The sequence below is a fragment of the Streptomyces sp. NPDC043427 genome (genome assembly GCF_056436655.1).
In genome coordinates this window covers 179,605-223,677 of sequence record NZ_JBWKCC010000012.1, presented here as the reverse complement: position 1 = coordinate 223,677, position 44,073 = coordinate 179,605, and the positions used below count along the sequence as shown (strand labels likewise).

Genomic DNA, 44,073 nt, shown 5'->3' with positions numbered 1-44,073 from the left:
CCCCCCCCCCCCCCCCCCCCCCCCCCCCCCCCCCCCCCCCCCCCCCCCCCCCCCCCCCCCCCCCCCCCCCCCCCCCCCCCCCCCCCCCCCGCCCCTGTTCACGTGCTGCCGAAGGCGGCGGGCCTACGGGAAGGTGAGCTTCCAGCTGTTGATGTAGCCGGTGTCCTGGGCCGCGTTGTCCTGGACCCTCAACTTCCAGACACCGTTGGCTACCTCGGAGGAGGCGTTCACCGTGTACGTGGTGTCGAGGTTGTCCGAGCTCCCGCCGGTGCCGTACGCCTTCAGCGTGTACGCCGTGCCGTCGGGCGCGACGAGCTGCACCTGGAGGTCACCGATGTAGGTGTGCACGATGTCGACGCCGACCTGAAGGTTCGAGGGGGCGTTGCCCGTCTGTCCGGAGACGGTGACCGACGAGGTGACCGCCGCGCCGTTGTCCGGAATCGATACGTCGGCGGCGTTCTCGAAGGACGTGCCGCCGCCGCCACCGCCGTCGGAGCGCGAGCCGACCGCGACGCCCGCCCAAGCGTCCTGCACCGCCTTGTACTCGGCGGAGGTGGTGCCGTACAGCTCGCCCGCCACCGCGAGGGTGCCGGTGCGGGCGCCCGCGTAGTTGGTGGTGGAGGTGAACTTCGTGGTGAGCGCCTTGAACCAGATCTGCTCCGCCTTGGCGCGGCCGATGCCGGTCACCGGCAGGCCGTCCGAGGTGGACGAGTTGTAGGTGACACCGTTGATGGTCTTGGTGCCGCTGCCCTCGCTGAGCAGGTAGAAGAAGTGGTTGGCGGGGCCCGACGAGTAGTGCACGTCGAGGCCGCCCAGGCCGGAGTACCAGCTGTCCTTGGACGAGCCGTCCTTGCTGGGCTTGTCCATGTAGCGCAACGGGGTGCCGTCGCCGTTGATGTTGATCTCCTCGCCGATGAGGTAGTCACCGACGTCGGAGGGGTTGCCCGCGTAGAACTCGACCGCCGTGCCGAGGATGTCGGAGGTGGCCTCGTTCAGACCGCCCGACTCATTGGTGTAGTTCAGCTTGGCGGTGACCGAGGTCAGGCCGTGGGTCATCTCGTGACCGGCCACGTCGATCGACGTGAGCGGGTTGGCATTGCCCGAGCCGTCGCCGTACGTCATGCAGAAGCAGGCGTCGGACCAGAACGCGTTGACGTAGTTGCTGCCGTAGTGGACCCGGGAGTAGGCGCCCACGCCGTCGCCGCGGATACCGCTGCGGCCGTGCACGTTCTTGTAGTAGTCCCACGTCAGCGCGGCACCGTAGTGCGCGTCGGCGCCGGCCGACTCCAGGTTGGACGCCAGGCCGTTGCCCCAGACGTCGTCGGAGCCGGAGAAGAGCGTGCCGGTGCCGGAGGAGCCCCGGTTGAGGTTGTACGTCTTGTGGCCGCCGCGCGCGCCGTCGGTCAGGTTGTACGTCGACCCGGACTGCGTGGTGGTGAGGTCGACCGTGCCGGAGTACACCGTGTTGCCGGTGCCGGTCTCGATCGCCTCCCACTCGTAGAGCTTCTGGCCGGTGGTGGCATCGGTGATGACGTGCAGTTCCTGCGGGGTGCCGTCGTGCTGGAAGCCGCCGACGACCGTCTCGTACGCCAGGGTCGGCGTGCCGTTCGCAGCCCAGATCACCTTGCGGGGCGCGTTGTTGACGTCGGGGTTCTTGGCCTTCTCCGCCTTCGCGGCGCCCAGCGCCTGCTGCTCGGCCTTCGACGGGGCGACGGCCGGCTTCAGCGAGGCCACCTTGATCTGGGCGCGGGTGGCCTTGACGACGCCCTCGGTCTGTCCGGCCGGGGACGTCTCGACGACCAGGTCGCCGCCGAGCACCGGGAGGCCGTCGTAGGTGCGCTCGTACCGCGTGTGGACGGTGCCGTCGCGGTCCTTCAGCACGTCACGGACGACCAGCTTCTCCTTGGCGCCGAGGCCCAGCTGCTGCGCGGCCTTCGCCTTGCCGGCGTCCGCCTGGCGGAGCAGCTCGGCGCGCTGGGCCGGGGTGAGCTTCGCGGGCAGCGCGCCCGGGTCGGCCTTGCCCGCGGCCGACGGTGCCTTCGCCGGGGCTGCGGTGGCGGCGCCGCTCTGGACGGCGGCGGCCAGGAACGCGGCGACGCCGACGAGGGCGACGGCCGTGGCCTTGCGGGTGTGGGAGGTGCGTCTGTGGGAGGAACTGCTTGTCAACACTGACTCCTTCTGCGTGGCCGCGGGTCGCACGGCCAGGGGAGACCGAACGGCGGGTGGGCCGTCCGGGCAGAACAGGGCGTTACGCGGAACCAGGTGCGGGTGACCGTGTGGCGACACAGCGATGGACATGTGGGGTTGCTGTGAAGCGGCCGTGGGAAGCCTGGCACCGGATGGCGCTTGCTGTCAGGAGCGCGTCAAGAAGTTGGCCGGAAAGCCTCCGTTGACCGGATAGTCATGTTCGATATACGGGCCATTGGTTGCAAGAGGGGCGGGTTGCCGGGGAGTCGGGGTCGAGGTGGCCGGACTCAGCCCCCCGCCGACCGTTCTCCGTGCCAGGTGCGCCACAGCGCCGCGTACGCCCCGTCGGACGCCACCAGCTCGTCGTGCGTGGCGAGTTCGGTGAGGCGGCCCTCCTCCATCACGGCGACCCGGTCCGCGTCATGGGCGGTGTACAGCCGCTGGGCGATGGCGATGACGGTCCGGCCCTCCAGGACGGCGAGCAGCGCGCGCTCGGTGTGACGGGCGGTCGCCGGGTCGAGCAGGGCCGTTGCCTCGTCGAGGATCAGCGTGTGCGGGTCGGCCGGCGCCGCCCGCGCCAGGGCGAGTTGCTGCGCCTGCGAGCCGTCCGTGGCGCAGCCGTGCGGCCCCAGCTCGCTGTCCAGGCCGTCCGGCAGCTCGCGCCCCCAGTCGTCCGCGCCCCAGCCGTCCGCGCCCACGGCCGCGAGCGCGGCCCACGCACCTGCTCGTCGGTCGCGTCGGGCTACCGCGTCACCAGCCACCACAGATACCGGACCCCGCTCCGGGATCCGGGCGTGCCGGGATCCTCGTACGCGTCGATCAACGGTCCCTCCGCAGATTCACGCGAGACTGTCCCGCCAAGCCCGGTGCAGATCGGCGAACCGGCCGGTGCCCGCGATCAGTTCGGCCGGAGTGCCGTCCTCGACGATCCGGCCGTGCTCCATGACGAGCACCCGGTCGGCGATCTCCACGGTGGACAGCCGGTGCGCGATCACGACCGCCGTACGGCCGTTCAGCACGGTCGCCATCGCGCGCTGCACGGCCCGCTCCCCGGGGACGTCCAGCGAACTGGTCGCCTCGTCGAGGATCAGCACCGCCGGGTCGGCGAGCAACGCCCGGGCGAACGAGACGAGTTGACGCTGGCCCGCGGAAATACGGCCGCCCCGCTTGCGGACGTCCGTGTCGTAGCCGTCGGGCAGCGCGCTGATGAACTCGTGCGCGCCGATCGCCTTCGCCGCCCGCTCGATCTCCTCACGGCTCGCGTCCGGTCGCCCGATCGCGATGTTCTCGGCGACCGTGCCGGAGAACAGGAACGCCTCCTGCGTCACCATCACCACCCCGCGCCGCAGCTCCGGCACGGACAGCTCGCGCAGGTCGACCCCGTCGAGCAGCACCCGGCCCTCGGTGGGGTCGTAGAAGCGCGCGAGCAGCTTGGCCAGCGTGGACTTGCCCGCGCCCGTCGAACCGACGACTGCGACGGTCTGCCCGGCCGACAGGGTCAGCTCGAAGCGGGGGAGCACCTCGCCGCCCGTGCGGTACGCGAACCGGACGCCGTCGAAGACGACCTCACGGCCGGGCTGCTCGCCCGGCAGCGGCGGCAGCTCCTTCGGCGCCGACGGCTCCGGCACGGACGGCGTCTGCGCCAGCAGCCCCGCGATCTTCTCCAGCGAGGCCGCCGCCGACTGGTACGAGTTCAGGAACATGCCGAGCCGGTCAATCGGGTCGTACAACCGCCGCAGATACAGCACCGCCGCCGCCAGCACGCCCAGCTGCAGCGAGCCGTCCGCCACCCGGTACGCGCCCCACAGCACGATCGCCGCGACGGCCGTGTTGGCGACCAGCCGCGAGCAGACGACATAGCGCGCCATCTCCAGCAGGGCATCGCCGTTGGTCCGCTCATGATGCCGGTTCAGCACCCGGAACGCCTCGTCGTTGGCGTCCTCCCGGCGGAACGCCCGCACCGGCCGGATCCCGTTCATCGTCTCGACGAACTTGACGATCACCGCGGCGATCGCCGTCGACCGCTTCGTGTAGACCCGGCCGGCCCGCCGCCGGTACATCCGCACGAGCAGGTAGAGCGGCCCGAACGAGGCCACCGCCACCGCGCCCAGCCCCAGGTCCAGCCAGAGCAGCATGGCCGAGATGTAGACGAACGACAGGACGACGGTCACCAGCTCCTGGAGGCCCTCGTTGAGCAGCTCGCGCAGCGACTCCACATCCGTCGTGGAGCGGGAGATGAGCCGGCCCGAGGTGTAGCGCTCGTGGAAGTCGACGCTCAGCGCCTGGGCATGGCGGAAGATCCGGCCGCGCAGGTCGAGCAGCACGTCCTGGTTGACGCGCGCGGAGGCGACGATGAACGCGTACTGGAGCCCGCCGGACGCCACCGCGCACAGCAGATAGCCCACCGCCACCGCGATCAGCGGACCGTTGTCGTGGGCCCGGAACGCCGGTACGGCCCGGTCGATGGCGTACGCCACCAGCAGCGGGCCCGCCTGGACGGCCGCCTGCTGGAGCAGCAGCAGGAGCGTGGTGACGGTGACGCGCGCCTTCATCGGGGCGAGCAGGGAGCGCAGGAGGGCGGAGGTGGCGCCGGGCGGGGTGGGCAGAACGTCGCGGTCGAAGGGGTCGCCGGCGGCGGAGCCCTGCTGAGGGTGGGGGAGTTCCTGGCCGTCGTCGGTGGAGGCAGGGGTGGTGGACGTGGTGGACGTGGTCATCGCTCGTCCTCCTGCTGACCGGCTTGCTCGCCGGACATGAGATGGGCGTACTCGGCGTTCGTGCGCAGCAGTTCCTGGTGGGTGCCGACGGCGACGATCCGGCCGCCCGACAGCAGGGCGACGCGGTCGGCGAGCAGCACGGTGGACGGACGGTGCGCCACGATCAGTGCCGTGGTGTCGGCGAGCACCCGGCGCAGGGCGGCCTCCACGGCGGCCTCCGTGTGGACGTCGAGCGCGGAGAGCGGGTCGTCCAGGACGAGGAAATCCGGCTTGCCCACGACGGCTCGGGCCAGCGCGAGGCGCTGCCGCTGACCGCCCGACAGGCTGAGGCCCTGCTCGCCGACCTGCGTCTCGGTCCCCTGCGGCAACGCGTACACGAAGTCCGCCTGCGCGACGCCGAGCGCCCGCTCCAACTCCTCTGTGCCGGCCGCGTCCCCGGCCCCCATCAGCACGTTCTCCCCGACACTCGCGGAGAAGAGGGTGGGCTCCTCGAACGCCACGGCGACACGGGCGCGCAGCGCCTGTCTCGGCATCGCGGTGATGTCCTCGCCGTTGAGGGTGATCCGCCCGGAGGTCACCTCGTGCAGGCGGGGCACGAGTGCGGTGAGCGTGGTCTTGCCGCTTCCGGTCGCACCGACGAGTGCCATGGACTCGCCGGGGCGGATGTGGAGGTCGACCCGGTCGAGGACGGGCGGGGAGCCGGAGGGGGCGTCGGGGTAGCGGAAGGTGACGTCGTCGAAGCACAAGCCCGTCACCCCGCGGGCAGTCGTGCCGCTGGGGCGATGGGGGTCCCCCCGCTCGAGCGAAGCCGGGAGCAGGGGAGGGTGGGCGCGGACGGCACCTCGCGGCGCCGAGTCGCGCGACCCACCCCCTGGCACCGCCCCCGGCCCACCAGAACCCGACGGCTCCTCCACCTCGACGTCCATCACCTCGAAGTACCGCTCCGTCGCCGTCGCCGCCTCCTGGCTCATCGCCAGCAGGAACCCGATCGAGTCCACCGGCCACCGCAGGGCCAGCGCCGTCGACAGGAACGCCACCAACGTGCCCGCCGACAACTGCCCGTCCGCGACCTGCACGGTCCCCAGCACCAGCGCCGCCCCGATGGCGACCTCGGGCAGCGTCACGATGACGCCCCAGATCGCCGCCAGCAGCCGCGCCTTGCGCAGCTCCGTGCCGCGCAACGTCCGCGACAGCTCACGGAACGCCCGTGCCTGGCTCCGGTGCCGGCCGAACCCCTTGATGATGCGGATGCCGAGCACGCTCTCCTCGACGACCGTCGTCAGATCGCCGACCTGGTCCTGTGCGCGCCGAGCCACCTGCGCGTACCGCTTCTCGAAGACCACGCAGGTCACCATCACCGGCACGGCGGGCCCCAGGATCACCAGCCCCAGCGTCCAGTCCTGCGCCAGCATGATCAGCACGCCGACGAGGATCGTCACCCCGTTGACCAGCAGGAACGTCAGCGGGAAGGCGAGGAACATGCGCAGCAGCATCAGATCCGTGGTGCCCCGGGACAACAGCTGCCCCGAGGCCCACCGGTCGTGGAAGGCCACCGGCAGCCGTTGCAGACGCCGGTAGAGGTCCGCCCGCATCTCCGCCTCGACGTGCGACAACGGCCGCGCCACCAGCCACCGCCGCGCCCCGAACAGCAGTGCCTCCGCGAACCCGAGCAGCAGCAGGTACAGCGCGCCGAGCCAGACGCCCGCCGGGTCCCTGCCTGCGACCGGGCCGTCGACCATCCACTTCAGGACGAGCGGGATCACCAGCCCCACACAGGATGCGACGACCGCCACGAACGCGGCGCTGAACAGCCGCACCCGCACGGGCCGTACGTACGGCCACAGGCGCAGCAACGTCCGTACGGCGGACCGGTCCTTGGTGGGTGCAGGTTTCGTCGGCATCACGGCGAGCCTACGGATCGGCACTGACGACGCCCACCGAGTTTCGGCCGGACCCCCCTCCTCCGTCGGTCCTACGACCTGCGCGTTCGGGGACCCGACCCGCTCGTCAAGTCGTACGCCCCCATCAACCGATCGGCGGATGCCGGAGCGAGCGCGTCGGCCGATGCGCGCCCCCCGCGCGTCTCGCGACCCTGGTGCCATGTCCGTCATCGAAGTCAGCGAACTGCGCAAGTCCTACGGCGGCCGCCCGGTCGTCGACGGCGTGTCCTTCACCGTCGAGGAGGGCGAGATCTTCGGTGTCCTCGGCCCCAACGGCGCCGGCAAGACCACCACCGTCGAGTGCGTCGAGGGCCTGCGCGTCGCCGACACGGGCCGCGTCCGTGTCACCGGCCTCGACCCCGTGGCCGACCACGCGCGGGTGGCCCGTGTCCTCGGCGCGCAGCTCCAGCAGAGCGAGCTCCAGCCCAAGCTCACCGTCCGCGAGGCGCTGGAGCTGTACGCCTCCTTCTACCCGAGCCCGCTCGACTGGGCGCCCCTCGCCGAACGCCTCGGCCTGACCGCCAGGCTGACCACCCGTTTCGCCCAGCTCTCCGGCGGCCAGAAGCAGCGCCTGTTCATCGCGCTCGCCCTGATCGGCAACCCGCGGATCGTCGTCCTGGACGAGCTGACGACCGGCCTGGACCCACGGGCCCGCCGGGACACCTGGGAGCTCATCGAGGACGTGCGGGCGGGCGGTGTCACGGTCCTCTTGGTCACCCACTTCATGGAGGAGGCCCAGCGCCTGTGCGACCGGATCGCGGTGATCGACAAGGGCCGGGTGGCCGCCCTGGACACCCCGGCCGGTCTCATCCGGCGCTCGGCGGGTGCCACCGTCATCAGCTTCACCCCGTCCGCCCCGCTGGACGACCGTGACCTGAACGCGCTCCCCGCGCTCGCGGCCATCGAGCACAAGGACGGCCGTATCACGCTCTCCGGCACGGACGAGACGGTCAACGCCGTCATCACCCTGCTCGCCCGCCACCACATCACCGCCCATCAGCTCCGCGTCCTGGACGCCACGCTCGACGACGCGTTCCTCGACCTGACGAAGGAGGCCGCGGTATGAGTACCGCCGTCCTGAAGACCGAGGTCCGCCTCTTCCGCCGTGAACCGGGCGCCCTCTTCTGGATCCTGCTGTTCCCGACCCTGCTGCTGGTGATCCTCGGGTCCATCCCGTCCTTCCGGGAGCACCAGGCCGATCTCGGCGGCCTGCGCACCGTCGACGTCTACGTCCCGGTGACGGTGCTGCTCGGCCTGATCGTCGGCGGTCTGCAGTCGATGCCGCAGACCCTCACCGGCTACCGCGAGCGCGGCATCCTGCGCCGGATGGCCGCCACACCGGTGCGTCCGTCCACCCTGCTCTTCGCGCACATCCTCGTGTACGGCGCCGCCTCCCTGGCGTCGGCGCTGCTCGCCCTCGCGGTGGGGCGGCTCCTCTTCGACGTACGGCTTCCCGAGCAGCCCTTCGGATACGTCCTCGCCCTGCTGTCGGCCGTCCTGGTCGCCCTCGCTCTCGGATCGGTGGTGTCGGCGCTGTCCCGTACGACGAAGATCGCGGGGGCGATCGGGTCCGTGGTGTTCTTCCCGTCGATGTTCTGCGCGGGTGTGTGGCTGCCGGTGCAGGAAATGCCGGACACCCTGGCCCGGATCGTGGGCTACACCCCCTTCGGGGCGGCCGCGCAGGCGCTGGACCGGGCGGCGGCGGGGCACTGGCCGGGGTGGAGCCACCTGGGAGTGCTGGTGGTGTGGATCCTGCTGCTGACGGGCGCGGCGAGCCGATGGTTCCGCTGGGAGTGAGCGGGCCGTGCCGGATACTGGTGCCGTGACGAGCACTGTGCCCCAGGCGCACCGGGCCTCCTTCGACAGTTGGGGGCCCTACGCGTTGCTGATGGCCGGTGTCGTCGCCGCGGCCCTCTCCGCTCGCGCGGTCGGCATGGGCCGGTCCGCGATGGCCGTCTCGGCGGCACTCGTGGCCGTGGCCGCCGTGCTGCAGGTGTGCTGGGGAAGGCTGAAGCGGAGGCGGCAGGGCCCGAGCCGGACCGGTGTCTGCCTCTACTTCCTGCGCTGGGCCCTCGGGTTCGTGCTGACCTGGCTCAACCCGTTCTTCGCCTTCTACGCCGTGGTCGGCTACTACACCGCCGCCCGGGAGCTGCCCCGCCGACTGGTGACGCCCGGTCTGCTCCTGACCGCCATCACCATGGCCGGCAGCGAGGTGGGCGGCATGCCGCCGCACGGGCTGCTCCTGTGGACCGGCTTCCTCCTCGTCCTGGTCGTCAACATGGGCCTGGTCAGCGTGTTCACCCGGTTCGCCGAGCAGGAACAGGAGCACGTCCGCGTCCAGGCAGAGACCATCGCCGAACTGGGCCGCACCAACACGGCGTTGCAACAGGCCCTCGACGAGAACGCCGCCCTGCACGCCCAACTCCTCGTACAGGCGCGGGAAGCCGGAGTCGCCGACGAACGCCGGCGGCTGGCCGCCGAGATCCACGACACCATCGCTCAGGGCCTGACCGGCATCATCGCCCAGCTCCAGGTCGTCGCGAACACACCGGACGAGGAGATGGCGCGGGAGCACGCGAGCCGTGCCATGGACCTGGCCCGCCACAGTCTCGGCGAGGCCCGCCGCTCCGTGCACAACCTCGCCCCCGTGGCGCTGGAGGACGACGGACTGCCCGAAGCCCTGAAGAAGACGGTCGCCGAATGGGGCGAACGGGTTGGCGTGCGCGCCGAGTTCACGGTCACCGGCACCGCGGAACAGCTGCACGGGGAACTCGCGGCCACCCTCCTGCGCATCGTCCAGGAGGCGCTGTCGAACGCCGCTCGCCACGCACGGGCGACCCGGGTCGGCGTCACCCTCTCCTTCATGGGCGACGAGGTCACCCTCGACATCCGCGACGACGGCACCGGCTTCGACCCCCTCGCCCTCCCACCCCGCACCCGCGCCGGCGGCTTCGGCCTCGACGGCATGCGCGCCCGCGCCGAACGCATCGCGGGCGCCCTCACCGTCGAGTCCGAGCCGGGCCACGGCACGGCCCTGTCGGCTCGCGTACCGTTGGTCCGCCATGACAGATGACGTGACCGAAGACGCGCGGATCTCCCTGCTGATCGTCGACGACCATCCCGTCGTACGCGACGGTCTGCGCGGCATGTTCGCGTCCGCGGCCGGGTTCACGGTCCTCGGCGAGGCGTCCGACGGCGTCGAGGCGGTCGAACGGGCCACCGCCCTCGACCCGGACGTGATCCTCATGGACCTGCGCATGCCGGGCGGCGGCGGAGTCGCGGCGATCGCCGAACTGACGCGCCGCCGCGCCCGCGCGAAGGTCCTCGTCCTCACCACGTACGACACCGACTCCGACACCCTGCCCGCGATCGAGGCGGGCGCCACCGGCTACCTGCTGAAGGACGCCCCGCGCGACGACCTCTTCACCGCCGTCCGCGCGGCCGCGCAGGGCCGCACGGTCCTCTCCCCGGCGATCGCCTCCCGTCTGGTCTCCGCGGTCCGTACGCCCAGGGCCCCCGGCAACGAGCCCCTCTCCGCGCGCGAGCGGGAGGTCCTGGGGCTCGTCGCCAAGGGCACGCCCAACCGGGAGATCGCCCGCGAGCTGTTCATCAGCGAGGCGACCGTGAAGACCCACCTCACCCACCTGTACGGCAAGTTGGGCGTCAAGGACCGGGCGGCGGCGGTGGCGGTTGCGTACGAGCGGGGGATCCTGGGCTGACCGGGTCAGCCGGCCACCCGCAACAGCAGCACCGCCCGGGCCGGCACCGTGATCGCCGCCCCCGCCCGGTGCTCCACGCCCGGCGCCTCGGCCTGCTCCTCCTGTGACGTGTCGACGATCACCTCGTACCGGTCCGCCCACGGCGGCCCCGGCAGCACGAAGCTCACCGGACGGTCCCCGGCGTGCAGCACCGCGAGGAAGCTGTCGTCGAGGATCGCCTGACCGCGCTCGTCCCGGCCGGGGATGTCCCGCCCGGACAGGTACATCCCGAGCGTCGCCGCCGGCGCGTACCAGTCCCGTTCCGTCATCTCTGAGCCCCGCGAGGTGAACCACGCGAGGTCCCGCAGCCCGTCCGCCGAGTGCGCCCGCCCGGAGAAGAACGCCCGGCGGCGCAGCACGGGGTGGCGGTGGCGCAGCGCGATCAGCCGGGAGGTGAGATCGAACAGCGCCTTCCAGCCCGGCTCCTCAAGGAGCCCCCAGTCCAGCCAGCTGATCTCGTTGTCCTGGCAGTACGCGTTGTTGTTGCCCCCCTGGGTGCGCCCCAGTTCGTCGCCCGCGACCAGCATCGGCACACCGGTCGACAGGAGCAGCGTGGTCAGGAGATTCCTGAGCTGCCGCCGCCGCAGCGCCCGTATGCGCTCGTCGTCCGTCTCCCCCTCGGCGCCGCTGTTCCACGACCGGTTGTCGTCCGTGCCGTCCCGGTTGCCCTCGCCGTTGGCCTCGTTGTGCTTGTGCTCGTAGGACACCAGGTCGCGCAGGGTGAAACCGTCGTGCGCGGTGACGAAGTTGACCGAGGCGTACGGACGCCGGCCGCCCCAGGCGTACAGGTCACTGGAGCCGGACAGCCGGTAGCCCATCTCCCGCACGTCGGGCAGGGCGTGCCGCCAGAAGTCGCGCACGGCGTTGCGGTAGCGGTCGTTCCACTCCGTCCACAGGGGCGGGAAGGCGCCCACCTGGTAGCCGCCGGAGCCCACGTCCCACGGCTCGGCGATCAGCTTCACCCGCCGCAGTACCGGATCCTGGGCGATGACGGCGAGGAACGGCGAGAGCATGTCGACGTCGTGCATGGAGCGGGCCAGCGCGGCCGCCAGGTCGAAGCGGAAGCCGTCCACGCCCATCTCCGTCACCCAGTAGCGCAGCGAGTCGGTGATCAGACGCAGCACGTGCGGCTGGACCACGTGCAAAGTGTTCCCGCAGCCCGTGTAGTCGGCGTAGCGGCGGGAGTCCGACTGGAGGCGGTAGTAACCGCGGTTGTCGATGCCCTTCAGCGACAGCGTGGGGCCCAGCTCGCCCGCCTCCGCGGTGTGGTTGTAGACCACGTCGAGGACGACCTCGATTCCGGCGTCGTGCAGGGCCCGCACCATCCGCTTGAACTCGCCGACCTGCTGCCCCGTCGTCCCGGAGGCGGCGTACGCGGCGTGCGGGGCGAAGTAGCCGATGGAGTTGTAGCCCCAGTAGTTGCGCAGGCCCCGGCGCAGCAGGTGGTCCTCGTGCGCGAACTGGTGCACCGGCAGCAGCTCGACGGCCGTCACGCCCAGCTTCACCAGGTGCTCGATCGCCGCCGGGTGCGCCAGACCGGCGTACGTGCCGCGCAGCTCCTCGGGTATGCCGGGATGCCGCTGGGTGAAGCCCCGCACATGCAGCTCGTAGATGACCGAGTCCGCCCAGGGCGTCTTGGGCCGACGGTCGTCCCGCCACTCGTCGTCGGGCGCGTCGTCGTGGACGACGACACCCTTCGGGACGTACGGCGCCGAGTCACGGTCGTCGCGCACGGTGTCGGCCACCTGCTGCTCGGGCCAGTCCCGCACGTGCCCGTACACCTCCGGCGGCAGCCGGCAGTAATCATTTCCCTCGGCGCCGTCCACCGCGCGCGCGTACGGGTCGAGGAGCAGCTTCGCCGGGTTCCAGCGGGCGCCGGTCCACGGGTCCCAGCGGCCGTGGACCCGGTAGCCGTAGCGCTGGCCCGGCATCACGCCGGGCACGAAGCCGTGCCAGATCTCGTGCGTCAGTTCGGAAAGGCGCGCCCGGGTCTCCCGCCCCTGCTCGTCGAACAGGCACAGCTCGACCGCCTCGGCCCCGCCCGCCCACAGCGCGAAGTTGGTGCCCGCGACCCCGTCCGGGCCGACCCGGAAGCGGGCGCCCAGCGGCATCGACGTACCCGGCCACACCGGCACGGCGGGCGGCGGGGCGGCGCGGCGCGCGCCGTTCACCACGACGGCGGGGCGCCCGCCCTCGGCCACCGCCTCCTGCTCGGCTGCGCTCGACACTGGTCGGCCTCCCGCGGCTCATGCGGCACGGGATGGGAAGGAGCGCACCACGTCGCCCTTTTCGCCGACTCGTTCGCACGGGCGCGGCTCCCCATCACGTCGTCCTTCCCACTGTTCTGCCCAGCACATGGGTCGCACTCACGTTTCCCTGGGGCAGGCCCGCTCGTTGGGGATCCCGTGAGGCGAGTTCAAGGGCGCGCACGGCGCGCGAGGGCCGTGCTGGCCGCCGTAATGACATGGGCAGGACTGCTGGCCGGGGCCGTCGGCTGCACCTCGGATCCCGGTGGGGGCGAGGCGGGCGGGGTGTTCGGCAAGGGTCCGGAGCCCGACGACGTCATCCAGGTCTCCCCGGACGACGGCAGGAAGGACGTGCGGCCCGACCGGGCGCTGCGCATCCGGGTGCCGGGCGGGAGCCTGGAGTCGGTGAAGGTCGTCAAGTCGCGTGACGCGCAGGACACCCCGGTGCCCGGGCGGATCTCCGCCGACGGCACCAGCTGGGAGCCGAACGAGAAACGGCTGGCGCTCGCCGCCCGGTACACGGTCGACGTGGTGGCCCTGGACGACGAGGGGCGCCGCTCGGCCCGGCACACCACTTTCACCACCCACGTCCCCGCCGAGCGCTTCATCGGGTACGTCAGCCCCGAGAACCGCTCCACCGTCGGCACCGGGATGATCGTCTCCCTGGAGTTCAACCGGGAGATCGCCGACCGCGCCGCCGTCGAACGCGCGGTGCGGGTCACCGCGAGGCCGGCCGTCGAGATCCGGCCGCACTGGTTCGGCACCTCCCGCCTGGACTTCCGCCCCGAGCGCTACTGGCAGCCCGGCACCCGCGTCACTGTCGCCCTGAACCTCCGGGACGTCGAAGGGGCGAAGGGCGTCTACGGCCTGCAGGAGAAGACGTTCTCCTTCACCGTCGGCCGCCACCAGGCCTCGCTCGTCGACGCGGCGAAGCACACCATGGAGGTGCGGCGGGACGGCGAGGTGCTCGCCACCGTGCCGATCACGGCCGGCGCCCCCAAGACGACGACGTACAACGGCAAGATGGTCGTCACCGAGATGCTCGAGCTGACCCGGATGAACGGCGCCACGGTCGGCTTCAAGAAGAAGAACGGCAAGGGCGAGTACGACATCCCGGACGTCCCGCACGCCATGCGGCTCACCGACTCCGGCACCTTCCTGCACGGCAACTACTGGGCGCCGGACGTCTTCGGCCGGGTCAACGTCAGCCACGGCTGCGTCGGCCTGCGGGACGTCAAGGGCGGCAGCGCGGACACGCCCGCGGGCTGGTTCTTCGACCGCAGCCTCATCGGGGACGTCATCGAGGTCGTCAACAGCAAGGACAAACAGGTCGCTCCCGACAACGGGCTCGGAGGCTGGAATATGGGCTGGAACGAGTGGAAGGCGGGCAGTGCGCTGAAGTGATCCGACAGGGGGGTGGGTTACACGAACTTTCTGATCAAGTTGGGACTGAACAGTGACAATCATGAGCCGCCGGGGCCCCTGACCTTGTGGTTAATATGCGCCAGGGCCGTCGCGGTGGTGGCGGCCAGGCGCGCGGGGGCGCGCCGGCGTGTGGGCCTGAGGGCCCGGGGGAGGGGAGAACGGACTTGAACGTGCGACCGATATCGGGGGCGTCGGTTGACGCACGCGTACCTGGCCGCAGCAGGAGGGTGTCGGCGCTGATACTCGGCGCCCTGCTGCTCGGGGTCACCGCGTGCGGCGGGGGGGACTCGGACTCGGGATCCGGCGGGGCGAAGGGCAAGGACAAGGACGCGGCCGCCGCGCAGAGCAAGCAGTCGGAGGCGGTCGTCACGATCGCCCCGAAGGACGGCACCAAGGCCGTCGACACCAGCGGTGCCCTGAAGATCAGCGCCGCGAAGGGGAAGCTGACCGAGGTCGAGGTCAAGGACGACAAGGGCGAGAAGGTCGACGGGAAGATATCCGCCGACGGCGCGGGCTGGACGCCGGCCACGCACCTGGCCGCCGCCACCACGTACAAGGTGCACGCGGTCGCCAAGGACTCCGAGGGCCGCACGGCCGCCGAGGACACCTCCTTCACGACCCTCACCCCGGAGAACACCTTCCTCGGCACCTTCACCCCGGAGGACGGCTCCACCGTCGGCGTCGGAATGCCGTTCTCCCTGCGCTTCACCCGGGGCATCACACACCCCGAGGACGTGGAGAAGGCCGTCAGGATCAAGACCGAGCCGGCCGTCGACGTCGAGGGCCACTGGTTCGGCAACGACCGCCTCGACTTCCGGCCCGAGAAGTACTGGAAGTCCGGCACCAAGGTCACCGTCGACCTCAACCTCGACGGCGTCGAGGGCCGTCCCGGCGTCTACGGCAAGCAGCACAAGACGGTCACCTTCACCATCGGCCGCGCGCAGGTCTCCGTCGTCGACGTCGACAAGCTCACGATGAAGGTCCAGCGGGACGGCAAGGTCATCAAGACCATCCCCGTCACCACCGGCAAGCCCGGCATGGAGACCTGGAACGGCCAGATGGTCATCAGCGAGAAGCTCAAGGTGACCCGCATGAACGGCGAGACGGTCGGCTACGGCGGCGAGTACGACATCAAGGACGTCCCGAACGCCATGCGCCTGACCACGTCCGGCACCTTCCTGCACGGCAACTACTGGGGTGGCGGCGCCTTCGGCAACTACAACGCCAGCCACGGCTGCATCGGCCTGCGCGACGTGCGCGGCGGCTACGACGGCGGCACCCCGGCGGCCTGGTTCTTCAACCACTCCATGGTCGGCGACGTGGTCGTCGTCAAGCACTCCAACGACCGGACGGTCGACCCGGACAACGGGCTGAACGGCTGGAACATGTCGTGGGAGAAGTGGAAGGCGTAACCCTTCCACGACTGCGGGCCCGGTGTGACCGACTCCACCGGGCCCGCAGTCGTTAGTGCCCGTTAACCTGCCCCCATGACCGTGAATCTCGAAGTCGCCGAAGGCGTCGGCACGCTGCGTCTCGACCGTCCGCCCATGAACGCGCTGGACATCGCCACCCAGGACCGCCTCAAGGAACTCGCCGAGGAGGCCACACGCCGCGACGACGTGCGCGCCGTGGTGGTCTACGGCGGTGAGAAGGTGTTCGCGGCGGGCGCGGACATCAAGGAGATGCAGGCCATGGATCACGCGGCGATGATCGCGCGCGCCCGGGCCCTGCAGGATTCGTTCACGGCCGTGGCCCGCATTCCCAAGCCGGTGGTCGCCGCCATCACGGGCTACGCGCTCGGCGGCGGCTGCGAACTCGCCCTCTGCGCCGACTACCGCATCGCCGCGGAAAACGCCAAGCTCGGCCAGCCGGAGATCCTGCTCGGCCTGATCCCCGGCGCCGGCGGCACCCAGCGCCTGTCCCGCCTGGTCGGCCCGTCCCGGGCGAAGGACCTGATCTTCACCGGGCGGATGGTCAAGGCCGACGAGGCGCTGACGCTGGGCCTGGTGGACCGGGTGGTCCCGGCCGGCGAGGTCTACGAGCAGGCGCACGCGTGGGCGGCGAAGCTGGCGCAGGGCCCCGCGATCGCGCTGCGCGCGGCGAAGGAGGCCATCGACACGGGCCTGGAGACGGACATCGAGACGGGCCTCGCGGTGGAACGGAACTGGTTCGCGGGCCTGTTCGCCACGGAGGACCGTGAGCGCGGGATGCGCAGTTTCGTCGAGGAGGGCCCGGGCAAGGCCAGGTTCCTCTGACTTCCTCTGACTTCCTCTGAGATCCTTCGGGTTTGTGAAAATCCGCCGGTTCACTTGCAATTGACGGCGTGTCTGATCCGGGTCCCTCGATGGGGCGGTTTATGGGAACCTTAAGGCGGCCTTAAGCCTGCCTTGTCGAGGGAGTTCGTCGATTGCCCCCAGTGGAGTCGTCGTCGCAGGTCAGCGGGGATTTACCCGGTTCCGAAATGCCGTTGGCGCATGTCGGCCGCATCGCCCGGAGCGGCGGTTTCCAGGGGGCGCATTCCCCCGGAACGGCCCCGGAGGGTACGCGCGACGGCCATGATGGGGGCATGGCGGGGCTGGAGGGTATCGAACAGCCGCGGGGGCACGGGCGTGTGGCCGCGGCGCGCTGGTCGCCGACGGTGGAGGACGAACGGGCGCTCAAGGCGATCGAGTTGTTCGGCAACCCCACGGAGGGTGAGGTCCCGCTGCCGTCCCGACCCGAGTCGGCGGCCACGGCTCGCCGACTGACCCAGGTGGTCGTCCTGCGCCAGTGGGGCCTGACCCCGAAGATGACGGAGGACGCGGTCTTACTCGTCTCCGAGCTCGTCGGCAACGCCGTACGCCACACCGGCGCCCGGGTCTTCGGCCTCCGTATGCGCCGCCGCCGCGGCTGGATCCGCGTCGAGGTCCGCGATCCCTCGCGAGGGCTGCCGTGTCTGATGCCGGTTCAGGAGCTCGACATCAGCGGGCGGGGGCTCTTCCTCGTTGACAAGCTGTCCGACCGGTGGGGCGTCGACCTGTTGCCGCGGGGCAAGACGACGTGGTTCGAGATGCGGGTGGCGGACCGCTGACGGGCGGTCGCCCCCGCGCGACGCACCCCGGACGACGGGCCGCCAATCGGACCAATCGCCCATTTCATGGCAATACCCCCCTTAAATGGTGCGGGTGACCACGACCGACCGCCGTACGGCGCTTCGCGCCGGAGCCGGCCTCGCCGCCGCGGGCGCGCTCGCCACGGGGTGTGCCCTGCACGGCGCCGTCGCCCGCCCGTCCCCCGCCGAGTCGGCCTCCTCGCCCTCCGGTGACCGCGCCAAGACAGCCGCCGCACCTCCCGGCGACCGCGCCCCAGCCCCCACGCCCCGCCTGTTTCCCCAGGCAGCCGCTCAGATCACGCACGGCCCCCGCGACCGCCCCCGCGTAGCCCTCACCTGCCATGGCCAGGGCGATCCCGACCTCGCCCGAGCCCTCCTCACCGCCGCCGAGACGCACGGTGCGCGGCTGACCGTCCTGGCCGTCGGCAGCTGGCTGGACGAACACCCCGAGCTCGCCCGCCGCGTCCTCGACGGCGGCCACGACCTCGGCAACCACACCCAGCGTCACCTCGACGTCAACGCCATGTCCGAGGCGGAGGCCGAGCGGGAGATCGCCGACTGCGCACACCGGCTGCGGCGGCTCACCGGCTCCATCGGCACCTGGTTCCGCCCCTCCCGCGCCGCCCGCGCCTCCCCGCTGGTGGAACGGCTGGCCCGCGCCGCCGGCTATCCGCACGTCCTGTCGTACGACGTCGATTCCCTCGACTTCACCGCCCCCGGCGGCCCCGCCGTCGCCCGCAAGGTCCTCGGCGAGATCCGCAACGGGTCCGTGGTGAGCCTGCACCTCGGGTACGCGGACACGGTCGCCGCACTTCCCGCCGTACTGCAAGAACTCGACCGCCGCGGACTGCGCGCGGTGACCACCACGGAGCTGCTGAGCTGATGCACCGCCACCTCGTGAACCGCGCCCTCCTCGCCGGTGCCCTCCTCGTCGCCCTCGCCGCCTGCGGCACCGAGTCCAAGGACCGGGCGAGCGAGGCCCCCACCACCAAGGCGGCCGTACCGGCACCGCCCAAGAAGAAGCAGATCGAGGGTCTGCCCGGTATGCCGCCCGTCCTCGACCCCGAGGACGTCTACGCGGCCGACCGTCCCCACCAGCTCTCCCCGGTGGTCAAGGACTTCCCGTCCCGGGTCTACGTCCCCAACACCGAGTCCGACACGGTGACCGTCATCGACCCGAAGACGTACCAGATCATCGACACCCTCCATGTCGGCCGCCAGCCCCAGCACGTGGTGCCGTCCTGGGACCTGAAGACCCTGTGGGTGAACAACAACCGCGGCCACACGCTCACCCCCGTCGACCCGAAGACGGGGAAGGCGGGCAAGGCGGTCGAGGTGCACGACCCGTACAACCTCTACTTCACGCCCGACGGCAAGTACGCCGTCGTCATGGCCTCCCTCGACCGCGAGCTGGTCTTCCGCGACCCGCACACCATGGAGCGCAAGAAGACCGTCCCGGTCTCCTGCTACGGCGTCAACCACGCCGACTTCTCCCTGGACGGCCGCTACTTCATCGTCTCCTGCGAGTTCAGCGGCGAGCTGCTCAAGGTCGACACCGCGAAGATGGAGGTCGTCGGCCAGCAGAAGCTTCCCTTCGACGGCGCCATGCCGCAGGACGTGAAGGTCTCGCCCGACGGGAAGCGGTTCTACGTCGCCGACATGATGGCCCACGGCATGTGGGTGCTCGACGGCGACACCTTCGACAAGCCGAGCTTCCTGCCCACCGGGAAGGGCTGCCACGGGCTGTACGTCAGCCGCGACTCCCGCGAGATGTACGTCTCCAACCGCGGCGAGGGCACCGTCTCCGTCTTCGACTTCACCCAGAACAAGCTGACCAAGAAGTGGCACCTGCCCGACGGCGGCAGCCCCGACATGGGCGGCGTCTCGGCCGACGGCAAGGTCCTGTGGCTGTCGGGCCGTTACAACGCCGAGGTGTACGCCATCGACACCCGCACCGGCACCCAGCTCGCCCGCATCCCCGTGGGCAGCGGCCCCCACGGCCTCGCCGTGTACCCCCAGCCGGGCCGCTACTCACTCGGCCACACCGGCATCTTCCGCTGAGCGCCGCTCACAGGACCTGCGGCACGCCGAGCAGTGCCTCAGAGCCCACCGGACGGTAGCCGGCCGCCTGGAACGCCCGCATGCTGCGGGCGTTCCCCGGGGTGATCTGAGCCCACAGCGGCTCGGCGGCGAGGTGGCGGGCGGCGGTCACGAGGAGCCGCCCCAGGCCCCGGTGCCGTACGTCCTCGTCGACCTCCACCGAGACCTCGAGGCGTCCGCCGATCCCGCGCCCCGTCACCAGCACACCGCCGTCGGTCGTCCACGCGCGCACGTCGTCGCGCCGCCCGCGGGCGTAGCGGACGCGTGAATGGCCGGCGTCCTCGATCTCCTTCAGCGCGAGCGGCGGCTCACCGGGCAGCGGTGAGCCGACCAGCATCGCGTCGATGGTTTCGGCCGTACGTCCCGTCCGCTCCATGAGCGCCGTCAGGAACCGCGGGTTCATGGGCGCCGCCAGCGCGTCGCAGTCCACCGCGCGCAGCGTCTCGTACACCCATGCCGGGTCCTCGTCCGTGAACACGACGGCGTGCGCGGTGAAGGCGAGGACCCCCGCGTCCCGGTGGCAGGCCTGCGGTACGACGGTGACGGCGCCGTCCGCGGGCGGGAGGACCCCGCGAGCGGCCGCGTCGAGAATGTCCCGCAAGGTCTCCATCGCAGCGCTCCCCGAGTCTCCGCTTGAGTCTCCACCCACTGGAAGGCTCAGACTCACACACATGATCGACGACGGCACCGGACTTCTCACCATCGGCGAACTGGCGCGGGCCACCGGACTGACCGTGCGCACCATCCGCTACTGGTCCGACGAGGACGTCCTGGCCCCCGTGGCCCGTACGACGGGCGGCTACCGCCTGTACGACGCCGGGTCCGTCGCCCGCCTGGAGCTGATCCGCACCCTGCGCGAGCTGGGCCTCGGCCTGGACGACGTGCGCGAGGTGCTGGCGGGGGAGCGGACGGTCGCGGAGGTGGCGGCGGCGCACGTGGCGGCCCTCGACGCGCAGATCCGTTCGCTGAAGGTGACCCGTGCCGTGCTGTCGTCGGTGGCGCGACGCGGCTCGACCGCAGAGGAGACGACGTTGATGTACAAGCTGGTACGGCTTTCGGCAGCCGAGCGGAGCCGGATCGTCGAGGACTTCATGGCGGAGGTCTTCGAGGGGCTCGACACGGCGGACCCCGACATCCGCCGCCGTCTGCGGTTCGCTCCGGCGGACCTGCCCGACGACCCCACGCCCGAGCAGGTGGACGCCTGGGTGGAGCTCGCCGAGCTGATCCAGGACCCGGAGTTCCGGGCGACCATGCGGCGGGCGGTCGAGTTCAACGCGGCCGAACGGGGGCCGGACGTGCCGCCGGGCACCTCCCTGTGGTTCATGAGCCGTCTGGTGCAACTGGCCGGCGAGGCGCTGCGCGACGGTATCGCCCCCGAGGCGCCGGAGGCGGACGACATCCTGCGGGGGCTGCTCGGCGACGCCGACCTGGACGCCGTACGGGAACAACTGGCGGCCGCCACGACCGTGCAGCTCGCCCGGTACCGGGAGCTGTCGGCCGTCGTACGGGGTCTCGAACCCCAGGCGTCGTACGAGCAGGAGTTCTCCTGGGTGGTCGCTGCGCTGCGGGCTCGCACGGGCGGTTAATCTGACCTGCGTCAGTACGACGGCACGTAACGGAAACACGAGCAAAAAGGGGCGGATCGGTGGCGGACATCGACGAGGCACGCAAGCAGTTCGAGCGGATCGATACGGACGGTGACGGCTTCATCACCGCTGCCGAGTTCAAGACCGCCCTGGCCCAGGCAGGTGACTGGAACGTCACCGAGACGGTCGCCGAGGCGATCATCAAGAGCCGCGACCTCAACGGCGACAAGCTGCTGTCGTTCGACGAGTTCTGGGCGTACCTGAACAAGTGACACACGTGGAAGGGGGGCGCCCGCCGGGGCGCCCCCCTTCGTCATGCCCGGAGCTCCTCCGCCCGGTGCTCGATCCGCACGCTCCGGTCACCGGTGAGGTCAGAGAGGTCGCCGACGGCGACGCGGAGGCCGCGGCGGAGGTGCTGCGCGGGGAGCTGGAGGACCCGTTCGCAAGACGAGGCGGCACTCGATCTCATCCGAGTTCCGGGGACGCGGAATAGTTCCCCCGGGATGGCGGTTACTCGGCCCCGACAGCCGTACGCGATACCACCGACCCCCGGAAGGGCGAGGCAGGACATGAAGATCGGCATCATCGGAGCGGGAAACATAGGCGGCAACCTCACCCGGAGGCTCACCACCCTCGGGCACGACGTCTCCGTGGCCAACTCCCGCGGTCCGCACACGCTCACGGAACTGGCCGAGGAGACGGGCGCGACCCCCGTACGGATCGAGGAGGCGGCGCGCGGCGCGGAGGTCGTCGTGATCGCCATCCCCGAGAAGGCGCTGGCGGACCTGCCGACCGGGGTGCTGGACGGGGCGGCCGACGGCGTCGCCGTCATCGACACCGGCAACTACTACCCGAAGCAGCGGGACGGGAAGATCCTCGCGATCGAGGTCGAGGGCCTCACCGAGAGCCGCTGGACGGAACGCGCCATCGGTCACCCGGTGATCAAGGCGTTCAACGGCACCTACGCCCAGGACATCCTGGAGCGCCCGCGCCCGGCCGGCGCCCCCGACCGCATCGCCCTGCCGGTGGCCGGCGACGACGAGGCGGCGAAGACGGTCGTACGCGCGCTGATCGACGAGCTGGGCTTCGACACGGTCGACGCCGGCGGCCTCGACGACTCCTGGCGCCAGCAGCCCGACACCCCGGTCTACGGCCTGCGCGGCGGTGTGGCAGAGGTGACGAAGGCACTGGCGGAGGCGTCACCGGAGCGCAAGCCGGAGTGGCGCGCGTAGGGACGCCGTAGGGGCTTCGGGCTCGGCGGACTCAGACGATTTCCAGGGGCCGGTGCGGCCCTTCCGGGAGCTTGACCTTCACCCGGTCCCCGGGCCGCACCACGCCCCCGTGGACGACGACGCTCATGATCCCGGACTTGAACCGGACCGTGCCGTCCTCGTCCCGGCCGACGACCTGCTTCATGAGGCCCTGCTGGAAGTGGTCGATCTGGGCGCAGGGATTGCGCAGGCCGGTCACCTCGACGACCGCCTCGTCCCCGAGGTGCAGCAGGGTTCCCGTGGGCAGGCCGAGCAGGTCGATCCCGCGCGTGGTGACGTTCTCGCCGAGCTGCCCGGCCGCCACCTCGAACCCGGCCGCGCCGACCTCGGCGAACAGTTCCTCGTGGATGAGGTGCACCTGCCGCAGGTTCGGCTGCGAGGGGTCCTTCCGCATCCGGAACCGGTGCTTCACGGTCACCCCCGCGTGCACGTCCCCCTCCACCCCGAGCCCCGCGATCAACGTGATGCTGTCGCGGTTGGGCTTGGTGAAGGAGTACGTACTGTTGCTGCTGACTGCGCTGATGATCCCACCCATGCCGCGAGCGTACCCGTCGGCGTTGTCCTGACAGGCGCGCGGCCCCGCCACTACGCTGGCCGGGACGACGGGGGTGGCGTGGTGGCGGGGATCTGGCAGAGCGCCGACGGCGCCTTCACCCGGGCCACCGCCGACGAGGTCAGATGCGTGCTGTGCCCGTTCCGCTGCCGGCTGCGGGACGGGGAGACCGGAGCCTGCAAGGTACGGCGACGGCAGGGCGGATCCGTCCAGACCCTCACCCTCGCCACGACGGTGAAGCACCGGGACGCCGTCGAACGCAAGCCCTTCTACCACTTCAGGCCAGGCAGCACCGTCCTGACGCTGGCGCCGCCCGGCTGCTCCTTCCGCTGCGACTACTGCGTCAACCACCGGCTCTCCCAGTACGGCCGTGAGCCCGACGTCGGCCGCGGGCTGCCGTGGGAGACGGTGGACGTGCCGGCGGTGGTGCGGGAGGCGGCCGAGGCGTCCGCGTCCCTGGGACTGTCGTACTCGGAGCCCTCCCTCGCCCCGGAACTCACCCTGGCGCTCGCCGCCGTGGCCCGGCCGGCGGGCGTGCCCCTGCTCTGGAAGAGCAACGGCTTCCTCACCCCGGAGGCCACCGACCGGCTGGCGCCCGCGCTGTCCGCCGTCAACATCGACATCAAGGCCGCCGAGGAGGAGCCCCACCGCAGGCTCACCGGGGCTCCGCTGCGCCCCGTACTGGAGACGCTGCGGCGGATGCACGCCCGGGGCGTCTGGGTGGAGGCGACCACTCCGCTCATCCCGGGGACCAGTGCCGAGGACGCCCAACTGGAGGGCATCGCGGGCTTCCTGGCCTCCGTCGACCGGGACATTCCCTGGCACCTGATGCGGTTCACCCCGACGCACCGCATGGACACCCACGCCCCGACCGGCCCGGGCCGTCTCGACCGGGCGCGCGCCATCGGCAGGGCGGCGGGACTGCGGCACGTGTACGTGGAGCGGGCCCTGGGGGCCGAGGGACGTACCACCTACTGCCCGGGCTGCGGCGCGGTCGCGGTCGACCGGGACATCTGGGCACTGTCCGCCCTGCGGCTGGACGGGACGGGGCGGTGCGGGGAGTGCGGGACACGGATCAAGGGGGTCTGGCGATGACGGCTGTGGAACCGGGTGCGGAGCACGGCGAGGAGCAGGCGGGGGGCGTGGAGGGGGCCGGGCCGGGGGCGACTTATCGGTTGGTGGACTCGTTGCCCGATCTGATCGACGCGGACGAGTACGCCCGGCACCCCGAAGGACGGCTGGTGCGGCTGCGGCTGACCTGGTCGGCGGAGGGGGTGGAGATCCTCGGGGACGCCTTCCGGCCGGACATGCTGGAACGGCTGATGGAGGGGCTCGGCCCGGACGAGATCGAGCAGATGATGTGCGGCTGACTGACTGACTGACTGGCTGGCTGGTTGAGTGGCTGACTGCTGGTTCCTGGCCGGCCGTCACAACTCCGCCAGCACGGACGCGAGTACGGCTCTCAGCTGTTCCGGTGCCGGGTCGGGAGCCAGGGTCCAGGAGTCCCGTTCGTCGGTCGTCGTGGGCGCTCCCGGGTAGTGGACCCGGATCGTGAGCAGCCCGGGCAGGCCGAGTCGACGCTGGTGGGGGTGGGTGAGCAGCACCGCGCGCGGTGTGCCGAGCGTGCCGCCCTCCAGTCGGCGCAGCGCGGCGGCCGCGCGTTCCGCGGCCCGTACCGGATCCGGGGGCGCGGGCGGGGAGAGCTGCCACAGCGCGCGCAGATCGGCGGTGTGGGCCAGTGGCAGCGGCCCGCCCAGGCCGTTCAGCTGGAGCAGTTCCACCTGGCGCCCCGCCCGCAGCAGCGCCTGGGCCAGGGCGTGGGCGCACACCCGCAGACAGGTGCCGACCTGCCCGTGGGCCGCGGGGCCCGTGTCCAGGACGAGGACGGCGTTGCGCGTCGCGGGTGGTGCCGCGCCGCTGCGGGTGCGGTAGAGCAGGGCGTCCTGTGCGTAGAGGGTCCCCAACACGTCGTCGGGGAGGGCGAGTTGGCTGGGCACCACGCGGTCCGGCGGGCCGTGCCGCACCAGACCGGCCGGGGACCCGGCGGCGGTGGGCCCGGTGATCTCGTCGCCGACGGGGGACGACGGCAGCCGCAGCCCCGGAACGGGATGGCGTCCGTCCGGCTGCGGGCCCTGCGTTGCCAGGCCTCGTGCCACCCGCTGCACCAGGCCCGGGTCCTGGCGTACCGCGTCCGGGCCGAGCAGGCGCAGGGCGGGCAGCAGGCGGGTGCGGGTCCGCTCCAGCGCGGCGGCCAGGGCACCGGCCCCGTACCCGTGCCCCGGCGCGTCCTGGGCCGCGCCGCCGAGGCCGCGTTCCAGTGCGGAGCGCAGATCGGCCGCGGGAACGGCCGACGGTGCCGCGTACCGGGAGTCGGGAGGCAACTGGGAGGCGGTGACGGCGGCCAGCGCCGGGTGCGCGGCCGGTGGCCAGTCCAGCGCGCGCAGCGCCCGCGCCGCCCGTGCGCCGTACAGCAACTCGGCGTGACCCGCGGTCGGGCCGCCCGTCGGCGTGGTCGTGAGCAGGGTCAGCACGTCGGCCAGGGTGGACAGCGGGACCGCGGCGTCCGCGGCGACGGCCGCGCCGCCCAGCTCGGCGAGCCGTGGCGCGGGAAGGGGGAGCGGCGCGGAGGGCGCGGAGCCGGTGGTGCGCAGCTCCCACCCGAGCGTGGTGCCACCGCCGTACGTCGTGGCGATCCGGCGGCCGTCCGGGGACCAGCGCACCGCCCACAACGGGCCCGGCACGCGGGGCGGTTCGAGGGTGAGCACCACCGCCGCCTCGGCCACGTCCCAGATCTGCACGGTCGACGTCGACGTGCCCGGCCCCGGCGCCGCCAGCAGTGAACCGTCCGGCGACCAGGCGAGCGCGGGCGCCCAGCCGACGCCGCCCGGCGCCCCGAGCTCGCGATGGATCTGCCAGTCGGCGGTGTCCCAGACGACGATCGGCCCCCGGCCCGCCTCACAGGTGGCCGCGAGCCTGCTGCCGTCGGGGGACCAGGCGACCCTGGTGCCGAAGGCCCCGGACGGCAGCCGCAGCCGGGGGCTGGTCAGGGCGAACTCCGGCATCCGCCACAGCAGCACCTCGCCCGCCGTGCCCGCCGCCAGCAGCCGCCCGTCGGGCGACCAGGCGGGCCGGCCCACCCGGCCGCGCACGAACCGGCTCACCGCGGTGGCCTCGGCGGGCGGTTCCCCCAGCTCGTACAGGTACAGGTGGGCGGGTTGCGGTCCCGGCTCGGGTACGACCAGTCGGCCGCCGCCGGTGGGACACCACACCGGCGCCCGGCCCCCGGGCAGCCGCGCCCGTACGGCACCCGTGACCGCGTCCACCACGGTGAGCGGCGCTGATCCCCCGCGCGTCGCGAGGGCGAGGGCCGCGCCCGGGGAGTCGCACCGCGCCGGATCCAGAGCCTCTGCGGACGCTTCGATGTCCACGGCCCCGCTCCAACCGGCAGTGGCCAACTCGACTGTCCACACGGGTTCCGTGGCCGGGCCGGGCAGGTCCGTCACCTGTCCTGGTTCCGCCGTCGTCCGGCCCGGCGCCCCCGGTTCGGGTCGGCGCCGGGCCGGCCGTCCCGGCCGTAGCTCGCCGACCGAACCGCCGTCGCCGAGCCAGGCGAATCCCGGTGCCGGCACCCCCTCGGCCCTGCCGAGTGGGCGTGGTGGTTCGGCACGTAGGGCCGGCGCCTCTCCCGGCTCGGGGACGCGCCGCCCGACCGAGCCGCACATGGCGGCCACCCAGCGCCGTAGCGCCGCGTCGGTGCGTCGCCCGGTCACCGGCTCGACGGCGTCGGGGAGTTCCCACAGCGCGTAGCCCGCCGTACCGTCCTGCTCGGTGCGCACCAGTAGCCGTCCCGCGGCGCAGGCGCTGAAGTCGGCCGGGAGGCGTGGGGCCGCGGGGATCTCGGCGACGGGGGAGAGCGCGAGGTCGAGGACGAGCACACCGCCCGAGCCGGCGACCGCGAGATGCCGGCCGGTGCGGCTGAACCCGAGTCCGTACACGCGTGGGACGGGGGCCGAGACCGGGGTGGTGGTGCCGTGGGCGTCCACCAGGTGCACGCCCAGGGCGTCGGCGAAGGCCAAAGTCCTGCGGTCGGGGGACCAGGCGACCGCGTGCAGTGCGGTGCGCCCGGAGCAGGGGGTGGCGTACGGATCACGGGTGGTCGGGTTCCACAGCTGCAACGCGGTCGGAGTGGCCACGCACAACAGTCGGCCGCCCGGGTCCCACACCACATCGGTGACCTCGTCCCCGGCGGACAGGTGGACGGTCGCCTCCGTGCGCCGGTGACGGACCGTCACGATTCGCGGGTCGGAGAGCAGGGCCGTGCGCAGGCCGTCCGGCGAGACGGCGACCGCCGGCCCCGCCGTCCCCCGCACCGCCCGGAACCGGGAGCGCTCGGCGCCGGTGTGGGGATCCAGAACCTGCACCCGGTCGCCGGCGAACACCAGCACCTCACTCGCGTCGGCCGCCCACACGGCGGCCACCGCCCCGGCAGCCCCCTCCCCGGACCCCTCCAGCGCGGCCGACCACAGTCCGCGGCCGCTGTCGTCGACGGCCTCGACGGTCGTGCCCTCGGTGCGCAGGAAGAGGGTGCCGTCGGGGGAGAGGCCGAGGTATCGGGCCCCGTCCGCACGGAACCAGCGGCGTCGCGGCACCCGGTCCTCGTTCGGGGCGGGCGAGGTCACTGAGTCTCTCCGAGCCGCATGGCCGCCTGTTCGAAGAGCCGGCCCGCCTGCAGGGGGTCGCCGGCCGTGCGGAACGCCTCGGCGGCCTCCGTCAGATGGCCCCCGGCCCGTAGCCGGGCGGCCCGGGCGAGGGCCGTCGTGGGGTCCTCCTCGGCCACCTCGGGCGGCACCGTGCCGCCCGCCGGACCGGCCGCCTCCGTCTGGCCGTCCAGCAGCGACTCGAAGAGCGTCAGGAGTTCTCGAGCCGTGCGGGAGAGACCGGGAGGCGCGGCCGGTGGCTCGGCAGGAGCCCACAGCGTCCACACCGGCACCAGCGGATCGAGCCGGAACTCGGACCGGCCCGCATACCAGCACACCACGGCGACCCCGGCCCGCAGCCCCAGCGACCGGACTCGGGCACCCGGCGGCAACGGCGGCGTGAGCACATGCCCGGACTGCACGTAGCAGGCCCCGGGGCCCACCCGGCGCAGGGGCACTCCGAAGGGCACGGACGCCACCAACCCCGATGCGTCCAAAAGGAGTTGTATGCCGTCCCCCATCGCGAGGAAGGCTTGATCCGCCATCGGACGGCCCATCAGGTAGCGGCGCAGCAGCGGGAGTTCTGCGTCCGTGAGCAGCACCGCGTCCACCTCCATGCCCGCCTCCGTGTCCCGCACCACCCCCAACCGCGTCTCGGGCAGCTCGGGCGCGGGGCCCACCTCCCGCCGTACGGCCGCCGTGGGTGCGTCCAGCGGAGCCTCGACACCCAGCGGTGCCGGAGCGGCCAACAGGCGCAGCGCCACGGGCGGCTGCTCACCCGAGTCGCCGAGCAGCCACAACTCCCCTTCTGGGATGGCGGGTTGAAGCAGCTCCTCATCCAGTGGCGGATCGTGGCGTACGTCGAGGAGCAGCCGTACGCAGTGGGCGGCCGGGCGGCACACGGAGGTCCGGGGCAGCGACACCAGGGAGTGCACGAGGCCGTCGGGAACCGTGTGGTCCGGGGTGTCGGAGGCCGGATCCGCCGGGGCGCTCAGCAGGACCAGCAGCCGCTCCTCCGTCACGGCGGGCCGCACCCCCGGGAACAGGGGGCGTGCCGTGGCCCGGACGAGGGAGAGGTCGACCCGTGCGGACCGCGCGTGGCGCACCACGGTCGGCAGCAGGGCGGGCGCGGTGAGCACGTACAGCAGCGGGTGGCCCGCGGTCGGCGGGCCGTGGGTGGGGAAGGCGGTCAGGAGCTCAACCGCCGTCACCTCGGGCCAGGACAGCACCTCGCGCAGGTCGCGCGCCCGCGGGCTGTCCACCGGAACCGGCTCGCCGCCGTGCAGCGCGATCACATCGGCGGCCACCGGCCCGTGCACCGTCGTGAGCAGCCAGTACGCCGACGCCTCACCCGGTGCCCCGCCGGGCTGCCGGTGGCAGGCCCAGTCCGCCGCGCCCGCACCGTACAGCGAGCCCAGGGCGGCCAGGGTCTGCCGGGCGGTGCCGAAGCGGCCCGCGCCGCGCCAGCGCACCGCGCCACCCGTCGGAGGGGACGGGGCGGGGCGGGCGTTCTCGCCCGTTTGGCGCCGGGCACGGCCCAGGAAATCGGTCACGGTTCACCCCGCCACAGGGGTGGCGCCCGGGCCGGGCAGCCAGGCCGTGCCGCCCAACCGCCGGGCCGCCCAGTCCTGCCACTGCGTCAGCACCTCGGTGCGGGCGGCCGACTGGTCCTGGCGCGGCCGGTGCGCGGCGCCGAACAGCGCGGCGGACAGGTCGAAGCGGTCGATCCGGTCGGCCGCCTCCACCCCCCACTCCAGCAGCCGCAGCCGCTCGGTGCGCGACGACACGGTGAGGATGCCCTGCTCCACCTCCGCGAGCAGGGCCAGCAGCGGTTCGGGGCCCACGGGCCGGCCCGGCCCGCCACGGTCGGCGATCCAGCGGTACAGCGCCCCCGCGAGCCGCAGCCGCAGCAGCGGTGCCGGCGCGGTGGGCGGGGTGCGGGCCGCGGCGGCCAGCAGCGGGGCGGCCTCCTCGGTCCGTTCGGCCACCAGCAGCTCCCAGCCCGCCTCCAGCGGACTGCCGACCTCCTGCCAGCACCGGGCGGCCCGGTCGGGCAGGCCGAGCAGCCGGAAGCAGCGGGCCGCCCGGTCCGGATGGCCGGCCCTGCGGTAGGTCTCGGCGGCGTGCTCCAGATCGCCCGCGCGGTGGTACGCGTCCGCGGCCGTCCAGCGCCAGCCCAACGCGTCGTAACAGCGGGCCGCTTCGGCGTGCGCGCCCGCCTCGCAGTAGGCGCGGGCCGCTCGCAGCAGCAGATGGACCCTCTTGCTCACTGTGTGCCCAACTCTCCCGTCTCGACGTCGGGTTCGGACTCCTCCTGGCTGGACCTGACCGGACGTACCTGCGACCACTGCGAGGGATCGAACGGGATGCCGGTGACCAGCGGCCGCACCTCCTCGACGCCGGGCCGGCGGGCGGCGACCGCGCCGATCTCGGCGCTGATCCGGTCGTGTTCCGCGTCGTGCGCCGGCCCGCGCGAACGGGCGGCCCCCTCCGTGCCGTCCGCCTCTTCCGCGCTGATGTCGTCGATCTGGAACAGCTCCACCTCGCCCGAGACCGTGTTGAAGCGGAAACGCACTCTGACCCGCATGGCTCAACTCCCCATCTCGAACTCGACGGCGATCGAGTCCTCCGACTCGTCGACCCGTACGTCGCGGGCCCCCTGCTCACGGGCGAAGGCGACCAGCGCCTCCCGGTACGCCAGCGCCAGTACCGCGTTCACCGCCCGCAGCGCCTCCTGCCCGAGCCGTTCCACCCGGACCCGGTTGCGGGCGTCGAGCTCGTCCCGCACCCGGGCCCGCTCGGTCTCGAGGTGGGCGGCGGCGTTCGCGGTCGCCGCCTGCCGTACACGGTCGTCGGCGGCCCGCTCCGCGCTCGCGGAGGCCTCCTGGGCGCGGCGGCGCACACTGTCCAGGAGGGCCCGCGCGTTGCGCTCCGCCGCGGACTCGGCGATCCTGCGGGCCTCCGCGTCGGCGGCCCGACGGGTCCGGCCGCGGTAGTTGTCGTCGTAGTAGCTGCCCCGGCCCTCGCCGTGCGCGACGTCCGTGACCGTGCCGCGCAGCGTCTCGGCCGCCACGCCCTCGGCGCGCGCGGTGTCCGTCAGCCGGGCCCGCACCACGAGCGTCCCGTCCACCGGACGGTAGATCACCATCCCGTCCGGCAGCGGCAGTTCGTGGGCCCCGTCGCTGGTCTCCCGCCAGTGCGGGTCCCGGGCGAGGGCGCCCTCGAAGACCGCGCGGGTACGGTCACCCAGGGTGCCCCCGAAGGGGAACGAGATCTCCAGTTCGCTGACGACGGTGTCGCTCAGGGCGACCCGACGCTCCAGCTCGACCTGCCAGGCCTCGGCGACCTCCCGCGTCGCGGTGACTCTGACTCGGCGTGGATTGCACATGTCCTGTCGGCTCCCCCCGTACAGGGCCCGGCGGCCTCCCCGCTCAACGCGGAAGGAACTCGAGCGTGTCGGTGATGATGGTGCTCAGTTCGTGGTACGCGGCCTCGTCCCGCGGATGCTGCCCCTCCAGTTGAAGTCGCAGGGTGTTGAGACCGCGCAGTGTCGCCTCCGTGGCGGAGGCCGAGGGGGACGAGCCCAGCTGGCGGAACAACACCCGGGCGTCCGTGATCAGTTGGCGTGGAGGGCGCTCCGGCGGGCGTCTGGGGCCTTCGGTCCCGGCGAACCGGCTCACGGCCTCCGCGACCACCGGCTCGTGCACCGGATCCGACCAGAAGTGGCGCAGCGGCCACAGGTCGCCGGGCACGGCCCGTACCCGCTCGTCGAGCATCGCCGCGGCCGCCACCAGCCGGGTGCCGCGGATGATCCGGCGGTCCGACAGGGTGACCCCCTGCCCGAGCAGCTCGCGGATCAGCGCCTGGTAGGCGGTGCTCGCCCCGCTCAGGTCGACCCGGGACACCTGACGGCCGAGCCGGTCCAGGGATTCCTTGTCGACATAGGTCTGGCCGTCGGCCCGCTGCGCCGCATCGGGTGGCGGTGGTGCGAAGTGAGCCGCGAGCAGCTCCTCGAGGCGGCTCTCCGCCACGGGCGCCACATGCAGCCGCAGCAGGAACCGGTCCGCGAAGGCCAGCAGGGACGGGTCGCGGGGCAGCGCGTTGGAGGCTCCGATGAGACTGATCAGCGGCACCGGGACGGTGCCCCCGCCGTGCCGGAACAGCCGCTCGTTCATCACCGTCAGCAGGGTGTTGAGGATCGGGCTGCCGCACTGGAACACCTCGTCCAGGAACACGATCGACGCCTCGGGGAGCATGTTCTCGGTGCGCACCTCGTGGCGGCCGTCGCGGAAGGCGGCCACGTCCATCGGGCCGAACAGCTCGGCGGGCTCGGTGAAACGGGTGAGCAGCCGGATGAAGGGGTGCGTGCCGAGACCGGCCGCGAACCGGGACACCAGATCGGTCTTGCCGGTGCCGGGCGGGCCCAGCAGCAGCACGTGCTCCTGGGCGACGACCGCGACCTCCAGCAGCTCCAGCGCCTGCCGACGGCCCGTGAAGTGCCGCTGCACACTGCGGCCGAGGGCGCGCAGCGTACGGATGGCCCGCAGGTCGTACGTGTCCCAGCCGGACTGCGCCGGACCGGCTCCGCCGTCGGCGGGGGGCGCCGTCACTGCTGCGCCTTCTGCTGACGGCGCTCGTGCTGGATGCGGCCGACCAGCTTGCCCATCTGCAGCGCGGTCGGCGGGTTGCCGTGCAGCTTCTCCTCGACGGAGGCGTCCCGCATCAGGGAGCGCAGTTCGTCGCCGTTCCAGAGGTCGGTCGCGCCGCTGATCAGTTCCACCAGTTCGTCCTCGAGTTCCACGTGGTAGCGGTGGGCGTGATGGCGCAGGATCTGACGCCGGGCGGCCAGGCCGGGCAGCTCGATGTGGATGCTGCGGAACCGGCTGGGCCGCTGGAGGGCCTTGTCGATCACGTCGATGCGGTTGGTGGTGCCGATGACCAGCATCTGCACCTCGGGACGGAAGCCGTCCATCTCGGTGAGGATCTGCGCCACCACGCTGTTGCCGACCCGGGAGCCGCCGTCCTGACGGGCACTGCGCTCCATGGCGATCGCGTCGAACTCGTCGAAGACGATGACCGAGGGGGCGCTGCGCCGGCCGGCGGCGAACACCTCGCGCACCATCCGCTCGCTCTCGCCGACGTACATGTTCAGCACCTCGGGACCGGAGACGACCTGGATGGTCGCGTCCATGATGTTGGCGATCGCCTTGGCGAAGAGTGTCTTGCCGGTGCCGGGCTCGCCGTGCAGGATGAAGCCCCGCGGCACGAGCTCGCCGCGCACCTTCTCCAGTTCGGCGGGCAGCTGACGGGCGCCGGTGACCAGGGACAGCGCCTGCTTGATCTCCTTCTTGACGTCCTCGTAGCCGCCGATGTCCTCGAGCGTGACGTCGGGCACCTCGAAACTCGTGGACTGCTGCGCCTTGAAGGAGCGCAGGGTGGCCCGCAGCTCCCGGACGGTGGGCCGGCGGCCGTCCGGCCTGCTCTCCGTGTGCACTTGGCGGGCGTAACGCATCGCCTGACGCATCCGCACCGGGTTGAGACCGGCCACGTGCTTGTGGAAGTCCCGCGCCTGGAAATCCTCGAAACAGGCCGCCTCGTCCGCGGTGACCAGTGCGACGCCCAGCGGGGTCCTCGGGGCGTCCGGCCGGTGCGGCACCGGCACCGTGGCCGGGACTCCGGTGATGGAGACCCGGACGCTGAACCGCTCGGCCAGCACGTGCGGCAGGGGCAGCGAGCTGTCCGCGAAGGCGAGGACGAGCCGGTCCGGGTACTCGTACAGCAGCTCCACGAGCTCCCTGGCCTCGGCGTGCCGCCCCAGGTCCTGGCCGCCGCACAGCAGGTCGAGGTGGGGCAGGACGACGACGTCGCTCTCCTTCAGGTGTTGCAGCAGGGACCGCAGCTGGGTCAGCCGGTCCACGCGGGTGTTCGCCTCCGTGTGGAGGGTCTGCGCCATCCCGGACAGTACGGCCAGCTCCTGCCCGGCCGGGGGTTCCCCGACGGCCGCGGCCGCCGCGTCCTGCGGTGCCTCCAGCAGCACCGGGCGCAGCCGGGCCAGACCGGTCATCTCGTTCAACAGGTGGGTGACGACCAGCTTCTCGGTCACGACGAGGACCGGGAGGCCGTTGCGCAGCAGCGAGGCCACGAGCTCGATGTGCTCCCAGTAGGCGGACCGTACCGCCTGACCGTCCTTCAGCTCGGCCGGGTGCTCCGCCGTCCGGTCCGGCACCGTCTCGGACGGCCCCGCCCCGGACTCCGCCCGGCCCTCCACCACGCACTCCGGCGCGAACCGTTCCCACGGCAGGTCGTACAGCTCCTTCGCGACCTCCTCCAGGAGCCGGTAACGGCCGGAGGCCAGCACCTCGCGCAGCGTCAGCGTCGGTGGTGCCCCCAGCAGCTCGCCGCGCTCGGCCTCGGAGCGGGCCACCACCTTCACCTCGTAGGGATCGTCGCTCACCTGGCCGCCAATCGAATCAGTTCCGCACGGGCCCGCACGCCCCGGTGGACGGTGCACAGCTCCAAGGCGTCGTCGTAGCCCCGCAGCAGCGGCCGGGCACGCAGCTCCGCGAGGTGGAGATGAGTGAGGACCGCCAGCGGCCGCCACCACTCGGCGAGCGCCTCGGCCTCGTCCACAGCCCGGCCCTCCCCGGTGTCCCGCTCGTCCGGGCCGGGCGGCACGGGCCCGACGGCCGCCAGCACGGCGGTGGCGTGCCCGGTACGGCGGCGCAGCCGCGGCCCGTGGTGCAGCAGCGCCGTCTCGTACACGTCGAGGACCCACTGCCGTTCCTCGGCGGTGTACCGGCGGCGTTCCAGCAGCCCTGCCCGCCAGCGCGCGGTGCGCGGGTCGTCCGGCGGCGGGGCGAGGGCGGTGGTGGCGCTCGCGCGGCCCTCCGGGTGACCCAGCAACCGGTCCAGGACCTGCTCGGCGGCCGTCTCGGCACCGGGCGCGGACGCGGGCGTGCTCAGCAGCCCGGTCAGCGGGGAATGGCGCAGCAACTCCTCGCACAGCGGGCCGCCGGGCGCGAGCGCCGGGTCACCGCACGAGCGGATCCGGCGCACCAGACCGTGCCGGGCCAGCAGATCCGCCACGGAGGCGGGCGCGGACACGTCCAGGGCCATCGCCGCCACCTCCGGGGTGTGACGCAGGGCCACGGCGGTGGCGAGCAGCAGCGCGCCGAGCCCGGCGGGCCCTTCGTCGCCCAGCGGCGGGTCGGACCACCGCAGCCGGGCCGCCGTCACCGCCGCCAGCCGCTCCACCCCCGCCACCGGGTCGCCGTCGTCGCCCGGCCAAGGGTCGGCGGCGCCGGACACGGACGGCGGGAGGCCGGCGCGGTCAACGGCGGCCCAGCGAAGGACGCGTAAGACGGTAAGGGGCAGTGTCGTCATCCCGGCTCCACAGGGGGCACGCTTCCATGGAGTTCTCGGAGCGGCTGTAGCAGCGCACGACGCGGCGGCCGCCCGAGATGTTGATCAGTGCGGCGACCTGCCAGGGGCGGCGGAAGGTGGCCCGGTGCAGTTCGACGTCGGTGCGGGACAGTCCCATTCCGCCGACCGCCGAGAAGAGATGGGTGTGGTACCAGCCGAGCAGCTGGTCCTCGGGATGACGCTCCTCCATGACCCGGCTCATGGTGCGGAACGAGTCCCCCGTGAACGTGAAGTGCATGTGCGAGGCCCCGGAGTGCTCCGCCGGCAGCACGTGTTCGACGATCACCACATGACCGTCCGCGCCGTCCGGCCTGCGGTACACCTTGCCGAGGAGGAAGCCGCCCTCCTCGACGTCGAGCGACAGCGGCAGGTCGCGCTCCAGCAGCCGCTGGACCTGCGGCGTCAGCAGGACGGTCACCGGCCGCCTCTCCAGGTCGTGCGGCAGCCCCGCCCCGTGCGTGTCGGACGAGCTGATCCGCGGTGCCTCCGGCTCCTCCACCCGCCGCACGCCGAACGACAGCCGCGAGGAACGAGTGACGTCCACGTCACCGGTGCCCGTCACGATCGGCGGCAGCCGGGACGCGTCGCGGCCTTCGAGCAGTTCGCGGCGCCGACGGCGTTCGTAGGCGTCGTAGGCCTCGTAGCGGTCGTATGAGTCGTAGCGGTCGTACGGGTCAGGGGCGTCGTAGTGGTCGAAGTCCCCGTAGGCCCCGCGCGACCCGTGGACACGCAGGTCGCGGCCAGTCGCCGCGTCGCGCTGGGCGATGGAGTCGACGCGGAACGACCAACGCGGTTCGCCGGGGTCGAGGGTGCGGGCCAGCGCCGCGAGCACCGGACCCAGCAACCCGGTCACGGAGTGCGGCTGCTGGTACAGCACCCGGTCGCCGATGTGCGCCAGCACCGTCAGATGGCCGAAGTCGGGGCGCAGGTTGACGATCTCGGGCGGCCCCTCGTACCGGCCTGGGCCCTCGATGTCGTGGAAGAGCAGCACGAAACCGAACTCCGGATCCCGTGCGTACTCCCGCAGTTCGTCGGCCAGCACCGCCTCCAGCAGGGGCACCAGGCCCAGCCGCCGGGCGACGCGCGCGGTGCCCTCGCCCCGGTACAGCTCGACCTGCGGCTCACGGCCCAGCTCCAGACCCGGACCCGGCCACCTGTGTGAGCCGCCGTCAGGTGTCATCGCCGACCACGTTCGCTTTCCTGAGCCGCAGGGCCCGCACCCGCAGGCTCATGGCGTCCCCGTCCGGATTCTCCCGCGGCGGCGCCGACGGCACACCGCCGATCTCCCTGATCATCGCCTCCCCCTTCTCGGAGGCGGCCCACCGCGCCGCGCGCGCGTTGAACCACCCCTCGCCACCGTCATTGTGGGAGCGGACGTCGTAGGTGCGGTAGCCCGCGATGTCGACCAGCATCTGACACAGCCTCCCGAAGTCCATCGTCGGCCGGTACGCCCGGTTCAACTGTCCCAGACACACCAGTCCGTCCGGGGCGTCCTGGGCCTCCGGCGGCCATTCGGGTGGCCTCTCGGGGCCCAGGATGTTGGGGTGGAACACCGGGGTCTGCCACACGGCCAGCGGCGCGCCGTACGGGAACTTCGGACCCAGCAGGATCGTCACCGTGTGCACGTTCTGGGGCACCGGGGGCGAACCGGGGGGCGCGCCCTCGGGCGGGGGGCGGAAACCGGGCGCATCGAAGGAGATGTCGTAGACCGTCGGGAACTCCGGGTCGTCCATGTGGTCGATCCGGAAGAAGTCCGTGTGCTGCTGCGCGTACCGCAGGATCTCCCTCTTCACCCGCAGGATCGCCCGGATCCGCTCCTGGGGCGCGCCCGCGCCGGCGGTGCTCTCGGGTGACACGCGCAGGGTGTCGCCGTCCCGCACGCCCGAGTCGTACAACGTCTGCGAAAGAGGATCGAGCTCCACCCAGGCGCCGTCGGGCAGCAACCGGTCGACGACGGTTCGCCGCCGCCGCGCGAGCCGGTCCCGGTACGCGCCCTCGCCGTGGCCCAGCACCGCCGCCGCGATGTCGTGGCCCGTGGTGATCGAGGGGACGCTGTCCAGGCTGTACGGCTGCGTGTCGGGGCCCTGCGCGCGCAACTCGTGGAACAGATAGGGGCGGTGCCCGTGCACCTGTTGGAGGAGTTCGAGGTCCGAGGGGGCGCCGAGATCCACCAGGGCGCGCCGCAGGATCTCGACGCGCTTGGCGGACAGAGGCTCCTCCAGCAGCATCGCGACCTGGCCGACCTCGGCGTTCCCGTTGTTGCTGACGAAGAGCAGCTGGGCCGCGGGCTCCTCGCGCTGGACGGTCTGGATGAACTGCACATGGTGGCTGCCGGCGACGAACACCAGCGTGTGGTGATCGGTGGGGGGTTGGGGCTCAGGGGCCGGTGCCGGCACCTCCTGCGGATGGGGCCGCACGGTGTACGGCGGCGGGGCGGGGTGCTCGTTGCCCATCGGCGAGGCCGGGCCCGGGCCCGTGGGAGGGGTGGGCGGCCCGGGGTGCGGCGGAGAGTAGTAGGCAGGGGCCCACGGGCCGCCCGGTACGTGGTGGGGCTGCTGGTAGGGCGGCGGGGCCATCGCGTGCATGCCGTACTGCCCGTACCCGGGGGGCCCGTAGCCACCGTGCGGAGGCCCGGGCGGCGGGGATGTCTGGGCCGCCGCGGCCGCCGCCCGCTCACCGACCTCGATGTGCAGGATCCGCTGGAGCACCTTGTTGTCCGGGAACTGCGGTTGGATCTGGCGCAGCAGCCTGAACTCGCCGTCGGGGTGCGCCCCTTCGGTCAGCAACTGCCGCAGGTTGGACCAGAACTGCTGGGGGGAGACCTGGAAGTTCAGCCGTTGCACCGGGAACCCCAGCGCCTGGAGGTGGATACGGGCCTCCTCCAGGCTCACCGCTCTCTCGAGCACCGCGTACAGCTCGTCCCGCAGGTCTTCTCTCATCGGATCCCCCCGTCTCCGGCCAACTCCAGATACCGCAGTCCGCTTCCGTCCCGGCGCGTCACGGCCAGCAGCTCCCCGGGAGCCACTCCGATCTCGCGCAGGGTGGCCTCCGGTGGCGCGGCGCGCAGCCGGAACGCCGCGGGCAGCGCGTTCGGCGGCTCGTCCGCCGCCCGGAAACCGGCCCAGCCCAGCGGCTCCTCGTCCGGGTCCGCGTGGGCGAGCAGTTCGCTCACGCGGGCCTCGTGGCCGAAGGGCAGTCGCCGGACGTCGTCTTCCTCGATGCGCTCGTGCAGGGGGCAGTCCTCTCCTGGCGTGTGCATGGAGCCCGCGCGGGACACGGGCACCGCGGAGCCGTACGTGTCGATCCGCAGCGGCAGCGGCTCCACCGGCAGACCGAGCAGCAGCCGTACGGCGTGACCGGCGAGCCACGATCCGACCAGGAACGACACCGGGGCGCTCGCGCCGACCGGCATCCCGGGGGCGAGCGGCGCGGCGCACGACCAGGGGTTGTCCGCCACGGCCAGCTCATCCGTCGGTGTTCCGCAGGCCCAGCAGCGGCCGCCGGGAGGGAAGTAGGCGACCTGGCCACCCCAGTCGTGGGTGCCGCCGTCGAGCATGCCGACGCCCACCAGGTTGCAGCGGGAGGCGAGTTCGATCCGTGCGGCCCGGCTGTCGAGGCAGCTGACGACGAGTCCGGCGGCGCGCAGTTCGCCCAGGCCGACGCCGGAGAGCAGGGAAGCGGTGCGGGCCTCGGCGCGCACCTCCGGTGCCAGGCGGGCGAGCGCGGCCGCGGCCACCTGTGCCTTGGAGCGGCCCACGTCGTCGGGGCGGAACAGCGGGCAGCGGCTGAGGTTGCTGGGCGCCACGACGTCGGGATCGCACAGCAGCAGCCGGCCCACACCGGCCAGGGCGAGGGCCTGGGCGACGACGTTGCCGAGCGCGCCCACGCCGAGCACGGCCACGGTCGCCGAGCCCAGTCGGTCCTGCTCCCAGCCGGGGACCAGCGCGTGGCGGGCGTAGCGCGACTCCTCCGGGGGAGCGGGTGTCGTGTCGGTCATCAGCCGCCGCCCCCTCCCACACACGGATCGGTGTCGTTGTGGGCCCGCCAGTTGTCGTAGCAGAGATTTCCCCGTTCCGGATCGCGGTGAATCGCGCCCATGCAGTACGGGCGGTGCGGGGAGCAGGTGCAGTGGATCACGAGGTCTCCGGGGCGGAGCGTCATGTCGCAGACCCAGCAGGTGAACCGGGTGGGCGGCCGTCCCCCGACGCCCGCGTGCAGGCCGAGCAGCGCGTGCCCGGGCGCCAGCCGTACCGGATGCTTGTCGCCGGAGGGCGGGTTGCTCTCGTCGAGCCCGCGGTGGAAGTCCGCCGCCAGGCGCGAGGTGTGCGTGTCCAGAGTGCCGGCGTTTCCGCAGCCCAGCAGTCTGCCGCGGTGACGCAGCGTGTACGTGCCGTCGGCGGGGTCCCGGTCCACCACGACCTCCTCGCCGAGCCGGAAGGTGTGGTGGCACTCGGGACACGTCTGCCCGGCCTCGCCCAGCCCGATCAACAGACGGTCCGTCACGACCGTCGCCCCGTCCTCCGGTTGATCGCCCCCCACGCCGGAGTCCGCATCACCCGCGCCGCCCGCGAGCCCGAGCTCGAACTCGATCGCCGCCCGACTGCGCCCCTCCGCCCCACCCTCGGGCCGAGCCCGCCTCCGGTGCGAGGCCCAGTCGACGCCACCCCAGCCACCGGCCCCCAAGCCGGGGCCGGTCCAGTCGCCTTGCGCGGTGTGGGCGTCGGTGTGGGCGTGGTCGGTGCCGGGTGCGGGTGGGGTGGTGTGGGGCGGGTCGGGGTGGGCTGTGGGCGGGGTGGTGGGTGTCCGGTCCGGGTTGGCTGTGGGTGGGGCCGTGTGCACCCGATCGGCGTTAGCCGCCGGGGGGTTGGCAGGGCCACCCGGGCCGACTGCTCCCTGCGGGGCGGTAGGGCTGTACCGGTCGCCTGCTCCGTGTACGACGGTCGGCCTCCGGGGCTCGGTCGGCCCGGGTGCGTCGGCCGGTCGCCGGGTTTCGGCCCATTCGGGCGCGTCGGCTGGTCTTCGCGCCTCGACCGGTTCGCCGGCGGCGGTGTCCGGCTGGCCGGTGTCGCCCGCGCTGCGCGCTCCCGCCTCGCGAAGCGAGACATCACCGTCGAGTGGCGGTCGGCTCCTGCCGGCGGCGGAACAGGGGCCGTCGGCCGGCGGTAAAGCCCCGTCCGGCACCGGCGAAGCCCCGTCGGACGGCGGTAACGCCCCCTCGGGCGCAGAGCAAGCCCCGTCGGGCACGGGCAACGGCGCAGGTTCGGTCACGGCAACGCCCCCCCGCCCCGGCGGCCCCGCACGATCCGCAGGCCCTGGGAGTCGCCGGCTGTCATGGTGACCTGGGCGGCGCCGAGCGCGAAGGCGTCCGGGATCTGTCTGCCTCGGCGCAGGGCCTCGTAGAAGACGCGGCTGAAGGCGCGACCGTCGCGGTCGCGGAGCGGGACGGTCGCGCCGATGGAGAAGTCGGCGCAGGAGCGGAAGTCCTCCAGGTCGCGCCCGAGGTGACAGCTCGTCAGGACGAGGCAGCGCACTCCGCCGACCGCCGCGAGCGCCTCCGCCAGCCAGCCGGTCCGCACCGGGGCCATGCTTCCGCCGGGCCCCTCCATCAGCAGGTTCCCGTTGGGCGAGCCGTGCCCGGCGTAGTGCAGGACGTCCGGGCGCTCGGCGTCCAGGGCCGACACGACACCGTCGTTGCGGGCCGCCGCCCGTAGCCGTAACTCGATGCGGCGCGAGCCGGCCCCCGCGACCGCCTCCTGGACCTCGTCGAACTCCGCGCCCAGAGCCAGCCGTCGCTCCGTGCGCGGGCCGGACATCAGGAACAACACGGTCGCCGGATCGGGGAGCCCACCTGCGGCACCGGCGCTTTCGACGGCCCCGGAGCAGCCGTCGCAGCGCCTCGCGAGGAACGCCTTCAGGGTCTTGTCCGCATGCTCCGCCAGCACGGCTTCCAGCAGTTTCCCAAGGTCGAACGGAAAGGCGCCGTGCTCGGTCAGCCGACAGACGTGGTACCACCGCACGAGGGGCGTGCCCTGGTCGGGAACCCGGGACAGGCTGCCCCCGAGCGGCTCCAGCAGCACACGTGTCTCCGCGGGGCCGGGATACAGCTCGGCCAGGAGGCCCACGATGCCCTCCCGTTGCAGCTCGGCGGCCGTGAACTCCCCCACGCCCCCCACCCCCTCTTGGACCCCGTGACGGTTTCGGGACTCTACTCGGCCACGTGCCGGGGCCGGACCGCTCCGGGACAGCTTGGCACACGACATCACGCCAAGTAACTGTTCCTGCACAAAACGTCTCCTTCGTGGTTCCGTTTGTGGTAGAGCTTTGCCCCTGCACGTACTGCGGGGCGCGTCGACTTGGGGGGAGGTCGTGGCGTTGACTGAGGAGTTTCGCGGTGAACGACCCGCAGAGCCACGAGGGCAGCGGGTGAACATCGCTATCGTTCCGGAGTCCGGTGAGGGCTCCGAATTCGTCTGCGACGGCTGGCACATGGCCCGTTTCCGCCACTATGTGACGGGACGTCAGCTCGTTGTCAAGTCGGCCCGGCGCGGCACCGATGTGGCGGCGCTGGAGCGGGAGTTCGACAACACCGCCGTGCTGGTCCGCCTGTTCCACCGCGACCGGGTGCCGAGGCAGCTCGCCCACGTGGTCGCCCGGGACGACACCAGCCCGACGGGTCCCCGGCTGCTGCTGGCCCTGCGCGGCCGCAGGCTCGCCGACTGGACGTCCCCGGACGCGCTGCACGGCAACAAGCTCGAAGGCGCCGTGCGCGACCTGTTCACCGGTGTCGCCGCGCTGCACCGCTGCGGGTTGGTCCACGGGCGGCTGTCCCCGGAGTACCTGTGGTGGGACGGGGACGGCCTCCAACTGTCCGGCCTGGACACGGCCGTCCGGGCCAACCGGCTCCTGCCCGCACGGCCCGTCACCGCCTGGGACCCGCCGGAGTTCGGGCACGGCCGTACCGCGGACGAGCAGGACGACGTGCACAGCGCGGCACTGCTCGCCTTCTGGATGGCGACCGGCCAGACGGTGCCCCCGGGCAGCAGCCGCAGCGCGCTGCGGGACCTCGTGGACCCGCACGAGGAGTGGATCCGGGACCTGATGCTGCGGATCTTCTCCCACACCGGACCGGCACAGCTGCCGCCCCGGCTGCCCAGGGCCTGGGAGGTCCAGGAGTGGCTTGAGCCCCAACCGCCGCCCGGACAGCGGCTGTGGCAGGAGCGGCTGGACCGGAACCTGGAGCGCGCGCAGGAACTGGCCCGCAAGGACTTCGCCCAGCTCCGCGCCCAGCAGCGGTCGGTGCGTCAGGTCAGACGGCAGCGTGAGGAGGAGGCCGCCCGCCGGGAACGCGAACGCCGGGACCGGGCGGCCGCAGCGGCCGCCCGGGCCGCCGCCGACGAGGCCGCGGCCGCCTACGGCGGCCCCCCGCCCGGGCCCGTCCCCGGCGGCCGCCGGGGACTGCGGGCCACCCTGCTGTCCTGGTTAGGGGTGGAGACCCCACCCGAGCCGAGCCCGCCACGGCCCTCGCGCGCGGCGCCGTTCGTGGCCCCTCCCGCACGGGAGCCGGAGCGGCTGACGGTGGAGTGCCCCGTCTGCCTGAACGTCCTCGACTGGGACAGCCTGCGGCGCGGCCAGTACGAGGACACGCGGGCCCCTGCGCTGCGCGGTGAACCGGACGAGCCCGCGACCGGACCGGCCCCGGCCGGCGGGCGCGCCGCCCAGGCCGCCCAGGAGGCGCGCTCCTACCGCGTCTGTCCGGGCAACACCGCCATCAACGAGCACCACATCCCCGAGCGCTACCCCTCCTACGGCACCCCGGTCCGCATCGGCCTCGTGGGCGAGTCCGCCACCGGCAAGTCGCACCTCCTCGCCGCGATGATCCACCAGGTGATGGACGCGGGGCTGGCCCAGCGGTACGGCATCAAGGTGCAGCCGCTGGACCAACGGCAGTACAACGAGTACCGGGCCAGAACCATCGATCCGCTGATGCGGGAACGCCGTGAACTGCGCGCCACCCCCGGGGGCGAGGCCCTGCACTTCGCCGTCGGGCTGATCGTCACCGATCTGAACTCCGGCCGCCGGCACACGGTCGTCTTCTTCGACATCGCGGGCGAGCGTCTCCAGCGGCACGGCCCGGAGGTCGACTTCCTCGGCGGGCTCAACGCCCTGCTGTGCGTGGTCGACCCGAAAACGGTTCCTGGGCTGCGGCGTATGAGCCGACGCGGGTCCGCGCAGGGCGAGGACCGGGCGGTGGCGGCCGTACGCGCGCGGCTCAAGACGCAGCGGATCGCCACCGACGATCCTTTGCTGAATCTGCCGTGCGCGCTGGTGGTCTCCAAGTCGGACACCCTGAGGCACCTGCGGCTCGCGGAGGCCGAGCCCTGGCTGCCCGGGGGCGACGAACCCGAGGACGACCTCGCGAGCGTCGAACGCGAGAGCGAGGACGTGTACGCGCTGCTGGCGGCCCGCGGCGGCCGTCGTGCCCTTGACCTGGTCCAGGAGTGCGAGGACGCCACGCTCCACCTGGCCTCCGCCACCGGCACCGCATCCTTCGAGGTGAGAAGGAAGGGCGAGAAGCCCGAGAGGTACTTCGGCGACGGCTTCGGCCAGCACCGCGTCCTCGCCCCCCTGCTCTCGCTGCTCGCGATGAAGGGTGTACTCACCGGGCCGGGCGCCTACCTCGGCCTGCACCGGGACGCTCGTCACGGGGGGTCCGGGACATGAGCCTGCCCGCCCTCTCCGGCCCCAGGGCGTTCGCCGACCTCACCGTCTACCGGTGGTCGGAACTCTCCCTCACCGGCGGGAACGGCGTGGGCCCGGTGGCCACGTCACTGAGCGACGCGGACCTCGGCCGCTGGGACCGCCGCCTCGCCGCGCTCGTCTGGGCGGCCCAGAGCTCCACCCGGCCCGGCTACATGTACCTGACGTACGACGACGAGGCGGCCGTCCTGCGCAAGGTCTCCGTCCAGGACGCCCACGGCCGCAGCGGATCCACGCTGACCCACGTCCTGACCGGGCCGGTCGCAGAGGTGGACCTGGCGCTCGCGCTGACCCTGTGCCGCAGCGACTGGAACTGGCTGCCGCCC

General features: G+C 72.7%; 36 protein-coding genes and 1 pseudogene (1 of these 37 only partly in view). 17 read left to right on the top strand and 20 right to left on the bottom strand.

Annotated features, from left to right (window positions below):
* Positions 1-123 precede the first annotated feature (123 nt).
* The 4 genes and pseudogenes from AC067M_RS21305 to AC067M_RS21290 form a co-directional block, all read right to left on the bottom strand.
* Positions 124-2,166 (bottom strand): M4 family metallopeptidase, encoded by a 2,043-nt coding sequence (locus AC067M_RS21305; RefSeq protein ID WP_478698576.1) that lies wholly within the window; start codon positions 2,164-2,166, stop codon positions 124-126.
* A gap of 308 nt (positions 2,167-2,474) precedes the next feature.
* Positions 2,475-2,929 (bottom strand): annotated as a pseudogene (locus tag AC067M_RS21300) (ABC transporter ATP-binding protein); the annotation flags it as partial.
* Positions 2,930-3,026: 97 nt separating this feature from the next.
* Positions 3,027-4,901, bottom strand: a complete 1,875-nt coding sequence (locus AC067M_RS21295; RefSeq protein WP_478698575.1) for an ABC transporter ATP-binding protein — start codon at positions 4,899-4,901, stop codon at positions 3,027-3,029.
* Positions 4,898-6,802, bottom strand: coding sequence for an ABC transporter ATP-binding protein (locus AC067M_RS21290; RefSeq protein ID WP_478698574.1), 1,905 nt, complete (start codon positions 6,800-6,802; stop codon positions 4,898-4,900). The genes AC067M_RS21295 and AC067M_RS21290 overlap by 4 nt, the downstream gene beginning before the upstream one ends.
* A gap of 199 nt (positions 6,803-7,001) precedes the next feature.
* Here AC067M_RS21290 and AC067M_RS21285 point away from each other — a divergent pair, with 199 nt between their 5' ends.
* Genes AC067M_RS21285 through AC067M_RS21270 form a run of 4 tightly spaced genes read left to right on the top strand, consistent with a single transcriptional unit; the run spans position 7,002 to position 10,560 of the window.
* Complete coding sequence (locus AC067M_RS21285) at positions 7,002-7,907, top strand: ABC transporter ATP-binding protein (RefSeq protein WP_478698573.1); 906 nt, start codon at positions 7,002-7,004, stop codon at positions 7,905-7,907.
* The gene (locus AC067M_RS21280) at positions 7,904-8,638 is read left to right on the top strand and encodes an ABC transporter permease (RefSeq protein WP_478698572.1); all 735 of its coding nucleotides are present in this window, start codon (positions 7,904-7,906) and stop codon (positions 8,636-8,638) included. The genes AC067M_RS21285 and AC067M_RS21280 overlap by 4 nt, the downstream gene beginning before the upstream one ends.
* A 25-nt stretch (positions 8,639-8,663) precedes the next feature.
* Positions 8,664-9,914 carry a sensor histidine kinase gene (locus tag AC067M_RS21275; protein ID WP_478698571.1) on the top strand — a complete coding sequence of 417 codons (1,251 nt, stop codon included), beginning with the start codon at positions 8,664-8,666 and terminating at the stop codon, positions 9,912-9,914.
* A complete protein-coding gene (locus AC067M_RS21270) occupies positions 9,904-10,560 on the top strand; it encodes a response regulator (RefSeq protein WP_478698570.1) in 657 nt (218 codons plus the stop codon). Before AC067M_RS21275 ends, AC067M_RS21270 begins: the two co-directional genes overlap by 11 nt.
* A gap of 5 nt (positions 10,561-10,565) precedes the next feature.
* Here the strand turns inward: AC067M_RS21270 and glgX are convergent, their stop codons facing one another.
* Positions 10,566-12,827: a glycogen debranching protein GlgX gene (gene glgX, locus AC067M_RS21265; RefSeq protein ID WP_478698569.1), complete on the bottom strand. Its 2,262-nt coding sequence runs from the start codon at positions 12,825-12,827 to the stop codon at positions 10,566-10,568.
* Between the two features lie 177 nt (positions 12,828-13,004).
* Between glgX and AC067M_RS21260 the strand changes: the two genes are divergently transcribed.
* The 6 genes from AC067M_RS21260 (at position 13,005) to AC067M_RS21235 (ending at position 19,422) form a co-directional block, all read left to right on the top strand.
* Positions 13,005-14,249: a L,D-transpeptidase gene (locus tag AC067M_RS21260; RefSeq protein WP_478698568.1), complete on the top strand. Its 1,245-nt coding sequence runs from the start codon at positions 13,005-13,007 to the stop codon at positions 14,247-14,249.
* A 185-nt stretch (positions 14,250-14,434) separates the two neighbouring features.
* The gene (locus tag AC067M_RS21255) at positions 14,435-15,682 is read left to right on the top strand and encodes a L,D-transpeptidase (RefSeq protein ID WP_478698567.1); all 1,248 of its coding nucleotides are present in this window, start codon (positions 14,435-14,437) and stop codon (positions 15,680-15,682) included.
* 75 nt (positions 15,683-15,757) lie between these two features.
* Positions 15,758-16,525 (top strand): enoyl-CoA hydratase/isomerase family protein, encoded by a 768-nt coding sequence (locus tag AC067M_RS21250; protein WP_478698566.1) that lies wholly within the window; start codon positions 15,758-15,760, stop codon positions 16,523-16,525.
* Positions 16,526-16,836: 311 nt separating this feature from the next.
* Positions 16,837-17,340, top strand: a complete 504-nt coding sequence (locus AC067M_RS21245) for an ATP-binding protein (protein WP_478698565.1) — start codon at positions 16,837-16,839, stop codon at positions 17,338-17,340.
* Between the two features lie 85 nt (positions 17,341-17,425).
* Positions 17,426-18,244, top strand: a complete 819-nt coding sequence (locus AC067M_RS21240) for a polysaccharide deacetylase family protein (RefSeq protein WP_478698564.1) — start codon at positions 17,426-17,428, stop codon at positions 18,242-18,244.
* Positions 18,244-19,422: a YncE family protein gene (locus AC067M_RS21235; protein WP_478698563.1), complete on the top strand. Its 1,179-nt coding sequence runs from the start codon at positions 18,244-18,246 to the stop codon at positions 19,420-19,422. Before AC067M_RS21240 ends, AC067M_RS21235 begins: the two co-directional genes overlap by 1 nt.
* Positions 19,423-19,429: 7 nt before the next feature.
* Here AC067M_RS21235 and AC067M_RS21230 read toward each other — a convergent pair whose 3' ends face one another.
* Positions 19,430-20,071 (bottom strand): N-acetyltransferase family protein, encoded by a 642-nt coding sequence (locus AC067M_RS21230; RefSeq protein ID WP_478698562.1) that lies wholly within the window; start codon positions 20,069-20,071, stop codon positions 19,430-19,432.
* Between the two features lie 61 nt (positions 20,072-20,132).
* Here AC067M_RS21230 and AC067M_RS21225 point away from each other — a divergent pair, with 61 nt between their 5' ends.
* From AC067M_RS21225 to AC067M_RS21215, 3 genes are all read left to right on the top strand, one after another.
* A complete protein-coding gene (locus tag AC067M_RS21225) occupies positions 20,133-21,047 on the top strand; it encodes a helix-turn-helix domain-containing protein (RefSeq protein ID WP_478698561.1) in 915 nt (304 codons plus the stop codon).
* Positions 21,048-21,106: 59 nt separating this feature from the next.
* Positions 21,107-21,319: an EF-hand domain-containing protein gene (locus AC067M_RS21220; RefSeq protein WP_478698560.1), complete on the top strand. Its 213-nt coding sequence runs from the start codon at positions 21,107-21,109 to the stop codon at positions 21,317-21,319.
* A 231-nt stretch (positions 21,320-21,550) separates the two neighbouring features.
* Positions 21,551-22,279 (top strand): NADPH-dependent F420 reductase, encoded by a 729-nt coding sequence (locus tag AC067M_RS21215; RefSeq protein WP_478698559.1) that lies wholly within the window; start codon positions 21,551-21,553, stop codon positions 22,277-22,279.
* A 31-nt stretch (positions 22,280-22,310) separates the two neighbouring features.
* Here AC067M_RS21215 and AC067M_RS21210 read toward each other — a convergent pair whose 3' ends face one another.
* Positions 22,311-22,853, bottom strand: a complete 543-nt coding sequence (locus tag AC067M_RS21210; RefSeq protein WP_478698558.1) for an MOSC domain-containing protein — start codon at positions 22,851-22,853, stop codon at positions 22,311-22,313.
* 78 nt (positions 22,854-22,931) lie between these two features.
* Here AC067M_RS21210 and amrS point away from each other — a divergent pair, with 78 nt between their 5' ends.
* Positions 22,932-23,966 (top strand): AmmeMemoRadiSam system radical SAM enzyme, encoded by a 1,035-nt coding sequence (gene amrS, locus AC067M_RS21205; protein ID WP_478698557.1) that lies wholly within the window; start codon positions 22,932-22,934, stop codon positions 23,964-23,966.
* A complete protein-coding gene (locus AC067M_RS21200; RefSeq protein ID WP_478698556.1) occupies positions 23,963-24,241 on the top strand; it encodes a radical SAM-modified peptide, FtsH ternary system-associated in 279 nt (92 codons plus the stop codon). Before amrS ends, AC067M_RS21200 begins: the two co-directional genes overlap by 4 nt.
* Positions 24,242-24,298: 57 nt before the next feature.
* Here AC067M_RS21200 and AC067M_RS21195 read toward each other — a convergent pair whose 3' ends face one another.
* The 13 genes from AC067M_RS21195 to AC067M_RS21135 form a co-directional block, all read right to left on the bottom strand.
* Entirely contained in the window at positions 24,299-27,550 is a 3,252-nt protein-coding gene (locus tag AC067M_RS21195; protein ID WP_478698555.1) for a hypothetical protein, read from the bottom strand.
* A complete protein-coding gene (locus AC067M_RS21190) occupies positions 27,547-29,121 on the bottom strand; it encodes a hypothetical protein (protein ID WP_478698554.1) in 1,575 nt (524 codons plus the stop codon). The genes AC067M_RS21195 and AC067M_RS21190 overlap by 4 nt, the downstream gene beginning before the upstream one ends.
* A 3-nt stretch (positions 29,122-29,124) precedes the next feature.
* Positions 29,125-29,838: a hypothetical protein gene (locus tag AC067M_RS21185; protein WP_478698553.1), complete on the bottom strand. Its 714-nt coding sequence runs from the start codon at positions 29,836-29,838 to the stop codon at positions 29,125-29,127.
* Positions 29,835-30,155, bottom strand: coding sequence for a hypothetical protein (locus AC067M_RS21180; RefSeq protein ID WP_478698552.1), 321 nt, complete (start codon positions 30,153-30,155; stop codon positions 29,835-29,837). The genes AC067M_RS21185 and AC067M_RS21180 overlap by 4 nt, the downstream gene beginning before the upstream one ends.
* A gap of 3 nt (positions 30,156-30,158) precedes the next feature.
* Complete coding sequence (locus tag AC067M_RS21175; RefSeq protein ID WP_478698551.1) at positions 30,159-30,956, bottom strand: hypothetical protein; 798 nt, start codon at positions 30,954-30,956, stop codon at positions 30,159-30,161.
* 43 nt (positions 30,957-30,999) lie between these two features.
* On the bottom strand, positions 31,000-32,178 hold the full coding sequence (locus AC067M_RS21170; RefSeq protein ID WP_478698550.1) for an AAA family ATPase: 1,179 nt from the start codon (positions 32,176-32,178) through the stop codon (positions 31,000-31,002).
* On the bottom strand, positions 32,175-34,022 hold the full coding sequence (locus tag AC067M_RS21165) for an ATP-binding protein (protein ID WP_478698549.1): 1,848 nt from the start codon (positions 34,020-34,022) through the stop codon (positions 32,175-32,177). Before AC067M_RS21165 ends, AC067M_RS21170 begins: the two co-directional genes overlap by 4 nt.
* The gene (locus AC067M_RS21160; protein ID WP_478698548.1) at positions 34,019-34,951 is read right to left on the bottom strand and encodes a hypothetical protein; all 933 of its coding nucleotides are present in this window, start codon (positions 34,949-34,951) and stop codon (positions 34,019-34,021) included. The genes AC067M_RS21165 and AC067M_RS21160 overlap by 4 nt, the downstream gene beginning before the upstream one ends.
* Complete coding sequence (locus AC067M_RS21155) at positions 34,899-36,170, bottom strand: JAB N-terminal domain-containing protein (protein ID WP_478698547.1); 1,272 nt, start codon at positions 36,168-36,170, stop codon at positions 34,899-34,901. The genes AC067M_RS21160 and AC067M_RS21155 overlap by 53 nt, the downstream gene beginning before the upstream one ends.
* On the bottom strand, positions 36,160-37,929 hold the full coding sequence (locus tag AC067M_RS21150; RefSeq protein ID WP_478698546.1) for a hypothetical protein: 1,770 nt from the start codon (positions 37,927-37,929) through the stop codon (positions 36,160-36,162). The genes AC067M_RS21155 and AC067M_RS21150 overlap by 11 nt, the downstream gene beginning before the upstream one ends.
* Positions 37,926-38,987, bottom strand: coding sequence for a HesA/MoeB/ThiF family protein (locus AC067M_RS21145; protein WP_478698545.1), 1,062 nt, complete (start codon positions 38,985-38,987; stop codon positions 37,926-37,928). The genes AC067M_RS21150 and AC067M_RS21145 overlap by 4 nt, the downstream gene beginning before the upstream one ends.
* Entirely contained in the window at positions 38,987-39,829 is an 843-nt protein-coding gene (locus AC067M_RS21140) for a hypothetical protein (RefSeq protein ID WP_478698544.1), read from the bottom strand. The genes AC067M_RS21145 and AC067M_RS21140 overlap by 1 nt, the downstream gene beginning before the upstream one ends.
* Positions 39,830-40,254: 425 nt before the next feature.
* Entirely contained in the window at positions 40,255-41,154 is a 900-nt protein-coding gene (locus AC067M_RS21135; RefSeq protein WP_478698543.1) for a CHAT domain-containing protein, read from the bottom strand.
* A gap of 259 nt (positions 41,155-41,413) precedes the next feature.
* Between AC067M_RS21135 and AC067M_RS21130 the strand changes: the two genes are divergently transcribed.
* Both AC067M_RS21130 and AC067M_RS21125 read left to right on the top strand, forming a co-directional pair.
* Positions 41,414-43,711, top strand: coding sequence for a serine/threonine-protein kinase (locus AC067M_RS21130; protein ID WP_478698542.1), 2,298 nt, complete (start codon positions 41,414-41,416; stop codon positions 43,709-43,711).
* Positions 43,708-44,073, top strand: the 5' end (the start) of a protein-coding gene (locus AC067M_RS21125; RefSeq protein ID WP_478698541.1) for a hypothetical protein. 1,524 nt of this gene lie beyond the right edge of the window; only the first 366 of its 1,890 coding nucleotides appear in the window; the start codon lies at positions 43,708-43,710; its stop codon lies beyond the right edge, outside the window. Before AC067M_RS21130 ends, AC067M_RS21125 begins: the two co-directional genes overlap by 4 nt.

What these genes read in the sequence shown, in the direction of transcription:
- AC067M_RS21295 (WP_478698575.1), bottom strand. Translation starts at nt 4,901, where the DNA reads ATGACCACGTCCACCACGTCCACCACCCCTGCCTCCACCGACGACGGC.
- AC067M_RS21290 (WP_478698574.1), bottom strand. Translation starts at nt 6,802, where the DNA reads ATGCCGACGAAACCTGCACCCACCAAGGACCGGTCCGCCGTACGGACG.
- AC067M_RS21285 (WP_478698573.1), top strand. Translation starts at nt 7,002, where the DNA reads ATGTCCGTCATCGAAGTCAGCGAACTGCGCAAGTCCTACGGCGGCCGC.
- AC067M_RS21280 (WP_478698572.1), top strand. Translation starts at nt 7,904, where the DNA reads ATGAGTACCGCCGTCCTGAAGACCGAGGTCCGCCTCTTCCGCCGTGAA.
- AC067M_RS21270 (WP_478698570.1), top strand. Translation starts at nt 9,904, where the DNA reads ATGACAGATGACGTGACCGAAGACGCGCGGATCTCCCTGCTGATCGTC.
- AC067M_RS21250 (WP_478698566.1), top strand. Translation starts at nt 15,758, where the DNA reads ATGACCGTGAATCTCGAAGTCGCCGAAGGCGTCGGCACGCTGCGTCTC.
- AC067M_RS21245 (WP_478698565.1), top strand. Translation starts at nt 16,837, where the DNA reads ATGGCGGGGCTGGAGGGTATCGAACAGCCGCGGGGGCACGGGCGTGTG.
- AC067M_RS21240 (WP_478698564.1), top strand. Translation starts at nt 17,426, where the DNA reads ATGGTGCGGGTGACCACGACCGACCGCCGTACGGCGCTTCGCGCCGGA.
- AC067M_RS21235 (WP_478698563.1), top strand. Translation starts at nt 18,244, where the DNA reads ATGCACCGCCACCTCGTGAACCGCGCCCTCCTCGCCGGTGCCCTCCTC.
- AC067M_RS21230 (WP_478698562.1), bottom strand. Translation starts at nt 20,071, where the DNA reads ATGGAGACCTTGCGGGACATTCTCGACGCGGCCGCTCGCGGGGTCCTC.
- AC067M_RS21225 (WP_478698561.1), top strand. Translation starts at nt 20,133, where the DNA reads ATGATCGACGACGGCACCGGACTTCTCACCATCGGCGAACTGGCGCGG.
- AC067M_RS21215 (WP_478698559.1), top strand. Translation starts at nt 21,551, where the DNA reads ATGGCGGTTACTCGGCCCCGACAGCCGTACGCGATACCACCGACCCCC.
- AC067M_RS21210 (WP_478698558.1), bottom strand. Translation starts at nt 22,853, where the DNA reads ATGGGTGGGATCATCAGCGCAGTCAGCAGCAACAGTACGTACTCCTTC.
- AC067M_RS21200 (WP_478698556.1), top strand. Translation starts at nt 23,963, where the DNA reads ATGACGGCTGTGGAACCGGGTGCGGAGCACGGCGAGGAGCAGGCGGGG.
- AC067M_RS21180 (WP_478698552.1), bottom strand. Translation starts at nt 30,155, where the DNA reads ATGCGGGTCAGAGTGCGTTTCCGCTTCAACACGGTCTCGGGCGAGGTG.
- AC067M_RS21175 (WP_478698551.1), bottom strand. Translation starts at nt 30,956, where the DNA reads ATGTGCAATCCACGCCGAGTCAGAGTCACCGCGACGCGGGAGGTCGCC.
- AC067M_RS21160 (WP_478698548.1), bottom strand. Translation starts at nt 34,951, where the DNA reads ATGACGACACTGCCCCTTACCGTCTTACGCGTCCTTCGCTGGGCCGCC.
- AC067M_RS21155 (WP_478698547.1), bottom strand. Translation starts at nt 36,170, where the DNA reads ATGACACCTGACGGCGGCTCACACAGGTGGCCGGGTCCGGGTCTGGAG.
- AC067M_RS21150 (WP_478698546.1), bottom strand. Translation starts at nt 37,929, where the DNA reads ATGAGAGAAGACCTGCGGGACGAGCTGTACGCGGTGCTCGAGAGAGCG.
- AC067M_RS21145 (WP_478698545.1), bottom strand. Translation starts at nt 38,987, where the DNA reads ATGACCGACACGACACCCGCTCCCCCGGAGGAGTCGCGCTACGCCCGC.